At 66.8% G+C, this 56,800-nt stretch carries 52 protein-coding genes and 1 tRNA gene (2 of these 53 only partly in view); 16 read left to right on the top strand and 37 right to left on the bottom strand.

The window, feature by feature from the left end; all coding sequences use genetic code 11:
- Positions 1–80 carry the 5' portion of a CsbD family protein gene (locus L8G49_RS01245; protein WP_242137163.1) on the bottom strand. The gene continues 91 nt to the left of window position 1, outside the view, so 80 of the gene's 171 nt are visible here — the first part of the coding sequence; its start codon is at positions 78–80; its stop codon lies beyond the left edge, outside the window.
- Between the two features lie 95 nt (positions 81–175).
- Between L8G49_RS01245 and L8G49_RS01250 the strand changes: the two genes are divergently transcribed.
- Positions 176–727: a class I SAM-dependent methyltransferase gene (locus tag L8G49_RS01250; protein WP_242181954.1), complete on the top strand. Its 552-nt coding sequence runs from the start codon at positions 176–178 to the stop codon at positions 725–727.
- Between the two features lie 11 nt (positions 728–738).
- Here the strand turns inward: L8G49_RS01250 and L8G49_RS01255 are convergent, their stop codons facing one another.
- The 7 genes from L8G49_RS01255 to L8G49_RS01285 form a co-directional block, all read right to left on the bottom strand.
- Positions 739–1,920, bottom strand: a complete 1,182-nt coding sequence (locus L8G49_RS01255) for a class I SAM-dependent RNA methyltransferase (RefSeq protein ID WP_242181956.1) — start codon at positions 1,918–1,920, stop codon at positions 739–741.
- Positions 1,917–3,326: an NAD(P)H-hydrate dehydratase gene (locus tag L8G49_RS01260; RefSeq protein WP_242181957.1), complete on the bottom strand. Its 1,410-nt coding sequence runs from the start codon at positions 3,324–3,326 to the stop codon at positions 1,917–1,919. Before L8G49_RS01260 ends, L8G49_RS01255 begins: the two co-directional genes overlap by 4 nt.
- Positions 3,323–3,706, bottom strand: coding sequence for a hypothetical protein (locus L8G49_RS01265; protein ID WP_242181959.1), 384 nt, complete (start codon positions 3,704–3,706; stop codon positions 3,323–3,325). The genes L8G49_RS01260 and L8G49_RS01265 overlap by 4 nt, the downstream gene beginning before the upstream one ends.
- Complete coding sequence (ilvD, locus tag L8G49_RS01270; protein WP_242181961.1) at positions 3,687–5,408, bottom strand: dihydroxy-acid dehydratase; 1,722 nt, start codon at positions 5,406–5,408, stop codon at positions 3,687–3,689. The genes L8G49_RS01265 and ilvD overlap by 20 nt, the downstream gene beginning before the upstream one ends.
- 8 nt (positions 5,409–5,416) lie before the next feature.
- Positions 5,417–6,151 (bottom strand): N-formylglutamate amidohydrolase, encoded by a 735-nt coding sequence (locus L8G49_RS01275; protein WP_242181963.1) that lies wholly within the window; start codon positions 6,149–6,151, stop codon positions 5,417–5,419.
- A gap of 202 nt (positions 6,152–6,353) precedes the next feature.
- Positions 6,354–7,178 carry a 4-(cytidine 5'-diphospho)-2-C-methyl-D-erythritol kinase gene (locus tag L8G49_RS01280; protein WP_242181965.1) on the bottom strand — a complete coding sequence of 275 codons (825 nt, stop codon included), beginning with the start codon at positions 7,176–7,178 and terminating at the stop codon, positions 6,354–6,356.
- 280 nt (positions 7,179–7,458) lie between these two features.
- Positions 7,459–9,102, bottom strand: coding sequence for an electron transfer flavoprotein-ubiquinone oxidoreductase (locus L8G49_RS01285; RefSeq protein ID WP_242137868.1), 1,644 nt, complete (start codon positions 9,100–9,102; stop codon positions 7,459–7,461).
- 156 nt (positions 9,103–9,258) lie between these two features.
- On the opposite strand from L8G49_RS01285, the gene L8G49_RS01290 reads away from it, so the two are divergent.
- Genes L8G49_RS01290 through moaB form a run of 3 tightly spaced genes read left to right on the top strand, consistent with a single transcriptional unit; the run spans position 9,259 to position 12,318 of the window.
- A complete protein-coding gene (locus L8G49_RS01290; protein WP_242181967.1) occupies positions 9,259–10,014 on the top strand; it encodes a uracil-DNA glycosylase in 756 nt (251 codons plus the stop codon).
- Positions 10,011–11,801 carry a lytic transglycosylase domain-containing protein gene (locus L8G49_RS01295; RefSeq protein ID WP_242181969.1) on the top strand — a complete coding sequence of 597 codons (1,791 nt, stop codon included), beginning with the start codon at positions 10,011–10,013 and terminating at the stop codon, positions 11,799–11,801. The genes L8G49_RS01290 and L8G49_RS01295 overlap by 4 nt, the downstream gene beginning before the upstream one ends.
- On the top strand, positions 11,791–12,318 hold the full coding sequence (moaB, locus tag L8G49_RS01300; RefSeq protein ID WP_242181971.1) for a molybdenum cofactor biosynthesis protein B: 528 nt from the start codon (positions 11,791–11,793) through the stop codon (positions 12,316–12,318). The genes L8G49_RS01295 and moaB overlap by 11 nt, the downstream gene beginning before the upstream one ends.
- 129 nt (positions 12,319–12,447) lie before the next feature.
- Here the strand turns inward: moaB and L8G49_RS01305 are convergent, their stop codons facing one another.
- The 9 genes from L8G49_RS01305 to L8G49_RS01345 form a co-directional block, all read right to left on the bottom strand.
- Positions 12,448–14,664: a fused MFS/spermidine synthase gene (locus tag L8G49_RS01305; RefSeq protein WP_242181973.1), complete on the bottom strand. Its 2,217-nt coding sequence runs from the start codon at positions 14,662–14,664 to the stop codon at positions 12,448–12,450.
- Positions 14,648–15,196 carry a GNAT family N-acetyltransferase gene (locus tag L8G49_RS01310; RefSeq protein ID WP_242181975.1) on the bottom strand — a complete coding sequence of 183 codons (549 nt, stop codon included), beginning with the start codon at positions 15,194–15,196 and terminating at the stop codon, positions 14,648–14,650. Before L8G49_RS01310 ends, L8G49_RS01305 begins: the two co-directional genes overlap by 17 nt.
- A 10-nt stretch (positions 15,197–15,206) precedes the next feature.
- Positions 15,207–16,199 carry a porphobilinogen synthase gene (gene hemB, locus L8G49_RS01315; protein WP_242181977.1) on the bottom strand — a complete coding sequence of 331 codons (993 nt, stop codon included), beginning with the start codon at positions 16,197–16,199 and terminating at the stop codon, positions 15,207–15,209.
- Between the two features lie 248 nt (positions 16,200–16,447).
- Entirely contained in the window at positions 16,448–17,929 is a 1,482-nt protein-coding gene (locus tag L8G49_RS01320; RefSeq protein WP_242181979.1) for an MATE family efflux transporter, read from the bottom strand.
- 136 nt (positions 17,930–18,065) lie between these two features.
- On the bottom strand, positions 18,066–20,936 hold the full coding sequence (locus L8G49_RS01325) for a valine--tRNA ligase (protein ID WP_242181981.1): 2,871 nt from the start codon (positions 20,934–20,936) through the stop codon (positions 18,066–18,068).
- 84 nt (positions 20,937–21,020) lie between these two features.
- Positions 21,021–22,655 carry a histidine kinase famiy protein gene (locus L8G49_RS01330; RefSeq protein ID WP_242181983.1) on the bottom strand — a complete coding sequence of 545 codons (1,635 nt, stop codon included), beginning with the start codon at positions 22,653–22,655 and terminating at the stop codon, positions 21,021–21,023.
- A gap of 64 nt (positions 22,656–22,719) precedes the next feature.
- Complete coding sequence (locus L8G49_RS01335; RefSeq protein WP_242181985.1) at positions 22,720–23,235, bottom strand: DUF2497 domain-containing protein; 516 nt, start codon at positions 23,233–23,235, stop codon at positions 22,720–22,722.
- 61 nt (positions 23,236–23,296) lie between these two features.
- Complete coding sequence (locus tag L8G49_RS01340; RefSeq protein ID WP_242137181.1) at positions 23,297–24,811, bottom strand: TolC family outer membrane protein; 1,515 nt, start codon at positions 24,809–24,811, stop codon at positions 23,297–23,299.
- Between the two features lie 20 nt (positions 24,812–24,831).
- A complete protein-coding gene (locus L8G49_RS01345) occupies positions 24,832–25,497 on the bottom strand; it encodes a protein-L-isoaspartate O-methyltransferase (RefSeq protein WP_242137182.1) in 666 nt (221 codons plus the stop codon).
- 215 nt (positions 25,498–25,712) lie between these two features.
- Here L8G49_RS01345 and L8G49_RS01350 point away from each other — a divergent pair.
- Positions 25,713–25,786 (top strand) — tRNA-Cys (locus tag L8G49_RS01350).
- 133 nt (positions 25,787–25,919) lie between these two features.
- On the opposite strand, the gene L8G49_RS01355 is transcribed toward L8G49_RS01350, so the two are convergent.
- On the bottom strand, positions 25,920–26,351 hold the full coding sequence (locus tag L8G49_RS01355; RefSeq protein WP_242181987.1) for a (deoxy)nucleoside triphosphate pyrophosphohydrolase: 432 nt from the start codon (positions 26,349–26,351) through the stop codon (positions 25,920–25,922).
- A 60-nt stretch (positions 26,352–26,411) separates the two neighbouring features.
- Here L8G49_RS01355 and L8G49_RS01360 point away from each other — a divergent pair, with 60 nt between their 5' ends.
- Positions 26,412–26,594: a Flp family type IVb pilin gene (locus L8G49_RS01360; RefSeq protein WP_242181989.1), complete on the top strand. Its 183-nt coding sequence runs from the start codon at positions 26,412–26,414 to the stop codon at positions 26,592–26,594.
- Positions 26,595–26,728: 134 nt separating this feature from the next.
- Positions 26,729–26,896, top strand: coding sequence for a Flp family type IVb pilin (locus L8G49_RS01365; RefSeq protein ID WP_242137185.1), 168 nt, complete (start codon positions 26,729–26,731; stop codon positions 26,894–26,896).
- A 66-nt stretch (positions 26,897–26,962) separates the two neighbouring features.
- Here the strand turns inward: L8G49_RS01365 and L8G49_RS01370 are convergent, their stop codons facing one another.
- From L8G49_RS01370 to L8G49_RS01385, 4 genes are read right to left on the bottom strand one after another with little or no spacing between them, the layout of a single operon-like run.
- A complete protein-coding gene (locus L8G49_RS01370; protein WP_242181991.1) occupies positions 26,963–27,910 on the bottom strand; it encodes an acetyl-CoA carboxylase carboxyltransferase subunit alpha in 948 nt (315 codons plus the stop codon).
- A gap of 12 nt (positions 27,911–27,922) precedes the next feature.
- The gene (locus tag L8G49_RS01375; RefSeq protein WP_242182804.1) at positions 27,923–28,855 is read right to left on the bottom strand and encodes a tyrosine-type recombinase/integrase; all 933 of its coding nucleotides are present in this window, start codon (positions 28,853–28,855) and stop codon (positions 27,923–27,925) included.
- Positions 28,856–28,857: 2 nt separating this feature from the next.
- Positions 28,858–30,759 carry a hypothetical protein gene (locus tag L8G49_RS01380; protein ID WP_242181993.1) on the bottom strand — a complete coding sequence of 634 codons (1,902 nt, stop codon included), beginning with the start codon at positions 30,757–30,759 and terminating at the stop codon, positions 28,858–28,860.
- Positions 30,740–30,877, bottom strand: coding sequence for a hypothetical protein (locus L8G49_RS01385; protein ID WP_242137188.1), 138 nt, complete (start codon positions 30,875–30,877; stop codon positions 30,740–30,742). Before L8G49_RS01385 ends, L8G49_RS01380 begins: the two co-directional genes overlap by 20 nt.
- A gap of 89 nt (positions 30,878–30,966) precedes the next feature.
- Between L8G49_RS01385 and L8G49_RS01390 the strand changes: the two genes are divergently transcribed.
- Genes L8G49_RS01390 through L8G49_RS01400 form a run of 3 tightly spaced genes read left to right on the top strand, consistent with a single transcriptional unit; the run spans position 30,967 to position 32,770 of the window.
- Entirely contained in the window at positions 30,967–31,533 is a 567-nt protein-coding gene (locus L8G49_RS01390) for a shikimate kinase (protein ID WP_277923004.1), read from the top strand.
- Positions 31,530–32,621 (top strand): 3-dehydroquinate synthase, encoded by a 1,092-nt coding sequence (aroB, locus tag L8G49_RS01395; RefSeq protein ID WP_242181995.1) that lies wholly within the window; start codon positions 31,530–31,532, stop codon positions 32,619–32,621. Before L8G49_RS01390 ends, aroB begins: the two co-directional genes overlap by 4 nt.
- Positions 32,621–32,770 carry a DUF2256 domain-containing protein gene (locus L8G49_RS01400; RefSeq protein ID WP_242137190.1) on the top strand — a complete coding sequence of 50 codons (150 nt, stop codon included), beginning with the start codon at positions 32,621–32,623 and terminating at the stop codon, positions 32,768–32,770. The genes aroB and L8G49_RS01400 overlap by 1 nt, the downstream gene beginning before the upstream one ends.
- Positions 32,771–32,913: 143 nt before the next feature.
- Here the strand turns inward: L8G49_RS01400 and L8G49_RS01405 are convergent, their stop codons facing one another.
- The 5 genes from L8G49_RS01405 to radA all read right to left on the bottom strand — a co-directional run bounded on the left by L8G49_RS01405 (position 32,914) and on the right by radA (position 37,524).
- Positions 32,914–33,249 carry a DUF423 domain-containing protein gene (locus L8G49_RS01405; protein WP_242181996.1) on the bottom strand — a complete coding sequence of 112 codons (336 nt, stop codon included), beginning with the start codon at positions 33,247–33,249 and terminating at the stop codon, positions 32,914–32,916.
- A complete protein-coding gene (locus tag L8G49_RS01410) occupies positions 33,246–35,006 on the bottom strand; it encodes a cation:proton antiporter (RefSeq protein ID WP_242181998.1) in 1,761 nt (586 codons plus the stop codon). Before L8G49_RS01410 ends, L8G49_RS01405 begins: the two co-directional genes overlap by 4 nt.
- On the bottom strand, positions 35,003–35,437 hold the full coding sequence (locus tag L8G49_RS01415) for an iron-sulfur cluster assembly scaffold protein (protein ID WP_242182000.1): 435 nt from the start codon (positions 35,435–35,437) through the stop codon (positions 35,003–35,005). Before L8G49_RS01415 ends, L8G49_RS01410 begins: the two co-directional genes overlap by 4 nt.
- 27 nt (positions 35,438–35,464) lie before the next feature.
- Positions 35,465–36,040: a CvpA family protein gene (locus tag L8G49_RS01420; protein WP_242182002.1), complete on the bottom strand. Its 576-nt coding sequence runs from the start codon at positions 36,038–36,040 to the stop codon at positions 35,465–35,467.
- Positions 36,041–36,153: 113 nt separating this feature from the next.
- Positions 36,154–37,524, bottom strand: a complete 1,371-nt coding sequence (radA, locus tag L8G49_RS01425; RefSeq protein ID WP_242182003.1) for a DNA repair protein RadA — start codon at positions 37,522–37,524, stop codon at positions 36,154–36,156.
- A 164-nt stretch (positions 37,525–37,688) separates the two neighbouring features.
- Here radA and L8G49_RS01430 point away from each other — a divergent pair, with 164 nt between their 5' ends.
- Together L8G49_RS01430 and L8G49_RS01435 are read left to right on the top strand one after the other, a co-directional pair.
- Entirely contained in the window at positions 37,689–38,111 is a 423-nt protein-coding gene (locus tag L8G49_RS01430; protein WP_242137196.1) for a BLUF domain-containing protein, read from the top strand.
- 74 nt (positions 38,112–38,185) lie between these two features.
- Positions 38,186–38,713 carry a GAF domain-containing protein gene (locus tag L8G49_RS01435; protein ID WP_242182005.1) on the top strand — a complete coding sequence of 176 codons (528 nt, stop codon included), beginning with the start codon at positions 38,186–38,188 and terminating at the stop codon, positions 38,711–38,713.
- Here L8G49_RS01435 and L8G49_RS01440 read toward each other — a convergent pair.
- Positions 38,680–39,384 (bottom strand): glutathione binding-like protein, encoded by a 705-nt coding sequence (locus L8G49_RS01440; RefSeq protein ID WP_242182007.1) that lies wholly within the window; start codon positions 39,382–39,384, stop codon positions 38,680–38,682. The two genes, L8G49_RS01435 and L8G49_RS01440, sit on opposite strands and share 34 nt — an antisense overlap.
- Before the next feature lie 75 nt (positions 39,385–39,459).
- Here L8G49_RS01440 and L8G49_RS01445 point away from each other — a divergent pair, with 75 nt between their 5' ends.
- Positions 39,460–40,614 carry a glycosyltransferase family 1 protein gene (locus L8G49_RS01445; protein WP_242182009.1) on the top strand — a complete coding sequence of 385 codons (1,155 nt, stop codon included), beginning with the start codon at positions 39,460–39,462 and terminating at the stop codon, positions 40,612–40,614.
- Positions 40,615–40,666: 52 nt separating this feature from the next.
- Here the strand turns inward: L8G49_RS01445 and trxA are convergent, their stop codons facing one another.
- The 9 genes from trxA to L8G49_RS01490 form a co-directional block, all read right to left on the bottom strand.
- Positions 40,667–40,990 (bottom strand): thioredoxin TrxA, encoded by a 324-nt coding sequence (trxA, locus tag L8G49_RS01450; RefSeq protein WP_242137200.1) that lies wholly within the window; start codon positions 40,988–40,990, stop codon positions 40,667–40,669.
- Positions 40,991–41,054: 64 nt separating this feature from the next.
- Positions 41,055–44,504, bottom strand: a complete 3,450-nt coding sequence (addA, locus tag L8G49_RS01455) for a double-strand break repair helicase AddA (protein ID WP_242182011.1) — start codon at positions 44,502–44,504, stop codon at positions 41,055–41,057.
- A 234-nt stretch (positions 44,505–44,738) separates the two neighbouring features.
- Complete coding sequence (gene addB, locus L8G49_RS01460) at positions 44,739–47,696, bottom strand: double-strand break repair protein AddB (RefSeq protein WP_242182013.1); 2,958 nt, start codon at positions 47,694–47,696, stop codon at positions 44,739–44,741.
- On the bottom strand, positions 47,689–48,453 hold the full coding sequence (locus L8G49_RS01465) for a nucleotidyltransferase family protein (RefSeq protein ID WP_242182015.1): 765 nt from the start codon (positions 48,451–48,453) through the stop codon (positions 47,689–47,691). Before L8G49_RS01465 ends, addB begins: the two co-directional genes overlap by 8 nt.
- Positions 48,450–49,418: a phosphotransferase gene (locus L8G49_RS01470; protein WP_242182808.1), complete on the bottom strand. Its 969-nt coding sequence runs from the start codon at positions 49,416–49,418 to the stop codon at positions 48,450–48,452. Before L8G49_RS01470 ends, L8G49_RS01465 begins: the two co-directional genes overlap by 4 nt.
- Complete coding sequence (tsaE, locus tag L8G49_RS01475; RefSeq protein ID WP_242137204.1) at positions 49,415–49,855, bottom strand: tRNA (adenosine(37)-N6)-threonylcarbamoyltransferase complex ATPase subunit type 1 TsaE; 441 nt, start codon at positions 49,853–49,855, stop codon at positions 49,415–49,417. The genes L8G49_RS01470 and tsaE overlap by 4 nt, the downstream gene beginning before the upstream one ends.
- A 114-nt stretch (positions 49,856–49,969) precedes the next feature.
- Positions 49,970–52,324, bottom strand: coding sequence for a PAS domain-containing sensor histidine kinase (locus L8G49_RS01480; RefSeq protein WP_242137205.1), 2,355 nt, complete (start codon positions 52,322–52,324; stop codon positions 49,970–49,972).
- A 169-nt stretch (positions 52,325–52,493) separates the two neighbouring features.
- Complete coding sequence (gene ahcY, locus L8G49_RS01485; protein ID WP_242182017.1) at positions 52,494–53,909, bottom strand: adenosylhomocysteinase; 1,416 nt, start codon at positions 53,907–53,909, stop codon at positions 52,494–52,496.
- A gap of 204 nt (positions 53,910–54,113) precedes the next feature.
- Positions 54,114–54,674 carry a YqgE/AlgH family protein gene (locus tag L8G49_RS01490; protein ID WP_242182810.1) on the bottom strand — a complete coding sequence of 187 codons (561 nt, stop codon included), beginning with the start codon at positions 54,672–54,674 and terminating at the stop codon, positions 54,114–54,116.
- 122 nt (positions 54,675–54,796) lie between these two features.
- Between L8G49_RS01490 and L8G49_RS01495 the strand changes: the two genes are divergently transcribed.
- The 3 genes from L8G49_RS01495 to L8G49_RS01505 form a co-directional block, all read left to right on the top strand.
- Positions 54,797–55,276 (top strand): peroxiredoxin, encoded by a 480-nt coding sequence (locus tag L8G49_RS01495; RefSeq protein WP_242137207.1) that lies wholly within the window; start codon positions 54,797–54,799, stop codon positions 55,274–55,276.
- A gap of 88 nt (positions 55,277–55,364) precedes the next feature.
- The gene (locus tag L8G49_RS01500; protein ID WP_242182019.1) at positions 55,365–55,613 is read left to right on the top strand and encodes a hypothetical protein; all 249 of its coding nucleotides are present in this window, start codon (positions 55,365–55,367) and stop codon (positions 55,611–55,613) included.
- A 290-nt stretch (positions 55,614–55,903) separates the two neighbouring features.
- Positions 55,904–56,800: the 5' portion of an AMP nucleosidase gene (locus L8G49_RS01505; RefSeq protein WP_242137209.1), read on the top strand. 561 nt of this gene lie beyond the right edge of the window; only the first 897 of its 1,458 coding nucleotides appear in the window; it begins with the start codon at positions 55,904–55,906; the stop codon falls past the right edge of the window.

Below are 56,800 nucleotides of genomic sequence, written 5' to 3' on the forward strand. Positions count from 1 at the left end.
TCAGGATTGTCGCTTTCCTGCTTTACCTTGCCAATGGCCTCGTTGACGTTGCCTTTGATCTTGTCGATGAGTTCGCCCATGGCTTCAATCCTTTCCGTATCGAGTGATGTCGACAGCCGACATCCGCTACTCCCAGCTAAACAACGGCCAATTCGCAATGCGGTTCCAACGGGCCGTGGCTGAACGCGGACGCCACGGCGGCTTCGCCGCGAAGGGATGGGTGGACCGCCTTCTCGCGCCACTTTCGGATGGCGCCGCTGTCCTGGACCTCGGCTGCGGCGATGGCCAACCGGTCGCGCGCTACCTGCTCGACCGGGGGTTCACGGTAACGGGGGTAGACGCGGCGGGGTCGGTCATCGCCCTGGCAACTACGCGCTTCCCGCGCGGGCGCTGGATCAAGGGCGATATGCGGACGATCAAACTCGACGAGACGTTCGATGCGGTGCTCGCCTGGAATTCCCTGACGTGGCTCAGTCACGACGACCGCGCCGCGATGGCGATGCGCGCGGCCACCTGGCTCAAGCCGGGAGGACGCATGCTGTTCAATGCCCAGGCCGATCTCGATCCGAGCCGCCGCGACTATCGCGACGGCTCGCCCTACCGCGCCGACCTCGAGGCCGCCAATTACTCCGCGGCGATCGCGCGCAGCGGGCTGACGATGATTGCGCATGTCGTGGCGGACCCCGCGTGCGAAGACGCGGGCGTCTGGCTGGCGGAGAAGCCGTGACCGCTTGGACGCTACTTCCGGAACAGCGCCGCCAGTTCGGCATGCGTCGACCAGCGGAACTGGCCGACCGGTTGGATCCATTCTATCCGGTAACCGCCCTTGTACAATATCTCCGCATCCCGGGCTAAACTACTGGGATTACACGAAACATACGCTATCGCGGGAACGGTTGACGCGGCCAGCTGGGCAATTTGCTCGCGCGCGCCGGCGCGGGGTGGATCGAGCACGACCGCGGCGAAGCGCGAACATTCGGCACTGGTCAACGGTCGGCGGAACAGGTCGCGATGCTCGGTGAACAGGGCGCGCCCGGCGCGGCTCGCGCCGGCCTGCAACGCGAGGATCGCATCGCGCCCGGCCTCTGCGGCATAAACCTTCCCAGCGAGCGAGAGCGCAAACGTCCCCAGCCCGGCGAACAGATCCGCGGTCGCGCCGCGCACTGGTCCGATCGCCTCACGCACCGCCGCGATCAGGCTCGCTTCGCCTTCGCGCGTTGCCTGGAGAAAGGCGGCGGGCGGGAACGGCACCGCGACGTCCCCCAGGGTGATCGTCACGCCTTCGGGCTCCCAGCGGGTCTCTGGACCGAGGCCGTCGTCGATCGATAGCCGGGCGATGGCATAGCTGGCGCAGAACGCCGTCATCGCCTCGGCGACGGCTAGACCGTCGGCGAGTGTCCCCTCGATCAGCAGATCGACGCCCTGATCGACTTCGGTCAAATGAACGCGCGCCCTGCCCTTGAGCGTGCGCACCAGCAGCTTGCGCAACGGCGCGAGCAACGCGAACAGACCCGGCGTCAGGACGTGGCATTCTCTGAGATCCACGATCTCATGGCTCGCCGATGCGCTGAACCCAAGCTTGACCGTTCCCCCCTTTACCTCCGCATGCAAGGTCGCCCGCCGCCGCGTGCGCGGCGGAGACAGCAGCGGGCGGCGGATGTCCGCCTGCAGATGCTGTGCGGCCAACGCGCCCGCGATCCGGTCGACCAAGAAGTCGGAATAACTCGCATCGTCGAGATGCTGCAGCTGGCACCCGCCGCATTCGGGGAAATGCCGGCAGGGCGGGGTCCGATGGTGCGGGCCGGGAACCACCACATTGTCCGCAGTCAGCTGGTCGCCCGGGGCGGCGAAGGCGGCATGACGGCCGTCGGCGGTCACGCCGTCACCGCGCGCCGCTACTCGTACGATGGTATCGGTCATGCGTTCGCCCTAGCGACGCTGAGCGCGTGTGCAAGATCATCGGCGATAAAGGCACGGTCGAGCCGACGCGCCGCTTCCGAGTGAAGCCATACACCGGCGGCAACCATGTCGAGCAGCGGCACGTCGTACAGCGCGCGTCCAGCGACCAGCGCGCCGATCGCCCCGGTAAGGACGTCGCCAGTCCCCGCGGTCGAAAGCCAAGGGTCGGCCGGCGGCGTCACGATCGCTTGTCCATCCGGGCCGGCGATGATCGTACTCGCGCCCTTGAAGACGACGATTGCCTCGACGTCCTGCGCCGCGCGTTGGGCGCGTTCGATCCGGGGGGCATCGCTCTTGCCAAAAACGGTATCGAATTCGCCTTCATGCGGCGTCAGGATCGTCGGCGCGGTGCGCTCACGAACGATCGCGCGCCGCGCCGCGTCAAGCAGGTGCAGCGCGTCGCCATCGATCAGCAACGCGGCCTTCGCCGCAAGCGCGGTATCCAGGAAACGGGCCGCCCGATCGTCTCGCCCCAGACCGGGACCGATGACGATCACGCCAATCCGCGGGTCGGCCAGCGCGGCCTCGTCGAAGCCCCGCCGGACGATCGCGTGCGGCACGGTGGTCCCGGTATCGCCCAGCAGCAGGACGTAGCCCGCGCCCGCCCGCAGCGCCGCTTCGGCGGAGAGTTCCGCCGCGCCGGGCATCGCCCCCGCGATCACGGCAACCATGCCGCGCGTATATTTGTGCGCCGAAGAACCGGGATCGGTGAGAAACGCCGGACGGCTAGCAACGCGCAGCGATTGGTCGGAGACGGTGCCCAGACCGATGTCGAGCACCCGTACCGCCCCGCAGTGCGCCGCCGCGGGAACCAGCAGATGCGACGGCTTGGCATGACCTAGCGCCAGCGTCACGTCCGCAACGACCGCGTCGCCGGGTACCGCGCCATTGTCGGTCGCCACCCCGCTCGGCAAGTCGACCGCGATCGTCAGCCGCGCGCCGCTGCACAGCCTGAGCAGCGCCTCCGCGAGCCCCGCCGCGAGGGGACGCGACAAACCGGTCCCGAACACCGCATCGACCAGGATCGGCGCGGGCGCAGCGGAGGCCAGCGGCTCGACCGCACCCGTCCAGCGCGCCAGGGCAGCGCGCGCGGCTTCGCTCCCCGGCGGGCCCGATGCGGCGACGCGCACCACCAGCCCCATAGCGCGCAGCGCGGACGCGGCGACATAGCCATCGCCGCCATTGTTGCCGGGCCCGCAGACGACGAGGATGTCGGCATTGCCGGCGAGCCGCCGTACCGCCTCGGCGACAGCACGACCGGCCATCAGCATCAGGCTGTCGACGCTGGTGCCCGCAGCCATCGCCTGCGCTTCCGCGTGCCGCATTGCTGCGGCCGTGAGCAGGACGGTTCCTTCCATCGGTTTCATGGGATGCTCGGTACGCCCCTGACCGCCTCTGGCAAGCGATAGCGATCGCCGCCTACGCCGACCTCGACCTCCCCCGCTCCAAGCACGCGGACCACCGCCTGTTGCGCGCCGTCCGCGGCGATCACGCCGCGACCATCGTGCGTTACCAGCAATCGCCGGAACGCACCGTCGGCATGCCGCAGCGTCAGCACCACGCCGGATTGCGTCTGCATTCGCTCGATCGTGCACGCGCGGACAAGCTGCGACGTGCCGCCATGCGCGCAGAACACCGTTGGTAGCTCGGCATTTTGCTGCGCGCGGACGGTATGGTCGTCCTCCCGCTCGCCACAGCCGGCAAGCAGGAGGGCGGACAGGACCAGACTAGATATCCGCGTAAACATGCCGTTCGGTTGCCGCTCCAGGGTGCGTGACCGCACCCTTATAGGCAGGACCTACCGTCTGCGAATAGCGCCACAGCGCACCCGACTGGTAATCGTTGACGCGGGCGGACCAGTTCGCCTTGCGGTCCGCGAGCGTCTCGGGCGGAACGTCGAGGTCGATCGTCCCGGCCTCGGCGTCGATCCGGATCATGTCACCATTCTCGACCAGCGCGATCGGGCCGCCCTCGGCCGCCTCGGGGCCGACGTGACCGATACAGAAACCGCGCGTTCCGCCGGAGAAGCGCCCGTCAGTGATCAGCGCGACCTTCTCGCCGAGCCCAAGACCATAGAGCGCTGCCGTGGTCGACAGCATCTCGCGCATGCCGGGGCCACCCTTTGGCCCTTCGTAGCGGATGACGATCACTTCGCCCTCGTTGATCGCGCGCGCCTCGACCGCGGCGAAGCAATCCTCCTCGCAATCGAACACGCGCGCCGGACCTTCGAACTGAAGCCGGTGCATCCCCGCGACCTTGACGATCGCACCATCGGGCGCGAGCGATCCGCGCAGCCCGACCACGCCGCCGGTCGCCGACAGCGGCGTCTTGACGTCGTAGATGACCTTCTGGTCGGGGTTCCACGTCACCTGATCGATGTTCTCGCCGAGCGTCTTGCCGGTCACCGTCAGGCAATTGCCGTCGAGGAAACCGCCCGCGAGCATCGTCTTCATCAGCATGTAGACACCACCGGCTTCGTACATGTCCTTGGCGACATACTTTCCGCCAGGCTTGAGATCAGCGATGTAAGGTGTTGATTTGAATGCCTCAGCTACGTCGAACAGATCAAATTCGATCCCAGCCTCGCTCGCCATCGCGGGGAGATGCAGCGCGGCGTTGGTCGACCCCCCGGTCGCCGCGACGACGCGCGCCGCGTTGATGAACGCCTCGCGCGTGCAGATGTCGCGCGGACGGATGTTGCGCGCGATCAGTTCCATGACCTGATCCCCCGCCGCGATCGCGATCTCGTCGCGGCCACGATACGGTGCGGGCATCATGTTGGAATTGGGGAGCGACAGGCCGATCGCCTCGCCGACGCAGGCCATCGTGTTCGCGGTGAACTGGCCACCGCATGCGCCATGGCCGGGACATGCGACCTTCTCGAGCTCGATCAGCTCCTGCAACGGGCACCCGCCCGCGGCATATTTGCCGACCGCCTCGAACACGTCCACGACCGTCACGTCCTTGTCGTGGAAGCGACCCGGCAGGATCGAGCCGCCATAGACGAAGATGCTGGGCACGTTGAGCCGTAGCATCGCCATCATCATTCCCGGCAGTGATTTGTCGCACCCGGCGAACCCGACCAGCGCGTCATAGCAATGCCCACGGACCGACAGCTCGACCGAATCGGCGATCACTTCGCGGCTGACGAGCGAGGACTTCATCCCCTGGTGGCCCATCGCGATTCCGTCGGTCACGGTGATCGTGTTGAATCGCCGCGGCATCCCGCCGCCACTGATGACACCCGCCTGCGCGGCATCGGCCTGCGCATCGAGCGTGGTATTGCACGGCGCGGAGTTATTGCCGGCGCTCGCCAGGGCGACGAACGGCTTGGCGATATCCTCCTCAGCGATCCCCATCGCGTAATAATAGCTGCGATGCGGGCTGCGCTCGGGTCCCACCGAAACGTGACGGCTGGGGAGCCTCGATTTATCGAAAGTGCGTGTCATGCGCGCGCCTATGTCGCGAGAAGCCCCTCCGGCGCAAGTCTATTACGTATATCGCTAAGAATCGGGGCGAGAATGTCGTTCCAACGCCAAACGCCCTCGCCGTCTGCAATCAGGTCGTTGCGAATTTCGATCGCGATGCTGGCGATCCCCCGTGCCTCGCCGTGCCGGTTGAGCGTCGCGTTGAGCACCCGGCCCGAATAAGGCTCATTGTCCCCTACGACCAGCCCCTGAGCCGCCAGCAAGGGCAAGGCCAGGTCCGCCGCGCGTCGATCGCGGTTCGACAGGATGCCGATCTCCCACGGGCGCATTGGCCCAACCGCGGTTTCGAGTTGCGGCGTAAAGCTGTGGATCGACACGAGCAGCGTCGGCCGGATCGCGCGGATTCGTGCCTCGATCGCGCGATGATAGGGGCCGTACAGGAACGCGATCCGCTCGAACCGATCGACGCCCTCGTTTCCGGGAATGGCGTGGCCATCGCTCAGCGTTGGGATCAGCCCCGGATGGTCGGGCTGGCGATGGAGATCGATCACCAGTCGCGAGACCGTGGCCAGGATCGCCGGCGCGCCGAGTGTCTCGGCCAGCGCCTCGGTCAACGGTGCGGCGCCGATATCCACGCCGATATGCTTGTCGAGCAACGCCGGCGCGACGCCGAGGTCGATCCCGGACGGCACCGCGTTCGAGGCGTGATCACAGATCAGCAGGATGCCGCCGGGCTCCCCTTCAAGGATGCGCGCGACGGTCATTGGGGCGTGGGGGCGGCAAGGTTGCCCTTGCCGCCCCGCATCCAGGATGGCGCGCGGCCGAAACGCGGACCATCGATGGGCGTACCACGGGGGGCGGCGGACCCATCGTGCGTCCCAGCAGCAAGCACCGGGCCATTCCCGGATTTCCGACGATTCGGCCACATGGGCCGCGGAACGGGTCCCATTCCGATACGGAAAACCGTCACGCGAGTGCCGTTTCGAGACACCACCACGCGGGATGGGCGGCGCGGATCCGGGCCGCGGCGGCCGCGCGATCGGCTACGGTCGCGTACAACGCAAAGCACGTCGCGCCCGATCCCGACATGCGCGCCAGCACCGGAACGCCGTCGCTCAGCACCGCGAGCACAGCATCGATCTCGGGTGCCAGCGCGCGCGCCGGGGCTTCGAGATCGTTGCGCCCGGCAAGCGCGAGCGACAGCACGTCGCCATCGGGCATCGCGCCGCGATCGACCCCGTCCCATGCCTTGAACACCGCCGCCGTGGAAACCGCTAAGCCCGGATTGACCAGCAGCGCCGGCATGCCGGTTGGCCCGTCGAGCGGGTCGAGCCGCTCGCCGCGTCCCTGCCCCAACGCGGTCCGCCCGAGCAGGCATGCCGGCACGTCGGACCCTAGGTCTGCCGCAAGGTCGAACAGGCGCGGATCATCGGTCGCGATGTCGTTCGCCCGCGCGAGCGCACGGAGCGCGGCGGCCGCATCTGCCGACCCCCCGCCGATCCCCGAAGCGACCGGCAGATGCTTGTCGAGCGTGAAGGCGCCGCCGACGCTGGTCCCGAACCGCCCGGCAAAGCCGCGCGCGGCGCGCAGCACGAGATTGTCGCCCTCGCCCGACAGGCCAGCGGCGAACGGTCCGGTAATGGTCAGTGACAGCGGACCGGGCGCGAGCGTCACCGTGTCGCCATCCGCCACTAAAGCGAACAACGTCTCGAGTTCATGGTAACCGTCCGCGCGACGCGCGCGGACATGAAGCGCGAGGTTGATCTTGGCGGGCGCACGTTCAGTGATCATCAAGGCCAGTCTTGCAAATTCCACTCCCCCGGCGAAGGACGGGGCTCAGTCGTGGCCGGTTTATGGTGATACGCACCGGGGATAACAACGGCTTTCAGGATCGGCCCCGCGCGCTGCGGGACCGCTTCAACGGGGGCTGGCCGTCACCCCGGCGCAGGCCCGGGCTGGCATGGTGGTGAAACACCCCTGACGATTCCAGCGCCCCATTGCACCGCCGCGCCCGGCTGACGACCGGGCCCCGGCCTCCGTCCGGATGGCGGCCGGCGCCGAGGAGAGCCCGTCACATGTTCGGATAGTTCGGCCCGCCGCCGCCTTCCGGCACCGTCCAGTTGATGTTCTGGGTCGGGTCCTTGATGTCGCACGTCTTGCAATGGACGCAGTTCTGCGCGTTGATGACGAACTTAGGGTTGCCCTCTTCCGCACCGACGATCTCATAGACACCCGCCGGGCAATAGCGCTGCGCCGGCTCGTCATACATCGGCAGGTCGTACTTCACCGGGATGTCGGGATCGGCGAGCTTGAGGTGAACCGGCTGGTTCTCCTCATGGTTCGTGTTCGAGATGAACACCGACGACAGCCGGTCGAAGGTCAGCACGCCATCGGGCTTGGGGTAGATGATCGGCTTGACCTGATCCTTGCGCCACAGCGTCTTGTGGTTGGCATGATGCTTCATCGTGAAGGGCATCTTCACTCCCCAGCTCTCCAGCCACATCGTCGCGTTGGCGAGGCCCGACCCGATGAGTTCGCCGAACTTCTCGACCAGCGGCACGACGTTGCGGACGACCGACAGCTCCTTCTTGACCCAGCTCTGCTCGAACGCAGCCGGGTATGCGGCCAGTTCGTCATGCGCGCGCTGCGAGGCGATCGCCTCGACCGCAGCTTCGGCGGCCATCATGCCCGACTTCATCGCGGTATGCGTGCCCTTGATGCGCGGGACGTTGAGGAACCCGGCCGAGCAGCCGATCAACGCGCCACCCGGGAACGCCAGCTTGGGGATCGACTGCAAGCCACCGTCGCTGATTGCGCGCGCGCCGTAGGAGACGCGCTTCGCCCCCTTGAGGATCTCGGCGATCGCGGGGTGCGTCTTCCAGCGCTGCATCTCATGGAACGGCGAAAGGTAGGGATTGGTATAGCTCAGCCACGTGACGAAGCCGAGCGCGACCTGGCCGTTCGCCTGATGGTAAAGGAAACCCCCGCCGTTCGAGCCCGGCGTCTCGTTGAGCGGCCAGCCCTGCGTATGGATCACGCGGCCGGGAACATGCTTGTCGGGCGCGATGTCCCACAATTCCTTGATGCCGATGCCGTACACCTGCGGCTGGCTGTCCTTGGCAAGATCGTATTTCGCGATGATCTGCTTCGACAGCGATCCGCGCGCGCCCTCGCTCAGGAAAGTGTACTTCGCGTGAATCTCGAGCCCGGGCGTATAGTCGCCCTTGTGCGAACCGTCGCGCGCGATCCCCATGTCGCCGGTTGCGACGCCCTTCACCGAGCCATCGTCGTTGTAGAGCACCTCGGCCGCGGCGAACCCGGGGAAGATCTCGACCCCGAGCTCCTCCGCCTGCCCCGCCAGCCAGCGGCACAGATTGGCTAGGCTGCCGGTGTAGGTGCCCTTGTTGTGCATGAAGCCCGGGGTGATGAAATGCGGCACCGCGGTCTTGCCACGCTTGGACAGCATCCAGTGCTGGTTGTCGGTCACCGGCACCTCGGCAAGAGGGCAGCCCATCGTGCGCCATTCGGGCAGCAGTTCGTCGAGCGATTTCGGGTCGATCACCGCACCCGACAGGATGTGCGCGCCGACTTCCGAGCCTTTCTCGAGGACGCATACCGACAATTCGATTTCACGTTCGGCCGCGACCTGTTTGAGGCGGATCGCGGCGGATAGGCCGGCAGGGCCCGCTCCGACGATCACAACGTCATAGGGCATCGACTCACGCTGGGTTTCAGTGTCGCTCAAGGTATCTCTCCACTGCGGATAGGGCGGCGCGGTCTCGTCGCGCGCGCGGAACGTCCGGCCCCATCGCCATAAAAACCGAGTGCCAGTGAATTGACCTTCGCGTCAACATAGGACTCTAAGGAAGCCATGGGGGCAGACCAGAATATCGATTGGCAAATTGCGGTCGCGAGCACGCTCGACTGGTGGCGTGAGGCCGGAGTCGACACGCTTGCGGACGAGCTGCCGCGCGACTGGACCGCCGCCCCCGCCCCGGTCGTGCGCGAAACGAAGCGACGTGTCGTAGCGGAAGCCGCCGTACCGGTGGTGCAGGCGCTGCCCGCCACCATCGACGCCTTCGCGGCGTGGCGGACCGGACCGGACGCCCCTGAAGCAACATGGGCCGGATCGCCGATCGCTACGAGCGGCAATCCGCAATCGGCTATTATGGTGATCACCGACGTCCCCGATCGCGAGGATGCCGAATCGGGTACGCTGCTCAGCGGCGCGGCGGGTCGCCTGTTCGACCGGATGCTCGCGGCAATCGGGCGCGACCGGAACAGCGTATATGTCGTGCCGATGTGCACCATTCGACCGGTCGCCGGGCGGATTGCTCCCGAAATCGAGACGCGTTTGGGCGAGCTGATTCGGCATCATGTCGCAATAGTGGCACCGAAGCGGCTGTTTGTGCTAGGGAACGCGCCGAGCCGTGCGCTCACCGGGGCAGATGTGACGCGATCGCGAGGCAGTTTGCAGTTGGTTAATGTGGAAGTTGGACAATCCGGGGCATCGGTCGCGGTGGAGACGGTGGCGAGTTACCACCCGCGTCTCCTGCTCGAACGGCCTGCCGAAAAAGCGCGCGCCTGGAAGGATTTACAAATGCTGATCGCAGGGTTGGACGCATGAGCGGAAAAAAATTCCTGACGGTTGCGCTGGCGCTCGCCGGCACCGCCGTCTTCGCGCCGGGGGCCGCGCTCGCAGCGGGCGAACCCGCCGGTATCGAAACCAGTGTCGCCCGGCCCGCCATTCCGCCGCAGCTCGATCCGGAGCAGCGCGATGGCTATCGCGCGGTGTTCGCCGCGATCCGCGATCAGCGCTGGCTCGATGCCCAACTGGCGCTGGATTCGATGAAGCCGGGACCGCTCCACGCGATCGCGCGCGCCGAACTGGTGACGGCGAAGGGATCGCCCAAGGCCGATCTCGACCCGCTGCTCAAGCTGCTGGCCGATGCGCCGGAACTGCCCCAGGCGAAGCAGATCGCGACCATGGCCGCATCGCGTGGCGGGATCGGGCTGCCCCCGCTGCCCGAGGCCCGCGCGCTGATCTGGATCGACGGTGCGCCGGCGCGCAAACGGGCACGCAGCATCGTTGCGGGCGACATGACCGCCGCCGAACTTGCCATCAAGATGCAGCCGCTGGTCAAGGACGATCGTGGCGCGGAAGCACAGGCGTTGCTCGAATCGACCTACGGGCTTTCGCAGGACTCGATCACCGAGTGGCAGCGCAAGGTCGCGTGGATGTACTACCTCGCTGGCGACGACAATAACGCCCGCGCGATGGCTGCCAAGGCGTCCACCGGCTATGGCGACTTCGCGGTCGAGGCGATGTGGGTCGGAGCGCTGGCAGCGTGGCGGCAGCATGACTGCGTCGCCGCAGGTACCGCGTTCGAAAACGTCGCGGCCCGCGCGGGTGATACCGATCTGCGTTCGGCCGGGCTGTACTGGGCGGCGCGGGCGGACATGCAATGTGGGCGTCCGGACCGGGTCGAGGCACGGCTGAAGAACGCCGCGCAATATCGCGAGACCTTCTACGGCCTGCTTGCCCGCCAGGCGCTGGCGATCAAGGAAGCCCCACTTCCATCGAGCGCCAAGGCGTTTGCCGGCGACTGGCAGACGCTCGAGCGCCGTCCCAACGTTCGCGTAGCCGCTGCACTGGTCGAGATCGGTGAGACCGGCCTGGCTGATCAGGTCATCAAGCAGCAGGCTCGGATCGGCAATGCGGCGGAATATCCGGCACTCGTCCGGCTGACCTCCGCGCTCGACCTGCCGTCGACGCTGGTGTGGCTGTCGCATAACGGCCCGCTCGGCGCATCGCCGCCGCTCGAAGCGCGCTTCCCCTCGCCGAACTGGGCGCCCGACGGCGGCTGGCGCGTCGACAAGGCGCTGGTCTTCGCGCACGCACTCCAGGAGTCGCGCTTCAGGACCGATGTCGTGAGCAAGGCCGGGGCGTATGGCCTGATGCAGGTGATGCCGAGCGCCGCGACCGACATTGCGCGCAAGCAAGGGAGGGTCTTCGATCGCAGCGCCCTATCGCGCCCGGGCACCAATTTCGAGGTCGGCCAGAGCTATCTCGAGCAGCTGCGTGACCAGAGCTGCACCAATGGCCTGCTGCCGAAGGTGATCGCAGCGTATAACGCCGGGCCCGGCCCGGTGCAGCTGTGGAACTTGCAGGCCCGCGACGACGGTGACCCGCTGCTCTATATCGAATCGATCCCGTACTGGGAAACCCGTGGCTATGTCACGACCGTGCTGCGCAACTACTGGGTCTATGAAACGCAGACCGGCCGCAAGGCATCGGTTAGCCGCTCGGCGCTTGCGCAGGGTCTGTGGCCGCGCTTCCCGGGATTGCCCGGCGCCCCCGCGGTTCGTCTGAGCTCGAGCAATAGTCGTCAGGCGGTCGCCAGTGCCAATTGATTTCGACGCGCCGTTCACCCCGGTGCGCATCGCCGTGCTGACGGTCTCGGATACGCGCGGCCTCGCCGAGGATCGTTCGGGTGACACGCTGACGGCGCGTCTGAGCGAAGCCGGACATATCCTTGCCGATCGTGAAATCGTGAAGGACGACGTCGGGCTGATCATGGCGGTATTGCACCGCTGGATCGACGACGAGACGATCGATTGCGTCATCACCACCGGCGGAACCGGCGTGACCGGCCGCGACGTGACACCCGAGGCGGTCGAGCGGATCGCCGAGAAGATGATTCCCGGCTTCGGCGAACTGTTCCGCTGGCTCAGCTTCAAGTCAATCGGGACGTCGACCGTTCAGTCGCGGGCGTGCGCCTGCGTCACCCGCGGGACCTATATCTTCGCGCTACCCGGGTCGACCGGCGCGGTGAAGGACGGTTGGGACGGCATTCTCAAGGACCAGCTCGACAGCCGCCACAAGCCCTGCAATTTCGTCGAACTGATGCCGCGCCTGCGCGAACGGTAACGGCGCCCCCGTGGCGCTCAGGCCCTGTGATGGGGGCGCCCGAATGGCGGTATCATGGGCGCGCCGGCCAGGCCACGGTGGATCCCGGGACAAGTCCTGCATGACGATGGTTCGGGTACAGCCGTCCCCCTAGAGCCCCTTCACCAGCGGCAGGATGGTCGAATAGCCATCGGTCCACGGCACGAACCCACTGCGACCGCGCGTCGGCAGCCAGCCGCGGTCGCGGGCCTGCAATAAGCGGATCGTCGCCGGATCGCGCGACAGTGCGATCCATTGCGACATGGTGGCCGCATCGCGCACCGGCTTTGACGGCATGTAGAACAGCGTCACCGCCTGCCATCCGCCCGCCTTCGCCGCCGCGGCCACGACCGGCTCGAGGTCGAGGAAACGGTTGGAGATATGCACCAGCAGCACCCCGCGGGGGGACAGCACGCGTGCATAGCTGGCAAACGCCTCGCGCGTCAGCAGATGCATCGGCACCGAGTCGGACGAGAAGGCGTCCAGCGCGAGCAGGTCGAGCGAAGCCTCCTTCGCGCCCGCCAGGCTCAGCCGCGCATCGCCGAGCACGATCGTCGGATCGGGAAGGCACCGTGACAGGAAGCTGAACTGGCCGGTATCGCGCGCGATCCGTACGATCGCGGGATCGATCTCGTAGAACTGCCAGTGCTGCCCAGGCCGCGCGTAACAGGCCAGCGTGCCCGTCCCGAGCCCAACCACCCCCACGCGGGCGCCCGGACCGTAGAGCGTCGGCAACGCCTGCATCGCCTGCCCGACTCCGGACCCCGGCACGTAATACGCGGTCGGCGTGCGTTCGCGCGCGGGTGAGCCGCGCAGCTGCGTGCCGTGGACGGTCGTGCCGTGCGCCAGCTGCCGCTCGGTCGCCGAGCCGTGGACGGTATAGACCCCGAAATAGCTGCGTGTGCGCGCCAGCGGCTCGAGCGAGATCGCGATCGCCTGATAGCCGCCGAACGCCACCAGCGCCCCGAACAGCGCGATCCCGAACGCAACTGGCGTCCCGATCGTAAGCACGCCCACCGCGACGATCACCAGCAGCACGACTTGCTGGAGCGACGACGGCGAGTCGGTAGTCCCGGCATTGCCGAGCATGATGCTGACCGCCACGATCATGATCGCAGCGACCGCGAGAATCAGTATCCGCCGCCGCGCCGGATCGGTCGCCCACAGCCATCGTAGCGGCGCGAGCAGATAAGCGTGCGGCGTGAGCACCCCCGCGGCGAGGATCAGGATCGGGTATTCATATGTCCAGTCGAACAGCAGCGGTGCGACCAGCGCACTGAACACGCCGCCCAGCGCCCCCCCGAACGCCATCGCGAGATAGAAACCGGTGAGCCGGTCCGGCGCGGGCCGCAGTCGATACAGGCCGGTGTGAAGCGACACCGACACGAGGAACAACAACGCCAGCGCCATGATCGCGCCGAGATACGGCAACCCTGGCATGCCCCCGACCAGTATCCCGCCGAACAGCAGGATCGCGATCGGCGCGATCCGCGTCTGGATATCCGCGGCGGTGCGATCCTGCGCAAACGCGATCGTGAAGCTCAGCAGATACAGCCCGAGCGGGATCACCCACAACAGCGGCATCGCGACGATGTCGGTGGTGATATAGGTCGAGGTCGCCAGCATCAGCCCGGACGGCACGAACGCGAGCAAAATCCAATGCGCGACGCGGCGACGGCCCGGCGGCGGGGATGTTACCGGGGACGCCGCCTGCAACGGACGATCGCGTGGAAGCGTAGCGGCACAAAGCGCCACCAGCAGCCCGACGAGGATATAGCCGCTGCTCCACAGCAATCGCTGACCGACCAGCGCCATGGTAGGTTCGACCAGCAGCGGATAGGCGAGCAGGCCGACGAAGCTGCCGAGATTGGACGCGGCGTACAACGCATAGGGGTCCTGCCCGCGTCGCGACAGGCTGAACCAGCGCTGCAGCAGCGGCGACTGCGCCGAAACGGCGAAGAACAACGGTCCGATCGACAGCACCAGCAGCCACGGCACCCAGAGCGCGGGCAGCGCCTTGGGCCCGGGCTGCATCGCGCCGAGCCCGATCGGCAACCATAGCGCGGCAAGCAGCAGGACGCCCAAGTGCACCCGCCCCTGCAACCGGGGTTCGAGCCGGCCGAGCCAATGCGCATAGGCATAACCGCCGAGCAGCAGCGCCTGGTAGACCAGCATCGCCGAGTTCCACACCGCCGGTGCGCCGCCGAGACGCGGCAAGGCCATCCGCGCGACCATCGGCTGGACCAGAAACAACAGGAACGCACTCGACAGGATCGTCAGGACGAACAGCGGACGAACCAGGCCGCCGCGGCTAGGCGATGGGGTCATTCAGCGGCCGATCGATACGATACTGGATGTGGCGCTTGAGCGGACTGTCGTCGGCCACCAGCGGATGATCGAAATCGCCATCGGCGATCCGGTGCATTCCGAGGCGCTCCATCAAGCCCCAGCTTGCCGCATTGTCGGGTACCGTGATCGCCACGACCTGAGCGGCTGGCAGGTTCGCCCATGCCCAGTCGAGCGTCGCCGACGCCGCCTCACGCGCGTACCCCTGTCCCCAATACGCCTGCGAGAAGCGCCATCCGATCTCGAGCAGGCCTTCGATCGGCGTATCGGGTGCGCCGGGCTTGAGCCCGCAGATCCCGAGCATCGCTCCGTCGGAGCGTCGCTCGACGATCCAGAAGGCGAAGCCATGCTCGGCCTGCGACGCGGTCATACGCGCCATCATGGCGTCCAGCGCGGCTTCGTCCACGACCGGAAGCAGGTAGCGCATCACGGCGGGATCGCGGCATTGCGCCCACAGGGAAATCCGGTCGCGGTCCTCGACCGGGCGCAGGATCAGCCGTTCGGTTTCGATCACGCAGGTCACCTCATGCGCCGAGCAGCCGCGCCGCGTGCGCGGCGTGATAAGTCAGCACGCCCGACGTTCCCGCGCGCTTGAACGCCATCAGGCTTTCCAGCACCATCGCATCGCGGTCCGCCGCCCCGGCCGCGACCGCAGCCTCGATCATCGCGTATTCGCCCGAGACTTGATAAGCAAAAACAGGGACTTGAAACTCGGATTTGACACGCAGAATGATGTCGAGATAGGGTATTCCCGGCTTCACCATCACGCTGTCCGCCCCCTCCGCCAGATCGAGCGCGACCTCGCGCAGCGCTTCCTCGGCATTGGCCGAGTCCATCTGATAGGTCTTCTTGTCGCCTTTCAGCAGCCCGCGGCTACCCACCGCATCGCGGAACGGGCCGTAGAACGCGCTCGCATATTTGGCGGCGTAGGACATGATCTGGACGTTGTGGTGTCCGCCATCCTCCAGCGCTTCGCGGATCGCACCGATCCGGCCGTCCATCATGTCCGATGGCGCGATGATGTCCGATCCCGCCTCGGCCTGGGTCAGCGCCTGGCCGACCAGCGCCTCGGACGTGATGTCGTTGACGACATAGCCTGCCGCGTCGACCAGTCCGTCATGGCCATGCGTGGTATAGGGATCGAGCGCGACGTCGGTCAGCACGCCGACCTCGGGCACTGCATCCTTGAGCGCGCGGATCGCACGGCACATCAGGTTGTCGGGGTTGAGCGCTTCGCGCCCATCGTCGGTGCGCAGATGCGCAGGGGTGTTCGGGAACAATGCGATACACGGAATACCGAGATCCCGCGCTTCGCGCCCGCGCGCGACGATCCCGTCAATCGACCAGCGCGACACGCCCGGAAGCGACGCGATCGGATCCTCGACGCCCTGCCCCTCGGCAATGAACAGCGGCCAGATCAGGTCGGCTGGGGTCAGCACGGTTTCGGCGTAGAGTCGCCGACTCCAGCTGCTGGCGCGGGTACGACGGAGGCGGAGGGCTGGATAGGATGCGGTCATGGGCTGCGTTCTGGAACTTCGCTGGGGGTCGCGCAAGGGTTAGAAGGTGCGCACTCTGACGCCGCAGATTGTCCCGTTCTCGTCACCCCGGCGAAGGCCGGGGCCGCCATGGTGCAACGCGCTACCGGCGATACCGCACGTCGTCGCCCCGCCGCGCCCGGTCAACCACACGGCCCGGCCTTCGCCGGGGTGACGGGCGGAGTTTGCATTGCTCCCAAGCCCGACACCTCGCCCGCCCGGCACCCCGCTCACCCCGCCGGGTGCAACCGCCCGCCCGGTTCCGCCGGGTTCTGGCTCTGCTCGTTCGCTTCGGCGGAGGGCACCGCAAGCTTCTGCCTGCGCCATCCACCAAAACGGTAATAGCCTGACGCCATCACGAAGTTTGCAACCGACCCGAGCGGAAAACTCCACCACAAGGCATCCGCCCCCCATGCCGGCTGGAACGCCAGCGCAAACCCCAGCCGTACCGGATACATGGCGATGAACAGCATCGTCAGCGGTGCCCACACCGCGCCGTTCGCGCGGACCGTGGAGAACAGCACCATCGTCATGCCGAAGATGATGAAGTTCCAGCTCGCCAACACCTGGATATGTCGCGCGATCGGGAGCGCAGCGCTCTCGCCGCCCAAGAACAACAGCATCACCGGTCGGTCGAAGGCGATGATCGCGATCACCATCGTCGTCGTCAGCAGCGCGCTGAACACCAGCCCGGACATGGTGATGCGGTCCACTCGGTCCCATTGTCCCGCACCGATATTCTGCGCCGCCATGCTGCTCACCGCCGCGCCGACCGCAAGCGCCGGCATCTGGATATAGCCCCACAATTGCATCGAGATGCCGTACGCGGCGGTAGTATCGACGCCGTAGCGGTTGACCAGCCCGGTCATCGTCAGCGCGGCCACCGAAACGACCAGCATCTGCGCACCCATCGGCAAACCCTTTAGCAGGATCGTCCGCGCCAATGCCGCCGACGGGACCAGATAGGCGACTTCCGCCCCGCGTAAGCGGATCGGCAAGTCCCGGCGGTAAATGAACGCCAGCAGCCCGAGCGAGGCAACATGCACCGCGATCAACGTCGCCACTGCCGACCCCGCGATCCCCATCCGTGGCATGCCGAACAGCCCGCGGATGAACACCGGGTTCAGTCCGCTGTCGAGCAACACGCTCAGCCCTGTGAAATAGAGCGGCGTCACCGAATCGCCGACCCCACGCAGCGCCATGCCGAGCAGCACCAGCAGCATCGTCGCGGGCAGCCCGAGGAAGATCACGCGCAGATAGGCGAGTGCAAGTGGCTGGACGGTTGGCGGGGTGGCAAGGCTGGCCAGGATTTCGGGCGAGAAGATCCAGCCGAGCACCGCAATCACGACCGCGCCTGCCATCACGAGCCCGATCGACGCCCCGAACGCGCGCCGCGCGGCCTCGATATCGCGCCGCCCGATCGACTGTCCGATCAGGATCGTCGCCGCCATGCCGAAGCCGAAGACAGCGGCGAACATCAGGAACATGATCGTGTTGGCGTTGGCGGTCGCCGCGACCGCCCCTTCGCCGAGGAAACGCCCGACCCAGATCGTATTGATCGACCCGTTGAGCGATTGCAGGATATTCGAGCCGAGCGTCGGCAGCGCGAACGCGAGCAGCGTCGTCGCGATCGGTCCGGTTGTGAGGTCGCGCTTGCGTGCGCCCCGCGACGCGGTCGGTGGAGGGCTGGTCCTGTCGGCTACGTCGCTCACATGCCCTCCGTTCATCCTCTCGCGGGAGGACATTTCCCGTCACCCCGGCGAAGGCCGGGGCCGCCACGTTGTGTTCCGCAACAGCCGTTGCTCGACCAACATGGCGGTCCCGGCCTTCGCCGGGGTAACGCGGGATTTATCCTAAACGCGCCAATGCCGCGCTCAGACGCTCGGCCTCGGCGGCTTTTTCGGCGTGGTCGGCCCGCGCCTTTTCAACCGCTTCCGGCTTGGCGCGTTCGACAAAGCTCGGGTTGCCGAGCCGCCCCGCCAGCGCATCACGCTCCTTGGCCGCCGCTTCGATCCCCTTGGTCAGGCGCGCACGCTCGGCATCGAGGTCGATCACGCCCGCCAACGGCAAGACGAAGGTCGCCTCGTCGACGACGACCTGTACCGCGCCGCCCGCCGGAGCATCGCCCGTCGCCAGGTCAATCCGTGCCAGCCGCGCGATCACGCTCGCCTGTCGGTCGAGTCGCGCCAGCGTTTCCGGCCCGGCATCGCGGACATGCACCGGCATCCGCGTCCCCGGCGCGACGTTGAGCTCGGTCCGCGCCGCGCGGACCTCGCCGATCAGCCGGATCAGCCAGTCGATCTCCTGGCTCGCCGCGGGATCGAGCGACCGCGCATCCGCGATTGGCCAGTGCGCGACGATCAGGTTGGTCTCGCGCGGACCCATCGCGTTCCACAGCTCTTCGGTGATGAACGGCATGAACGGGTGGAGCAGCACGAGAATCTGGTCGATCACCCAACCCGCGACCGCGCGGGTCTCGTCGGCGTCAGCGCCGGTGGCGGGTGCATCCATCTGGCCGAGGACGGGCTTGATCAGCTCGAGATACCAGTCGCAAAAGCGGCTCCACACGAACTGATAGACCGCATTCGCCGCGCCATCGAAACGCAGGTCGGCGAGTGCGAGGTCGACCGCTTGCACCGTGGTGATGGTCTCTGCGATGATCCATTTGTTGACCGCCAGGGCTGCGACCGGCGCGTCGAGCATCTTGCTCGCACCGATGCCGTTGCCCTGCGCGAAACGGCAGGCGTTCCACAGTTTGGTCGCGAAGTTGCGATAGCCCTCGACGCGCTTCTCATCCATCTTGATGTCGCGGCCCTGGCTCTCCATCGCCGCCATGAAGAAGCGCAGCGCATCCGCGCCATACTGGTCGATCAGGCCCAGCGGGTTGACCACATTGCCCTTGGATTTGGACATCTTCGCGCCGTCTGCTGCGCGGACAAGTCCGTGCAAGTACAGGGTCTTGAACGGCACATCGCCCATGAAGTGCAAACCCTGCATCATCATCCGGGCGTCCCAGAAGAACAGGATGTCGAAGCCCGAAATGAGCACGTCATTGGGGTAGCGGCCGCCCAGGCTGTTCTTAAGCCCCTCCCCTTCAGGAGTGTCAGGTGAATAGCCCCCCGGGCTATTCAGGTCAGGCTGGGAGCCTGACCGGCCTGACACTGGGTTGGGGTGGGGCAGTCCAGCGAGCGTCGTGCTCTGCGAGGCATCCCCCACCCCTGGCCCCTCCCCTGAAGGGGAGGGGTAAGATGGAGAAGAAGAGCCGTCCCAGCCGAGCGTCGCGAACGGCCACAGCGCAGAGGAGAACCACGTGTCGAGCACGTCATTGTCCTGCCGCAGCACGACACCCTCGCCTGCCTGCGCCTGAGCCTCAGTCTCGCTCATCGCAACGAACACCGACCCGTCCTCGGCGAACCACGCCGGAATCCGATGCCCCCACCAAAGCTGCCGCGAGACGCACCAAGGCTGGATGTTCTCCATCCAGTTGAAGAACGTCTTCTCCCACGTCTTGGGCACCAGCTTGATCGCGCCCGAGCGGACCGCCTCGATCGCGGGCTTCGCGAGCGTCGCCGCGTCGACATACCATTGGTCGGTCAGCCACGGCTCGATCACCACGTCCGAACGATCGCCGTACGGCGTCTGGATCGTGCGCGGTTCGGCATCGTGCTCGATGCCGTCCTTGTCGACGTGCGGGATCAGGAACCCTTCCGCCTTCAACTGCGCGACGACCGCCTTGCGCGCTTCCGCGGTGGTGAGGCCGAGGAACGTGTCCGGGATCAGCCCGTCCGATACCTGCACGACCTGTGCCTTGGCATCGAGCATGTTGAGCATCGTGCCCGCCGCCATGCCAGCACGCTTGCCGACCTCGAAATCGTTGAAATCATGCCCCGGCGTGATCTTGACCGCACCCGACCCGAGCTCCGGATCGGCATGGTCGTCGGTGATGATCGGGATCAGCCGCCCGGTGATCGGCAGCCGCACCTGCTTGCCGACCAGCGCGGTATAGCGTTCGTCCGAAGCATTCACCGCGACCGCCATGTCGGCGAGCATCGTCTCGGGCCGCGTCGTCGCGACCTCGATGAAGCCCGAACCGTCCGCGAGGGGATAGCGCAGGTGCCAGAAGCTGCCCTTGATCTCGCGCGTCTCGACCTCGAGGTCGCTGATCGCGGTGCCGAGACCCGGATCCCAGTTCACCAGCCGCTTGTCGCGGTACAGCAAGCCATCGCGATGCAGGTCGACGAACACCTTGAGGACGGCCTTGGAAAAGCCCTCGTCCATCGTGAAGCGTTCGTTCGCCCAGTCCATCGAGCAGCCGAGCCGGCGGAGCTGCTGCGTGATCTCGCCGCCGCTCTCTTCCTTCCACGCCCAGACCTTGTCGACGAACTGCTCGCGCGTGAAGTCGGTGCGCTTCTGCGGCGGGTTGAGCGCGCCCATCTGCCGCTCGACCACCATCTGCGTCGCGATCCCTGCGTGATCGGTGCCGACCACCCACAAGGCGTCTTTGCCCTTCAGCCGCGCGTGGCGCGTCAGGATGTCCTGGAGCGTATTGTCGAGCGCGTGCCCGATGTGGAGCGACCCCGTCACGTTGGGCGGCGGGTTGACGATCGTCCACGGCTCGGCGCCCGGACGGTCGGGCCGGAACTGGCCGGTCGCCTCCCAATGCGCATACCAGCGCTGCTCGATTTCGGCGGGGTCGAAGGTTTTGGGAAGTTCGCTCATGATGCCATCGGCTTTAACCGGGCATGCGCAAAAAGAAAGGGCGGCCCCCGCCGGGACCGCCCTTTTCCCTTTGTGACGGCCGGCTCAGACCGTGCCGTGCACCTCTGCCTGCGGCATGGCGCCGGGCCGATCGATCAATGCGCGGACCCGCGCCTCCAGGTCACCGCTGCGATAGGGTTTGCGCAACAGTTCGAAGCTCTTGCTACTCTCGTCGATCGCATCGTCGGCGTACCCGGTGGTCAATAGCACCTTGATGCCCGGATAGTCGTTGCGCACCTGCCGGGCCAGCTCGACCCCGTTCATGCCACCGGGCATCACGATGTCGCTGAACAGCAACTTGAAGGCATGGTCGCTCCGCAGAACGTCCAAGGCGGTTCTGGCGTTCGATACCTGAACAACATGGTATCCGTGCATCTCGAGCAGCGCCTTGCCCAGCGATGCCACCTCCGGCTGGTCCTCCACCATCAGGATGCGAACCCCTTGCGCTTCGGTCGAGACACGAACCGTCGATCCGGGCCGCTCGACCGCACCACTGGCGCGCGGGAAGTAGAGCGTAAGCTTCGCGCCGCCGTCCGCAAGGTTGGTTGCCGCCACCGTCCCCCCCGACTGCCGCATGAACCCATAGACCATCGCCAGGCCAAGCCCGGTTCCCTTGCCCACCCCCTTGGTCGAGAAGAACGGATCGAACACGCGATCGATGACCGCGCCGTCGATCCCCGGCCCGGTATCGGTGATCGTCAGCTCGACATATTCTCCGGGTTCCAGCTTCCCGGGGAGATCGCCATCGGCGGGCAGCGCGACGTTACGGGTCGCCAAGGTGATCGTGCCATCGTCGCCGCTGGCATCGCGCGCGTTGGACACGATGTTCAGCATTGCCATCTCGGCTTGCACCGGGTCGACCCGGGCATTCCATAATTCGGGCTGGAGCTGATACCGGACGGTCATATCGCCCGCCGTCCGCTTGAGCACAGCGCCGAAGTCCATGATCAACGTATTCATGTTGAGCAGGCGGTCACGCAATTCCTGCTTCCGGGCAAAGGCCAGCAGTTGCTGCGTCAACGTCGCCCCTCGCTGCGCCGCCGCGCCGATCGCCTCAACCGCGCGCGACGCCGCCCGATCCCCCGGATCGACCCGCGCGCCGAGCATGTCGATATAGCCGATGATGACTTGCAACAAATTGTTGAAGTCGTGCGCGATCCCTCCGGTCAGTTGGCCGACCGCCTCCATCTTCTGCGCTTCATGCAGTGCCTCCTCGGCCTCGCGGCGGCGCGACACGTCAAGCTGGCTTGCGAAGAAGTAGATCAGGGCGCCAGCCTCGTCGAACACCGGCGAAATGAACAGCGCGTTCCAGAAAGTCGAACCGTTCTTCCGGTAATTCAGGATCTCGACCGACACTTCCTCCCGCCGCTCGATCGCCCGGCGAACCTGTTCGACCACGCTCCGGTCGGTTTCAGGGCCCTGCAGAAACCGACAGTTCACGCCAATGATTTCGGCATCCGAATAGCCCGTCATCCGCCGGAACGCTTCGTTGCAAAAGATGACGGGATTGTCGGTGCGGTGCGGATCCGTCACCACCATCGGCATCCGTGTCGTCTTTACCGCCGCGAAAAAGATATCGTTGGGGGTATCGTCGGGATTTGTCGCAGCAGCGCTGGGCGGCGCAGGCACAAGGGCGTTTTCATCCCGCAGATCGAACGCGGATTTGTCGGTGGCACTCATTTGTCAACAAACTCGACCGGTTCGTGCCGGTTCCGCTTTCGGCAACCGAACCGTCCAGAATCCCTTACTTACCTGTGATTCGATCGATTTCGCGCGCGACCATCGCTTCGACCATATGCGGTAGATTGGCGTCGAGCCATTCCCGCAGCATCGGCCGGAGCATCTCCCGCACCATCGCTTCGAGCGTATCGCTTCCGGCGACTTCAGGCTTCACGATCAGCCGGGACAAGGTATCGAGCGGACCGCGCGTCGCGGCGGCGGTATGCTTCGAAAGGATAGCGTCGGCGGTTGCCGGCCGCGGGATCGGCCCGGCCATCGCGGGATCTTGGTCCGTTTCCGGTGCCGGGGAGGACGCCGTTCGCTCGGACGACAGCGCCGGTGGGGCGGGTCGAGGCATCATCGGCGGCACCGCAACCGGCGGCGTATCGGCAGGATCCCGCAACTCAAGGATTTCCTCGCGCGCGGGCGCGTCTGGCTCGGACCGCCGGGGCACCGTGCGCTCGGGGCGTTTGGTCCGGCCGGGCGTGGAGTCACTTTCCTCTGCGATGATGCGTTTGATCGACGAAAGGATGTCCTCCATCGACGGTTCCCCGCTCAAATCCCCCATCGAAAATCCTCGCGAAATAAACGCACACGCCGCGTCAACGGTTCTTCGTCTGATCACCTGCGGTAATCGGCGCACTCCTGTCAACAGGCGCCGAGTCGAGCATCGGGTCGAGCGCGCGCGTCACGAGCGCATTCTGCGCTGGCGTGTCGGTGGTGCGGGTCCCGGTCACCGGCGGGTTCGGCTCTGATCCATAGTCCCAGATCTTGCCCCGCACACTGTTGTAATGCTTGACCGGATCGTACAGTGGGCCGCCGTCGAGCCCGAGATCGCGCGCTTCCGCCTGCCCCATCGACGCGAGCAGGGCGAAGCCGGCGACATAGGCGTCGCGCCGTGCGGTCACCAACGTCACCTGCGAGTTCAGCAGTTCCTGTTCCGCATTCAGGATGTCCAGGATGGTGCGGTTCCCCACGCTGTTTTCGGCCCGCACGCCTTCCAGCGACAGTTTGTTGGCGTTGACCGCCACTTCGCTCGACGCGATCACCTCGAGCGAGGATTTCCAGACGGCGTAGGCCGAGCGGGCTTGGGCGATGACGGCGCGCTCCGTTTCGGTCAGCCGCTCGATCGATTGCAGGCGCGCGTCCTGCGCCTGGCGGATCTGTGCCGCCGGCCGGCCACCCTGGTATAAGGGCATGGTCAGGCCCAACCCGACGGTAGCCGCAGTCCCGGTCTGGCCGATCGCCACCCCCGTCCCCGATCCGAGCGATCCCAGATAATTGTAGTAATTGCCACCCACGTTGGCGCTGATGCGCGGCAACCGGTTCGCGCGGGCGACGCCAATATCGTAACCGGTGGCGTCGCGCTCCTTGGCGGCAGCAAGCAGCGTTGGGTTGTTCTTGAGCGCGACCGTTACCGCGCTGTCCGGATCGGCCGGAAGGTTGGGCAGCGCGGGCGGCAGATCGAGCCGGCCGGGCACTGCGCCGACCAGACGGATGTAGCTCTCGCGACTGGAGATGAGGCTGGCCTGCGCCGATTGCAGCTGGCTGCGCGCCAGCGCGAGCCGCGCTTCGGACTGGGCGACGTCGGTCCGGGTAAGATCGCCCACCTGGAACCGATCGCGACTGGCCTGCAGGTTGACGTCGAGCACGCGGACGTTTTGGGTATTCAGGCCGACGATCGCTTCGTCGCGGATCACGTCCATGTACGCACCGACCACGGACGAAAACAGATTGGACTCGGTTCCCCGTAGCCCGAGTTGCCCACCCTCGACCCGCGTCTCCGCCGCCCGGACCCCGTTGCGCACCGCGCCGCCGGCATACAAGGGCACGGACAAGCTCGCGGTCGCGGACCCACTCCGGTCGGGCGAGACGAAGCTGTTGGCGGCCTTGACGACGTTCTCGGTGTACGTGCTTTGCAACTGCACCGAGGGCAGGCCCTGCGACCGGGCGATCGGCACGTTTTCGTCGATCGCCCGAAGGTTCGCCCGCTGCGCGGCCAGCGTCGGGTTGCTGGTATAGGCCTTGACCAAAGCGTCGCGCAGCGTCTCCGCCGACAGCGGGGCCGCCATTACCATCAATACTGCAGAGCCGCTCAGAAAGGAAAGAAATCGCATCGTAAGCGGCTCTTCTCTAGTCAGAAAGTGAAGGAACGTGGGCTGGAGAACCCGGGCAGCGGGACGCAATCGATGTCGGCGAAATCGAGCAACGCAAAGCCGCCCGCCGTACGACGCCCGGCGGCGAGCCGCGTGACGCCGCGATCGATCAGGCCACCGACGATCCGCCCCCCGATGACGAGCTGATCCACCAGCACCTGCGGGACGCTGTCCACCGCGCCATCGATCACGAGCACGTCATAGGGCGCGCCGGCGGCATGTCCCGCCTGCAGCGGCGCATCGACCAGCGTGACATTGCCATGGTCCGCCAACGCCGGGCGCGCGATGTCGAGCAGGGCCGGATCGCTTTCGACCGCGACGACCGACGCCACCAGCGCCGCCAGCACAGCGGCGGTATAGCCACCCGCCGCACCAATCAGCAGGGCGCGATCCGTCGGGCGCAATTCTGCCTGGGTCAGCAATCGCCCGGTTGCGATCGGGACATTCTGCGCGCGGCCGTGCGACAAGGGGACCGCGGTATCGCGGTACGCCAGATCGGCGACGGCCGGCGGCAGGAAGGCCTCGCGCGGGACGAGATCCATCGCCGCCACCACGCGCGCGTCGCTCACCGCATTGGTCCGCAACTGGCTCGCCACCATCGCATGACGCATCGCCGTCATATCCTGCCCACGCAAATCGATATTCATGATGCCACCCTCGTCGCGTCACTGTTATAGTCACGCAATACACTTACCGTCAATGCACAGCTTCTATCTTGCGTCGTCCAGTTCGCCAAGCGAGCGCTCAACCCATTTTTGCCGTGTCGCCTGCTTTGGGTAAACAGCACGTTAACCGACTTCACCTTTTTTTGTGGCGCAAGAGTTGACAGCGCCGCCGTCCGCTTGCATCTGCGCCGCTCTCCGGCCCGATGGCGGAGTGGTGACGTAGAGGACTGCAAATCCTCGCACCCGGGTTCGATTCCCGGTCGGGCCTCCAGACTTTCGCCTTTCTCGCGCCGGTCCACTCTTGTTCAGATGGGCCGGGCGTGGCCTGAGGCACCGTCGCGGCACTTCCCGCTGACGTGTGAAATCCAAATACCGAGCCAGCCCGCACTTCACCGGGATCGGCGTTATCCCGTCGCCGCCAGCGCCGTCTCCAGCATGGCAATGAACGGAACGTCCGCCGGCGGCATCGCCAGCCCGCGCAACGCCGACGGAGGATGCCACGCGAGCGCGCTCGCTTCGAGCGGTCGGGGCGCGCCGGTCCAAACGCGGCACAGGTAAAGCAGCAACAGGAGATGCTGATCGGCCAGATCGACACTGGCGAAGGTCAGCGGCTCCAGATCCGCCGGATCCACGCCCACGTCCAGTTCTTCGCGCAGCTCGCGGACCAGCGCGAGCTCGGGCGCCTCACCCGGTTCGACCTTGCCACCGGGAAATTCCCAGAGCCCTGCCAGCGCCTTTCCCTCCGGTCGCTGCTGGACGAGTACCCGCCCGTGATCGTCCACGAGGCCCGCGGCGACGACGAACAACAGGGGTTTTGCAATGGCTTGTTTAGGCATTCGGTAACGCTCTCCCTGTATCGCTGGTTCGAATGGACACGGCCCGGAGGCGTTGCCGACATGATCGTCGGATTGATTAAACGACTGCTGGCCGACCGTACCGCCGGCACCGCAATCGAATACGGACTGATCGCCGCGCTGGTCGTGATCGCAATGATCGCGGCACTGATGCAGCTCGCCAACGTGACCACTGGCATTTGGAACCGTGTCGGCGTCGCCGTGACCGCAGTTCCTGTGACCTGAACCTACGGGAACATTCAGTAAAAAACTTCGCCGCTTTAAACCTTTTTCAACCCTGCAACCCGTAAAACTCCTTGTGTTGGTCCGGCGCACCGGTCCGACCGGGTACTGAAGCTTATCAACGGAGACCGGAAATCATGAAGACCGTCCGCAACCTTATCAAGAATTCGAAGGGCGCAACGGCGATCGAATACGGCCTGATCGCCGCACTCATCGCAGTCGCAGCCATCACCGCCATGTCGGGTCTGGGCAGCAAGCTCACGACCACCTTCAACAACGTCAACACCGCCATGAAGGCCACGTAAGACCATTACGTGACGCTTTGAGAATGGCAGAGGCGGCGGAACTTCGGTTCCGCCGCCTTTTCCTTGTTACAGGCGTCCGATCGCCAGAAACTTCTCGCGCCGCATCCGCCGCAATTCCGGCGCGCCATGCCCGACCAGCCGGGTCAGCGCGGCATCGATCGCATCGCCCAGCGCGGCGATCGCCCCGGTCGGGTCGCGCTGCGCGCCGCCGAGCGGTTCCGGAACGATGGCATCGATGACGCCGAGCGCCTTGAGATCCTGCGCGGTCACCTTCATCGCCTCGGCCGCGTCCGCCGCCTTGTCGGCGGTGCGCCACAGAATCGATGCGCACCCCTCGGGCGAGATCACCGAATAAACAGCGTGCTCGAACATCAGCACCGCATTACCCGCGGCAAGCGCGATCGCGCCGCCGGAGCCCCCCTCGCCGACCACCGCCGCGACCATCGGCACACCCAGCGCAAGGCACTGTTCCGTCGACCGCGCGATCGCCTCGGCCTGGCCGCGCTCCTCGGCCTGGATTCCCGGGAACGCCCCGGACGTATCGACCAGAGTCACCACCGGCAGCCCGAACCGGTCGGCCAACTGCATCAACCGGATCGCCTTGCGATACCCCTCGGGCTTGCCCATGCCGAAATTGTGGCGAAGGCGACTTGCGGTGTCGTCCCCCTTCTCATGCCCGATCACCAGCACGCGGCGCCCGCGAAACGTCGCGAAGCCCCCGAGAATCGCCTGGTCGTCGCCAAAGGCGCGGTCGCCTGCCAGTGGCATCCAGTCGTCGAACAGGCCGGCGACATAATCCTTGAAATGCGGCCGCTCGCCGTGGCGGGCGACTTGCGTCTTTTGCCAGGGCGTCAGTTTCGCATAGGTATCGCGCAGCAGTTTGTCCGACTTCGCCTGCAACCGCGCGATTTCCGCGCTGAGGTCGACGGTCCCATCGGCTGCGGTCTCGCGCAACTCATCGATCTTGCCCTGAAGCTCTGCGATCGGTTTTTCGAAATCTAGGAAGCTTGCCATAAGCCCGCGCGGTTAGGCTTCAGGCGTCTTCGCGTCAACGCGGCGTGTGGTGTCGGCAAGCGGATGACGGGCGTTGACCAGCGCAACGAGATGGCTCGCGTCGACGTGGGTGTAGATTTCGGTCGTCGCGATATCGGCGTGCCCCAGCATCGCCTGCAACGCGCGCAGATCGGCGCCGCCAGCGAGCAGATGTGTCGCGAAAGCGTGGCGCAGGACGTGCGGGCTGACCCGGTCGGGCGGGATACCGGCCTCCGCGGCCAGGCCCTTCAACAGCTGATATAGCCGAATTCGGCTCAAATGCGTCTTGCCGGACGGAAACAGCCAAGCGCTCTCCACCGCCACCTGCTGCCGCCAGAGCACAACCGCAGCGCGCGCACGATCCGACAGCGGGACCAGTCGCTCCTTGCCGCCCTTGCCGCGCAGGATCAGATACGGGCGATCGGACGCGATCGCGCGGCGCGGCAACGAGACCAGCTCGGTCGCGCGCAGGCCCGAGCCATATAATAATTCGACCAGCGCCGCGAGACGGAGATCCTTGGGATCGGGCGGATCGCGCGCGATCCGCTGTGCGATCGCCGCGAACAGCCGATCGACGTCGGCATGGTCGAGCACCTTGGGCAACCCGCGGGACGCACCGGGGCGCGGCAGGGCGTTCCCTGGATCGTCCGTCCGATGCCCCTCTTCCGCAAGGAACGCGAAAAAACGTCGCAGCGCCGCCGATTTTCGGGCGACACTCGCCTTCGACAGATCAAGCCAGACCGTCGCGACGCGCGCCAGATCATCGGGGGATGCCTGCACCAGCCGCCCCCCGAGCACGCCCGAGGCGAGCAACAGGTCGCTCCGATACGCGGCAACGGTGTTCTTCGCGGCCCCCGCGTCCGCCGTCATCATTTCGAGAAACCGTTCGATCAGCGCGCGATCCTCGCCGGTATCGCCCGGGATCATGGTCAAAGCCGCGACATCGCCTCTACGGCGATCATGCGGGCTTCTCCCACCAGGCCGACGGCGCGCAGCGCGGCGCAAATGTGATACAGCGCCTCGGGGGGAACGCCCCGCCACGACCGCGACTGCATTCCCGTTGCCGCCAGCAGCACGACGGTGCCGGGTTCGTTGTCCAGCGCCGCCTTGCCGATCGCGCGGGTCCAGCTGTTCGCCTGACCGACCGGGACGTTCAGCGTCTTCGCGCCCTGTTCGATATCGGCGGTCGTCAACCTTCCCAAGCCAGCCAGCGCTGCGAAATACATCCGCTGTTTCAAGCCAGCCGAATCGTTTGCACCGGCGTAGCCGCTGATCTCGCCATAGCCGACCGTCGGAGCCGATGGATCGACCAGCGTCAGCATCGCCCATCCATCGCTGCCGCGCAGCACCTTGTCGCGCCAGCGGAGCGCAGGCGTATCGAACCCAGCGCTCAGCATTGCCGCGATCAGTCGATCGGTATCCGCCTTTGCCAAGGTGGTCGGAATCCGCGTGGCCGCGCCCGCCGTCAGCACCAGGCGTGCATAGCGCGTCTCATAGCCCTTGGGCTCATCCCACAGCTTGGCTAGTGCCTCCGCACGGGCTGCTGCATCGGCACCTTCGTAGGCAGTGCGCAAATCGCGCGCCACGGTCGCCGCGGCGGGGATTTGGTCATCCCCTGCATCGATCGCTGCATATAGATCGACCAGCGCTGCACTCGACAGGATGCCGCGCGCGGCCGCGAAGTCGGCCGAGGCCGCGCGGGCACCCGGAGCAAGACTGGGCGACAACGACCGCCAGCCCTGCACCGCCGGTGCGCTGGCGTCGATCAGCGTGCCCGGGATCTCGACGCCGGTCGCCATCGCCAGGCCGTAGCGCCAGGCCGTGAGTTCCGGGACGTTGTCCCATTCGATCGTCACCGCCTGGCGGCCGCGTCCACCGCCGCCGATGACTTTCTCGGCAAGCAGCAGGTCGACGCCGCCGGCAACGCCCGACTTCCGGGCAGCCGCCAGCATCGGCTGCGCGCGTGCCGGCGTCCCCGACAGGCCGGCGCAAATCGCTTGCGCCATGACCCAGGCACGCTCCCGCCCCAGCCTGGCGCCATCTTCCGCCGCCGGACACAGAGCCGCGGGATCGCCCATGGCGAGCGCCGCCTGCATCGCGACTTCGAACATCTTCGGCGTGTAATCTTCGGTATCGACCGCTTGGGTCATCGCGCGTGCCGCAACCGACTCGCCCATCCGCACCAGCAGCCAAGCCCGCTCCGCCGCGAAGTCGGCTCCATTGACGCCGCGTGGTGTATCGACCCGCGCCATCAGCGCCCGCCGCAACGCGATCGACAACCAGCGCGACGCAACCGGCGGGTGCAAGCGCCGCATCAGCGTCTCAAGGAAGCGCCCATCCGCGCGGCCGAAGGCATCGGGTGCCATTGCCCCCTCGGACGGGCCGGCGACCCCGACGGAGGCCAGCGAGCGCCGCGCATAGCTCGGCATGTCCGCGCGGACGAAGGCGGCAAAGTCGGTCGGCGATGGCGGCGTGGCCGATGGTGTCGGCGTCGCATCAGGCGTCGGCTCGTCGCCCGGCAGGACAGGCGGAACCAGGGCGACCGGCGCTGCGGTGCTCGGCGCCGCGGCGGGGGCGTTCGCGACCGGCGCACGGTCGGCCGGGGTCGACCTGTCGGGTGCAGGGCTGCGCGGCGGCGCCACGGCGGCAGGCGTCGGACGCGCGCGCGGACGGACCGGGGCCGCCGACGGAGCGGGGTTCGGATCGCCGAATCCGGGGGGCAGGATCGATTCGGGCCGGTTCTGCCCGAGCGCGGGAATCGTCAGCGTCGCCGCAAGCGCAGCCGATGCAAAGATTGCCGGTAGCGCGCGGCTACTTCTGAAGGTTCGCAAGCGGCACTGCCTTTTCGACGTGCTTCATCGGCTTTTCGTGCGCCATCCCCGACAGCGCGAACAGGCCGCCGACCAGGACGGCCACGACGACGAGAAGCACGATGAGCAAGCGGGGCATGGGCAAGACCTGTAACGGACCGGAAAGACAAGAGCGGCGCAAGCGAGCTTTTGCCCGATGCGCAGGTGCGCTGTATAGCCCTCGTTTCGATGTTGCAAAGCCCGCCGCCTTCTCAGGATACCGCCCTGCCCGACCCATCTCGTTGGAATGGGGAGCCGATCGTGCTCGTTGGGCTGATGGGCGCTGGCAAATCGACGGTTGGCCGCAGGCTGGCGGGCCGGCTCGGCCTGCCATTCGTCGATGCCGATACCGAGATCGAAAACGCGGCAGGCATGTCGATACCCGATATTTTCGAAAGATTCGGCGAACCGTATTTCCGTGATGGCGAACGCCGCGTAATCGCGCGACTGATGGATGGGGAGCGGCGTGTGATCGCGACCGGCGGCGGCGCCTTCGTCGACGAGCGGACCCGCGAATCGATCCTGGCGCATGGTTTCGCGATATGGCTCGACGCGAAGCCCGCCGTGCTCGCCGACCGCGTCTCGCGGCGTGACACCCGGCCGTTGCTGCGCGGGCGCGATCCGCTCGCGGTGCTGGAGGAACTGGCGCGGGTGCGTAATCCTTTCTACGCCATGGCGCCGCTGCGCGTGTCCAGTCACCGCGCACCCCACGACGCAACCGTCAACACCATCCTGAAAGCGCTCGGACAGATATGACGACCATCCCGGTATCGCTTGGCGCGAGAAGCTATGACGTCGTGATCGAAGAAGGTCTGCTCGCGCGCGCGGCCGACCGGTTGAAGCCGCTCGCGCGCGGTCGCCGCATGGTGATCGTCACCGATTCGAACGTCCTGTCTCATCTGGCCACGCTGCAGGCTGCGCTGGACGAAGCGGGCATTGCCAGCGAAGCGATCGTGCTGCCGCCCGGGGAGGCGACCAAATGCTGGGCGCAGCTCGAGGCCTTGACCGATCGGCTGCTCGGCCTCGGGGTCGAGCGCGGCGATCACGTCATCGCGCTTGGTGGCGGCGTGATCGGCGATCTTGTCGGGTTCGCCTGCGCGATCCTGAAGCGCGGCTGCGGTTTCGTGCAGATCCCGACCACCTTGCTAGCGCAGGTCGATTCCTCGGTCGGTGGCAAGACCGCAATCAACAGTCGGGCGGGCAAGAACCTGATCGGGGCGTTCCATCAACCGGCGCTGGTGCTGATCGATCCGGACGTGCTCGACACGCTTCCGCTACGGCAAGTGCGGGCTGGGTATGCCGAAGTCGTGAAATACGGCCTGATCGATGATCCCGCGTTCTTCGACTGGTGCGAGGCGAACGCTTCAGAGCTGCTAGAGGGAGCCCCTGCCGCCCGCGCCTATGCGATCGCGCATTCGGTGGCCGCAAAAGCGCGAATCGTGGCGGAAGACGAACGCGAGACGACCGGCGCCCGTGCGCTGCTCAATCTCGGCCATACCTTCGGCCATGCGCTGGAAGCAGAAGCGGGCTTCTCGGACCGGCTGCTGCACGGTGAAGCCGTGGCGGCGGGAATGGCGCTCGCGTTCGCCTATTCCGCGGCGCACGGCCTGTCGCCGGCAGCGGATGCCGAGCGCGTTTCGCGGCACCTGCGCGCGATCGGCCTGCCCGATGGCGTTGCCGCCGCCGGCATCTCGGCCAGTGCGGACGTGCTGGTCGATCACATGCTGCACGACAAGAAAATGGACGCCGGAACCCTGCCGTTCCTGCTCGCCCATGGGATCGGCCGGACGTTCCTCGATACGTCGGTCGATCTCGCGGACGTTCGCGCCTTCCTGGCCGCCTGATGCCCCGCGGCGTCGCCAAACGCGATCTGCCGAGCAAGATCTGCCCGGTGTGCGAGCGCCCGTTTGCCTGGCGCAAGAAATGGGAACGCGACTGGGATTCGGTGATCTATTGCTCCGACCGGTGCCGGATGACCAAGAAATCGAAGTGACCGCGGTCGACTGGCGGTTTCGGACAGTCCGAACAGGCTTCCACGGCGAGGAGCGGAGCGCCTACTGACGCCGGGGCACGCCGACGCTTTCGGTTCTGACGAGGTTGCGCGGAGGCAGGTGACTGTAGGCTGGCCCCCTTGCCTTACGCCGCCCCGCGCGCGCTCCAGGCGAGCCATAACCAGCCTGCAATCAGCAGCGCCCCGCCGATCGGGGTAATCGCACCCAGCCAGCGCGGCAGGCCCAACGCCATCAGATACAGCGTGCCGGCGAAGATCGCGCCCCCGGCGACAAACAGCCAGGCGGGACCACGCGCCTCCATGCGCACCGCCACCAGGGCGGCGACCACATGGATCAGCTGGTAATGCGCCCCTGTGGTCAGCCACTTGGCGGCATCACCCGATGCGCCGTGCGCGCCGAGCGCGCCCGCGCCGACCGCGATCGCTCCACATAACGCGGCCAGGACCGCCAGCATCTTCATCCGCCGAGTTCCTCACTGAGCCCTTCGCGCGAGACCTGCGTGATGATCCGGTCGCGCGCCGCCCGGATATCGCCCGCTTCGACTTGGGCCTTGAGCCGTTCCTTGTCCTTGTGGCGGTACAGGTCCTCGGTTCGATCGATCTCGGACGGATCGACCCCCACCTTGAGCAGCGCGAGGCGCGCCATCCTGACCGCGGACTCGAGCACTTCGCGGACGACCCCGTCGACGGGGGCGCCCTTCAGCTTGATGACCGCGCGACGATCATAGGCTCGCACGAAAATCGCGGCGTTGGGAAACGCCTGATGCACGCCCTCGACCAGATCTGCCGAAAGCTGGTCGCCATCGATGCAGAACATGATCAGCTCAGCCTCGCCCGCGCCGGCCTGCCGCAGCAGATCCATCCGCGTACCGTCGCCATAATAGACCTTCGCCCCGAATTCCCCGGCGATGTCGATCATCTCGATATCGTTGTCGATCAGCGTGACCGGAATGCCTTGCGCAATCAGCATCTGCGCCACGGTCTGGCCGAACCGCCCATAGCCGACGATCAGCGCGTTCGCTCCGTCAGACTGTGGGCCGTCGCGGTCGCCGGTCTGAATCGGCTCCTCGCGAATGCGCCGAGTGATCGACATGAGGAACGGCGTCGTCGCCATCGACAAGGTAACGATCGCGCCGAACAGGCTGGCCGCCTCGGGCGCGATCAGGAGCGCCTTCTGCGCCTGGGCGAACAGCACGAAGCCGAACTCGCCGCCCTGGCTGAGCAGCAGGCCGAGCGCGAGCGCGCTGCGCCACGTCATCCGGAAGATCAGGCCGATCGTGAAGATGATCAACGCCTTGGTCGCGATCAGTGCCATGGCCATGCCGATGACGAAGAACGGCCGCTCCGCGATCGCGTGCAGATCGAGCATCATGCCGACCGCCAGGAAGAACAGTCCGAGCAGGATCGAGCGGAACGGCTCGACATCCGCCTCCAGCTCATGCCGATACGGGCTGTCCGCGAGCATCACGCCGGCCACGAATGCGCCGAGCGCGGTCGACAAGCCGAGCGCTTCCATGATCGCAGCCGCCGCGACCACCGTGAACAGGGCGGCAAAGACGAACATCTCGCGCTCGCCCAGGTTGCCGATGATCCGGAAGAACGGCCGCAGCAGGAAACGGCCGGCGAGCACCAGCCCCGCCACCGCGCCGACGGTATAGAGAAACAGCAGCCAGCCCGGTGGACCGTTGGCATCGGCGGGGTTCCGCGACAAGACCGCGACGATCGTGATGAGCGGCACGATCGACAGGTCCTGGAACAGGAGGATCGAAAACGCGCGCTCGCCGAACGGCGTTCGCATGCGGCCGGCGGACTGCAGCATGGGCAGGACCTGCGCGGTCGACGACAGGGCAAGCGGCAGCCCGAGGACCAGCGCCGCCGCCCCCGAGAAATGCGTTGCCACCCAGACCACGCCGGTCACCGCCAGGCCGCAAGCCACGACCTGCAGCAGGCCCAGACCGAAGATTTCCTTCTTGAGCGCCCATAGCCGGGACGGATTGAGTTCCAGCCCGACGATGAACAGCAGCAGCGTGATCCCGAGTTCGGCGACCCCGATCTTGGATTCCGCATTGCCAACGAGATGCAGCACCTGCGGACCGACCACGGCCCCGGCCACCAGATATCCAAGCGTTGCGCCGAGCCCGAGCCGGCGGAAGATAAGAACGAAAACAAGCGCAAAGCCGCCAAGGACGACACCGTCGAACAGCAGCGATTGGGTCACGAGGGCGTCTTTTCCACGGCGGACCGGCTCGCCTCGGCGGCGGCCTCGAACGCCAGCCGGATCGACGCATGTCGCGCGCTGTGCGGCAGCGCCGGCGTCAGGATCTCGAACCCGGGCCAGTCGGGCAGCGGGCCCTCGCCCGCAAGCCACGCCGCCACCGCATCACGCGCGGCCGCCAACTCATCCGCCGACCTGCCCACGACGGTTGCGCCCATCAGCGATGCCGATGCCTGACCAAGCGCGCACGCCCGAACCAGCATACCAAGCTCTGCGACCCGCCCGGCGTCGTCCACCGTCACATCGACCGTGACGCGGCTGCCGCAGATCGGTGACCGCTTTTCGGCGGTCCCCATCGGATCGGTCAGCCGGGCATGATAAGGGATCGTCGCGGCAAGGCGAAGGATTTCGGTGTTGTAGAGCGGCGCGTTCATGCACCGTATGTAGGTAGCGCAGCCGGCTCAGTCACCCTGTTTGGCATCATTCGTCGGCTGGGCGGGGGTCGTGCGTCCCAGCGTCGGTTCGAACAGGGGAAGGCCCTTGCGACGGCGATCGACGAAATCCGCGATACCCGCGCTCGTGATGTTGAGTAGCGGATAGACGCGCGCGGATTTCAGCCAGACCGGCCGGTGCGCTGGACCACCGCCCATCGTGTCGGTCACCAGCACGACCAGCAGAAACCCGAGGCTCGCCAGTATCAGGCCCTTCAGCGCACCGAAACCGAAGCCGAGCGCGCGATCGATCGGTCCGACGACCGAGTCGCGCGTCCGGGCACCAATCGCATTGGCCACCATGCGCCCTCCGAAATACGTCCCGCCCGCCAGGATCGCAAAGGCAAGCACCGCCGCACCCGCGGTCGTTCCAATCATGCCGGTCAGCGCATGCGTCAACGGAACGTGAAACAACTTGATCGCAAAAATGATCGCAACCCAGGCGAACAGCGACAGCACTTCCGTCACGAAGCCGCGCACGATGCCCAGCACCGCCGCGCCGCCGACCACGATAAGGACTACGATGTCGAGTGCGGTGAGGTTCATCCTCGAGGCCATATCCGGAGCGGGCCGCCAAAGTCGAGCGCGATGCGCGCGGCATCGCGACCGATTACCCGCCCCCTCGCCCAGACCATGCGCACGACGCGCCGCATCCCACGCTATTTCCCCAGCATATGCTCGACGAACCCACCGAGCGTGCGAAAGCCGGTCAGCGTAAGTCCGCTCTTGTCGTCGTTCACCGCCGACGGCAGCAAAGCGCGTTCGAAGCCGAGCTTCCCCGCTTCCTTCAACCGCAGGGGCGAATGCGCGACCGGGCGGATCTCACCCGACAATGCGATTTCACCGAACGCCACCGCGTCGGCGGGCACGGGTCGTTCGCTCAATGCGGAAACCAGGGCGGCGGCAACCGCGAGATCCGCTGCCGGATCCTGGACGCGATACCCGCCCGCGATGTTGAGATAGACTTCGCAGGCTGAAAAACTCAGCCCGCATCGCGCCTCGAGCACCGCCAGCACCATCGCCAGCCGCCCACTGTCCCACCCGACCACAGCACGCCGCGGCGTCGCGCCGCTCGCGAGACGGACGACCAGCGCCTGTATCTCGACCAATACCGGACGCGTGCCCTCCAGCGCCGGGAACACGGTCGTCCCGGTCACGCCTTCCTCGCGCTGGGTCAGGAACAGCGCCGACGGATTGCCGATTTCCGTCAGCCCTTCGGCGACCATCGCGAAAACACCGATCTCGTCGGTCCCGCCGAAGCGGTTCTTGATCGCCCGTAGGATGCGATATTGATGGCTCCGCTCGCCCTCGAAGCTCAGCACCGTATCGACCATATGCTCCAGCACGCGCGGACCGGCGATACTGCCGTCCTTCGTGACATGACCGACGAGCACCACCGCGGTGCCGCGCTCCTTGGCAAAGCGGATCAGTTCCTGCGCCGACGCGCGTACCTGGCTTACCGTTCCGGGGGCACCCTCGATCAGGTCGGAGTGCATCGTCTGGATCGAATCGATCACCAGCAGCGCGGGCGGGGTCGCTTGCGACAGGGTCGTCAGGATATCGCGGACCGATGTCGCCGCGGCGAGCATGACCGGAGCCGACCCGAGACCGAGCCGTCGCGCGCGCAGGCGCACCTGGTCCGCCGCTTCCTCGCCGGAGACATAGGCCACCGGCAGCCCCGCCAACGCCATCTTCGCCGCCGCCTGCAACAACAGCGTGGACTTCCCGATGCCGGGGTCGCCACCGATCAACGTCGCCGAGCCTTCGACGAACCCGCCGCCAAGTGCCCGGTCCAGCTCGGCAATGCCCGACGCCAGACGATCGGGCAGCGTAATTTCCGCATCGAGCCCGACGAGCTGGATCGATCGCCCGCCACCCATCAGATTATGCTTGGCCTGGAACGGCGTGACATTCGCGCCCGCGTCCTCGACCATCGTATTCCATTCGGAACAGTCGCCGCACTGCCCGGCCCAACGGTGCGACACCGACCCACAGGATTGGCAGACGTAGCGCTTCTGAGGTTTTGCCATGAGGGCAATGTACGTGATCAGGAACGTTAAGGGAACAGGGTTTGCGCAGGGAGCTCGGTCGAGAAAGGGGCAAGCAACCTAAATCTATGTGATAATTGCTTCGAAATTAACGAAAGATTCGTCGTTAAATCGGATTTTGGGAGCGTTCACACCGGAGTTCCCTCATGCAGCGTATCCTCTACATCAGCACTGCCCGCGAAAAGCTCGATGACGCATCCCTGGATGGCATCCTGCGGATTTCGCGGCGCAACAATGCCGCCGTCGGTGTCACCGGCTTGCTGATCGTGGGAGGTCGGCGCTTTCTGCAGGTCCTCGAAGGGCCGGACGATGCGGTCGCCAGCGTCTATGACCGGATTTCGCGCGACGACCGCCATTTCGCCGTGGTACGCTTGTCGCGAAAGACGATCGAGGCTCGGACGTTCGGTGCATGGTCGATGGGGTATCGCGCGGTCAACCTCGGCGGGATCGACGATGGGGGCCGTCCCGGCAACCTGCCAGCCATCGTAGGGCGGCTGGTCGAGCCGATCGACGATGTCATCCTGCGCGCCGAATTCACCGCATTTGCGGCGCTTCACGCCGCCGCCTGATCGCGGCGACGCCAGCTTGCCCCCTGCCTTGTGGCGCCCGCAAAACACGGTATGGATCAGGGCGGGGAAACACGATGCATACACTGGCCGAGAAATGCGTCGCGTTGGCAGGAAATCCGCGCATTGCCGCGATCCTGCGCCACGTGTGCGACCTTACCGGGATGGGCTTCGCCGCGGTCGCGCGTGTGACCGACGATCGCTGGATTGCCTGCCACGTCCTCGACCAGATCGAGTTCGGTTTGGACGCCGGCGAGGAACTCGACCTCAAGACCACGATCTGCAACGATATTCGCCTTACCGGCCAAGCCATCGTCTTCGATTGCGCGTCGGCCGATGGCTATTGGCGCAGCCATCCCACCCCGATCCTTTACGGATTCGAGAGCTATCTGGCAGTGCCGATCACGCTGTCGGACGGGGCGTTCTTCGGTACGCTGTGCGCGCTCGACCCGGCGGCGCGCCGCGTCGACATGCCGGAGCTGGTCGCGACGATCCGTACCCTTGCAGATGAGATCGCCGCGATCCTTGATTCACCGGATCCGGATCCGGATCCGGCTCCGATGGTCCCCGGTCACGCGCGCGCGGGGATCGCCAGTCCGCGTTGAACTGCCGGGCGCGCCAATCCGCGTTCAAGCCAGGCATTCACGTTGGGATAATCGGCGAACCCGACCAGCTCGCCCGCACCGTAAAAATCCACCAGCGCCCGCACCCATCCCAACATCGCGATATCCGCGATCGTGTAGCTGTCGCCCAGGAACCAGTCCTTGCCCGCCAGGGCGGTATCCATCACGCCGAGCAATCGCCTGGCTTCCTCGACATACCGGTCGCGCGGGCGCTTGTCGTCGAAGTCCTTGCCAGCGAATTTCACAAAGAAGCCGAGCTGGCCGAACATCGGACCGACACCGCCCATCTGGAACATCACCCACTGGATCGCCTCCAGCCGTTTCACGGGATCGGTGGGCAGGAACTGTCCCGTCTTCTCGGCGAGATACAACAGGATCGCACCGGATTCGAACAAGCCGAGCGGCTCCCCGCCCGGACCGTCGGGATCGAGGATCGCCGGAATCTTGCCATTCGGGTTAAGCGATTCGAACGCGGGAGTTTTCTGGTCGCCGTTCGCAAAGTCGATCAGGTGCGGCTCATACGCCAGCCCGGTCTCTTCCAACATGATCGACACCTTGACGCCATTGGGGGTGGGCAACGAGTAGAGTTGCAGACGATCGGGATGCTGCGCCGGCCAGCGCCGGGTGATCGGAAAGGCAGAAAGATCGGTCATGGCGGAGGCCCCTCTCGGTACGATGATGTCGAGGGAGATAGTCATCGCGTGCGCGCTTCGCTATGGCGCCAGCCGATGGAAGCTTCCGATCTCCGTGTGGCCCTTTTCAGTGGCAACTATAACTATACCCGCGATGGCGCGAACCAGACGCTCAACCTTCTGGTGGGCCATCTGCTGAGCCGCGGGGCGAAGGTGCGCGTCTATGCCCCGACCAGCCGCACGCCGGCCTTCCCGCCCACCGGCGACCTGGTCAGCGCGCCGTCGATCAAGATCCCGCTACGCGGCGAATACAAGCTGACCCGCGGCATGGGAAACCGCGTCCGGCGCGATCTCGACGCGTTCGCGCCCAACGTCATTCACCTGTCGGCGCCGGACCGGCTCGGGCACAAGGCGCTGGAATATGCAGAAAAGCATAACATCGCCTGCGTCTCGTCCTACCATACCCGGTTCGAGACCTACATGAGCTATTACGGGCTCGGATTCCTGGTCCCGCTGATGATCCGGATCCAGGCGAAATTCTACAGCCGCGTCGACGAAGTCCTCGCGCCGAGCCAGATGATGGGCGAGATCCTGCACCAATGGGGCGTGCCGACCCCGGTGACGCGCTGGTCCCGCGGGGTCGACCACACCCGCTTCAACCCATCCCGCCGCGATCTCGCCTGGCGGCGCAGCCTTGGCATTGCCGATGACGAGATCGCGGTCGGTTTCCTCGGCCGGCTCGTCAAGGAAAAGGGGCTCGACGTGTTCGCGCAGGCGATGCACGCGCTCGACAAGCGCGGCGTCAAGCATCGCACGTTCGTCATCGGCGAGGGCCCGGCACGCGACTGGTTCGCGCAGGAGATTCCCGACGCCGTGTTTGCCGGCTATATCACCGGCGACGACCTCGGTCGTGCGGTCGCGTCGATGGACGTTTTCTTCAACCCGAGCGTCACCGAAACCTTCGGCAACGTGACGCTGGAAGCATTGGCGGCCGGTGTACCCGTGGTTGCGGCACGCGCCTCCGGGGCGGTCGGGCTGATCGAGGACGGCATCACCGGGCTGATCGTGCCGCCGACCGACATCGAGGGCTATGCCGACGCGCTCCAGCGGTTCTGCGAGGATGACGCGTTCCGTCGGTCGGCCGGGGCGGCAGGGCATGCCGAGGCGGCAAGCTATCAATGGGACCGGATCAACCAGACCGTGCTGGACACCTACCTCCGGGTTCTCGATCGACGAGCGCACGCCGCCTGATCGATCCGTCGAATTGCCCCCCGGATCGCTGCGATCCGGGGGGCAACGTGCCTCAGGCCAGCTCGCCCTCGAGCCACGCCTTAAGCCGGCTCTTCGGTTCGGCGCCGACCTTGGTCGCCGCGGGCTGGCCGTCCTTGAACAGGATCATCGTCGGGATCCCGCGAACGCCGAACTTGCCCGGCGCATCCGGATTCTCATCGATATTGAGCTTGGCGATCGTCACCTGCTCACCCAGTTCCTCGGAAATCTCCTCGAGGCTCGGCCCGATCATCTTGCACGGGCCGCACCATTCCGCCCAGAAGTCGACGAGCACCGCGCCCTGTGCATTGGTGACATCGGCATCCCAGCTGGCGTCGGTGATCTTCTTGGTCGGCATGGTCTATCTCCTTGTGTTGGCATCAACGTAGGGTCGCGTGTCGCGGACCTCAAGCGCGCGAGCGCTAGCTTTGCTCCGTGGTGGCGAAGCCGGGCTTGTTCGCCGCCAGGGTGGCGGCCGACAACAGGTGCAGCGTCGGGCCGCTGGTGTAGAGCAGCGCCGCCTCGATCGTCCGCCCCGGAAAGATCACGCCGAGTGCGGCGGCATAGGCCGCCATCTGCCGGAGATGGTAGGTCGGGATCGCGTCTTCCGTCGCGGGCACGCTGCGCCCGGTCTTGAAATCGATGATGCGAATCCGGTCGGCGTCGACCAGCAGCCGGTCGACCGTACCCGAAACCACGAACCCGTCTGGCAGCACCGCTGCGATCGGCGCCTCGGCCAGCGCCCGCTCGCCGAACGCCTCGGCCAGCCGGGGGTCGCCAAGCACCGCCAATACCGGCGCCGCGATTGCCGCGCGCGTGGCGGGATCGGCGACGGCACCACTCCGCTCGAGCCAGCGGTCCGCCGCCGCCGCACGATCGGACGGCGCGACCGGTGGCAGGCGTTCGAACAGCGCATGGATCAGCCGTCCCCGCTCGGCGGCGTCGCGCATCGCCGGGGTCGGTGGCGCGTCCGTCACCGCATCATCGCCGAGCGACGACGGTGCGAGCGGGCGCGGCGGGCGCGATTCGACCGGAGCGACGCGCATCGCCCAATCGGGAATTGCGACGGGATCGCGCGTCCCGTCGGCACGCGTGCGCGTCGGAGGAACCGGCTTCTCCGGATGATGCCCGATGAAATCGCGCGGCGCGGTTTCGGCGGGCAGCGCGAGCGCGGTCATCGCGCGATCGGCCGCGGCGTACCAGCTCGATTCGGGCGCCTGGCCCTGTGCGCTGGGCCCGACCGACCCGGCGATGATCAGCCGTTCCTCGGCACGGGTGGCTGCAACGTAGAACAGCCGCCAATGCTCCTCGAGATCGCGCGCCGCCGCATCGTCGACCAGTTCGGCGAGCGGCCCGGTCGCCTCGCCCTTGCGCGGACGGATGATCGGCAGCGCGTTGGCCATGTCGCCCGCCCGCCACTTGAGCGTCGCGCGTGGCGAGCGCGTCGGGTCGACCGCCGCGTCGGCCAGGATCACCAGCGGCGCCTGCAGGCCCTTGGCGCCATGTGCGGTCATCACGCGGACCGCGTCGAGCGGCGCCGACGGATCACGCTTGATCTCGACCTCGCCACGATCGAACCAGTCGAGGAAACGCTGCAACGACGGCGTGCCGAGCGATTCGAAGTCGAGCGCCGCGCTCAGCAACTCCTCGATCGGATCGCGCGCTTCCTGCCCGAGCCGGCGCAACAGCTTGCGCCGGCCGCCGAGCGGTCCGGACAGCAGCTCCTCGAGAAACTGATAGGGTGTCGCGATATCCGCGCGGTCCAGCATGGCGAAGAGGGGCGCCAGGTCTTCGCGCGGTTCGGTGCGCGCCACATGCCGCCACAGGCTGACCGCCCGCTTTGGGGCCGCCTGCATCAACCGATCCTGGCTCCAGCCGATCAAGGGCGAGACGAGCAGCGACGCCAGCGACAGGTCGTCCTCGGGCTGCAACACGAAGCGGATCGCGGCGAGCAGGTCCTGCACCGACAACGGCGCGTTGAGCCGCAACCGGTCGACTCCCGCGACCGGCACGCCCTCGGCGTACAGGCGCGCGACGATCAGCGAGGCGAGTTCGCCGCGCCGCTTGACGAGGATCATGATGTCCTCCGGCTGGAGCGTGCGGCCCTTGCTCTCGAGCATCAGCGTACCGACCCAGCCCTTGATCGTCCGGGCGATCTGGATCGCAAGCGCGCGGGTCGAATCGCTGATCCAGCTTTCCTCGTCTTCCTCGCTGCCACCTGCGACGACGAGCGGCCAAAGGCTTACGGTGCCCGGCCCCGGCACTTCGCTCGCATGGCGCTCGCGCTCGACGAACAGGCCGAGCCCCGGTTCGGGCAACAGGTCCATCGCGGTATCGACGAATTCGAGGACCGGACGCGTGGACCGGAAGGATTGCGTCAGCGACAGCCGGTTCCACGGCCGCGCGCGCATCTCGCCGGTGCGCAGCCGCTCCGCGCTGTCCGCCTCCCAGGCGGCTTCCGCGCGACGCCCGAAATCGAGTTCGGCCGCGCCGAAATATCTGGGATCCGTCCCCTGGAAACCGAAGATCGCCTGCTTGAAGTCACCGACCGTGAACAGCGTGCGGACTCCGCCGTCGTGGCTCCCGTCGCCGGCGAAAAACTCCTCGGCGAGCGCGCGAATGATCGCCCATTGCTCCGGGTTGGTATCCTGCGCTTCGTCGATCAGGACATGTTCGGTCGCCTGGTCGAGCTTGTAGCGGACCCATTCGCCCATGCCCGGCTGCTGCAGCAGCGCGATCGTCGCGCGGATCAGATCGTCGAAATCGACTGCGCCGAGCCGGTGCTTGGCACGATCATAGGTCGCGGCATAATCGCGCCCGACCATCAGCGCATCGGCGAGCAGGTCGGCATAAGCGGCACGCTCGCGCAGGCCGAGCAGGGCGGCGCAGGCCTCCCCGACTTCGATCGCGATGCCTGCATAATCGTCGTCCGCGGCGATCAGCTTGGGTGAATATTTGCGTGGCTCGCGCTTCGCGGTGAACGGCACCCCGATCAGGTCGCCAAGCATCGTCGCGCGCATCGCGGGCGTCGCCTCGATCCAGCATTCTGCGATATCGGCATGGTTGCCGCCGGTTGCAGTGCCCCAGGCGCGGTTTGCCGCCGCAAGCCGTGCAACGGCGTCCACGTCGAACTCGCTGTCGCTGCACGCTTCGCAGATCACGGCGTCGATATCACCGGTCGGCAGTCCCAAAGCGCGCCGCAGGAACGGGGCCACGCCGTCCCCCGCGGGCAGTTCCGCCATGGCGCCGGGCGCGCGGGCGCACGCCAGCAGGAAGCGTTCCGCCTCCCCTTCCCCTAGCCGCAGGCTGAGCGCGCCGACGGTGCTGATCGGCTTCTCGCGGCCTTCGGTTTCGGCGGCGACGAGCATCTCGGCGAGCGCATCGCGCGCCAGCACCGCTTCCTCGCGCGCCTCGATCGGGCGAAAGCCGGGGACCAGCCCCGCCTCGACGGGGAAGCCCGACAACAGGCTCTGGCAGAAGCCGTGGATCGTTTGGATCCGGATCCCGCCGCCCGGCGCGTCGAGCACGCGCGCGAACAGCGTGCGCGCACGCTGCTTGAGCGCGCGCGACGGGTCCTCGCCCAGCGCGTGCAGGTCGCTCGCGAGATCCGGATCGGGCATCCGCACCCAGGCCGCGAGCCGGTCGCCGATCCGCCCCGCCATCTCGGCCGCGCCGGCCTTGGTAAAGGTCAGGCACAGGATCGCCGCCGGATCGACCCCGCGCAGCAGCAACCGATAGGCGCGCGCGGTGAGCACCTGCGTCTTGCCCGTGCCCGCCGAGGCGGACAGCCACACATGGCCTGCGGGATCGCTCGCGCGCGCCTGCTGGTCCTTGAGGATCGGGAGCGGGCGGTGGCCCTTGGGTTCACTCATCGCGGGGCGCTCCCCACATCGTTGCGCTTCCCCGCTCCCCCTACACGCTTCCCCGGCGAAGGCCGGGGCCCAGCAGCGCGTGGGTTGTTACGGAACGCAGCATTGCCCAACCTCGACCAGCACGAATGGGCCCCGGCCTTCGCCGGGGAAGCGTTCGGGCGGGAAACGCCCCTCCTCAAAACCGCTCCAACCCAAACGAACGGACAGAAGGGTGCCGCAGGGAGCGCCGCATTATTACTCACGCCCATACCATTCGTCCCGCCGCATCAGCTGATCATACTCCGCAAACGGCGCGTAATCCGGATGCAACTTCGCCTCGAACCCGCGCATGCCCGTCAACCACTCACCCGCCGCGTCACTGAAATGCCGCGCCGCCAGCGTCACGAAATCCTCGGGCAGCACCTTGTCCAGCTTGCCCGCCGGATCGACCGGGGAGGACACCTTGCCGAACGCCTCGCCATTCTTGGTCAGCGACCAATATTCGAACCCGCGCGCGATGCCCGCGATATCCTCGAACCCGCCGCGCTCGGCGATCAGCCCGAGCAGGCCAAGCTGGAGGCTGAACCCCTCGCGTACCGCGGCGGCGGATGGTGCCTTGCCGGTCTTATAGTCGATGATCGCCAGGCTTCCGTCGGGGTTGCGGTCGATCCGGTCGAACTTGCCGGTCAGCGTGACACCCGCGATCGCGACCTTGCCCGATTGCTCGACCGCCAGCACGCTCCGACCGGCATCCGCCTGCTTGCCCATCTCGGCGACGATCCAGGTGATCGCTTCCATCAACCGGGGGCGCCAGAGCGCGCGCTGCATCGGGTGCGCGCCATCGAACATCGCCAGCGCGCGACCGTGGAGCGAATCGAGCGCACACTTGTCCTCGCGCGCCCATTGCTCGAGAATCGCGTGGACCGCCGTGCCCCGCCATGCCGCGCTCGGATCGGCGTCGACCGGGTCGAGCGGCACCAGACCGAGGATGCGCTTGGCGTAGAAGGCGTAGGGGTCGGCCTTCAGCCGGTCGACATCGGTCACCGCAATCGTCGTCGGGCGCCGATCGGCGGGCGGCACCGGCGCCGGGCGCTCCGCCGGGCGATGCTCGCGCGGATCATCGAGCGCGCGGGCCCAGCCCTCTAGCGCAGAAGCCCGTTCGAAGCGTTCGCCCGCCAGCGCCTGCAACCGCAGCCAGAAGCGCGACGCGATCGCTGGCTGCGTGCCGCCGCGCCGTGCACGGGTGATGAGCGCGCTCGGCGCCCCGAGCGCCTGCGCGAGATCATGCGCCGCCATGCCGACGCCGCGATCGAGCCCGGGCATGCCGAGCTCGATCCTGATCCGCGGCGCGAGCCATGGGTCGGGTGCTGGCAGGCCGGGCCATGTCCCTTCATTGAGCCCGCCGAGGATCATCACGTCGGCGGTCTGCAACCGCGCCTCGATCAGCCCGTAGATCGCAATGCGCGGATGCCCGCCCAATTGCGCGCGGACCGCGACTTCCCCCATCAACGTCGTCAACAGCGGCGCTATGCTGGCCGGATCGACCCGCAGCGGACCGTCCGCCGCATGATCCTCGATGCTGCGCAGCAATTCTGCAGCGGCGCGGCCGTTTGGCCCCGCCCACAAGGCGTCGCCGCACAGCGCCTGCGCGGTCTCCCGCAGCCCGGCGATCAACGGCGCGAGCGGTGCGTCGCGGGCGAACAGCGGCTCGAGCGGCTCCAGCAGCGCGCGCGCCTCGGGCCACCAGGCGATCGCATCCCCCGCCCGACGCGACTGTCGCAAATGGGCATCGATCCCGGCGAGCCCCGCCGCCGGGCGTGGCCCCCGCAGCACGCGGTCGAGCGCGCGCGCGCCATCCAGCCACGCGGTCCGCAGCGGCCCTGATCGCACCAGCGGATGCTTCAGCAACGTCAGCAACGCGAGCGGCGCGAACCGCTGCGTCGCCGCCTCTGCCAGCGCGGTCAGCAACGTGCCCGGCGGCAGGATCGACAACGGGCGGCCGGCGGAGTCGTCCACCGTAATGTCCCACCGCTTGCAATGCGCCGAAACGCGTCGCGCCAGGGCACGATCCGGCGTGACCAGCGCGGCGGTGCGACCCGGCGTATCGGCCACTTCGCGGAGCGCCAGCGCGATCGCCTGCGCCTCCTCGCCGGGGGTCGCCAGTTCGGCTGCGGTGATCCCGCCCAGCCGGCGCTGTTCCGCCGGCAGGCTGGCCCAGCGCGCGGTCGCCTCCGCCGTCGCCAGCGCATTGGCGACCGCCTTGCCGCGCGCAACGGTCGCGTCGTGATCGCTACCGTCGCGCCACTGGCGCACCTCGGTGCGGTTGACGCTCATCCGGTCGAGCAGGAGCTTGAGATGGAATTGCGGATGCGTTTCGATTGACCGGCGCGTGATCCCCGTGTCGGGATCGGCCCGGTGGGGTCCGAGTGCCTGCCACTCCGCTTCGTCCATCCCGATCGCGAGGTCCGCCATCACCACCATGCCACGCGGACGGTCGGCGACGCAGCGCAGCAGCCGCGCGACCGCGGGTGCGCTGTCGGTAATCCCCGCGGCGCAGATGAACCCGGACGGCGGAGCGACGTCCCACCGGTCCGCCAGTCGGCGCAACACCCGGGCGCGCCGGTCCGCCAGATCGATCCGCCCGATCCGTTCGAGTTCGGCCGGCCAACGATCCAGCACGATCTCGAACAGCGCCAGCGCACGTTCCCAATGCGCCGACATCGCATCGTTGAGCTCGATCTGGCGCAAACGAATCGGGGCGATGTCCTCCACAAGCAGCTGATCCAGCGTCCGCGCGAGATCACCTGCCAGACGCACCGCCTCGGCCGCATCGACTGGCTGTCCGCTCCTTGCGCGTTCCTCGCCGATCAACCGCGCAAGGATCATCCGGCGCTGCAACGGCTCGACCGCCGGGGGGATCGCATGGTCTGAGTCGGCGGGATCGAGCGCTGCGCCGACGCCGTCATCGAGTGCGGGATCACCGATCGCGACCAGCCGCGGCAGCAACAGGCCGCCCGCGCTGGCGCGCACGAATGCGTCGGTCAGCGCACGCTTGGCGCGATTGTTGGGCAACAACACCAGCCCGCGCGCAAGCGCCAGGTCATCGCCGTGCGCCGTCGGGCCGAACTGTCGGATCAGCCCCGTCGCCAGCGCATCGGCGAATGCACGATGCGCGGGAATCGTAAAGACCTTGGGCCGGACGGGCTCAGCCATCCGCCAGCATCGCCTCGGTCTTTCCGACCGCGGCCGGGGTGCCGACATCGAACCACAAACCCTGATGCACCAGCCCGTAAGCGCGCCCCGCGGCGATCGCCCGCTCCCAGAACAGCATCGTCGAGAACGGACCTTCCGGCCAGTCCGCGATCACGCGCGGCGAAAGGATCTGCACCCCGGTATAGACGAACGGCGCGAGCTTTCCCGGCTGGCGGCGGCCGGTGATCCGCCCGTCCGCGGCAAGCCGGAAGTCGCCCTGCCCGTCGTGGTGGTTCGCCCGCGCCAGCGGCACCAGCAGAAGCAGCGCGTCCATCGTCGCATCGTCCCACCGTGCCGCAAGCATCCGGATCGCGTCCGACGGTCCATCGACCCACAGGTTGTCGCTGTTGACCACGATGAACGGCGCATCCCCAATCAGGTCGCGCGCCTGGACGATCCCGCCGCCGGTCTCCATCAATTGCTTGCGTTCGTCCGATACGACCACGTCGATCCCCGCCACGCGGTTGCGCAAATGCGCTTCCAGCGTGTCGGCGAGATAGTGGACGTTGACCACCGCCCGTTCGACACCACTCGCCCGGAGCCGGTCGAACACATGGTCGATCAATGCCCGTCCGTTGACCACCACCAATGGCTTGGGACGGGTCGCGGTGAGCGGGCGCATCCGCTTGCCCAGCCCGGCGGCCATCACCATGGCCGTCCTGGGCACCGCCCCGCCCGGATCGGGCCGGATGTGCAACGTACGCTTGCGGTTGGTCACGCGGATAGCTCCATTGGGTTACCGCGCAGGTCAGGCGGGATCGTCGCATCGAACCAGGCCTTGACCGGTGTGAGTGCAGGATGCGCGAGATCGCGGTCGAGATACCGCCAGACCCGCGGACACAGAGCGGCGTAGCGGGTCTTCCCGTCGCGCTGCCACAGGCGCGTGAAGATGCCGACGATCTTCGCGTTCCGCTGCGCGCCGAGGACGTGATAGGCCACGTCGAAATCCTCGCCGGCGCCGGTCGCGGCGCGATATTGCGCAAGCATCCGCGCCTCGACCGCCGGTTCCACATCGCGCCGGGCATCCTGCAGCAGCGACACCAGATCGTACGCCGGATGCCCCGCCAGCGCGTCCTGGAAATCGAGCAGGCCGAGCGCGTCGTCATCGCCCAGCAGCATCAGGTTTTCGGCATGATAATCGCGCAACACGGTGACCATGGTTCCGTGCAAGGTCGTGCCGAGCACGGCAGCCCACGCCTGGTCATACGCCGCCTGGTCCGGCGTGACCCCAACCGCAGGGCAATACCATTCGGTCAGCAGATTGGCCTCCCGGTGCAGCACTGCCAGATCGTAGCGCGGGACCGGGGCGGGATCCTCGCGCTGCAGCCGCACGAGGATGTCGATCGCCGACGTGTAGAGCGCGATCTCGCGTCCGGGGGCAGCATCGATCGTCTCGCGCATCCGCACGTCACCGAAATCCTCGAGCAGCACCAGCCCGGCATCGAGATCGGCAGCATGGATCGCCGGCGCCGCGAACCCGCGTCCCTTCAGCCAGCGCGCGATGTCGAGGAACGGCCGCGGATCCTCCTGCGGCGGCGGCGCATCCATCAGGATCGCGCTGCGCCCCGTGGCAATCACACGGAAATAGCGCCGGAAAGAGGCGTCGCCCGCAACGGGTTCGATCGTCGCATCGCGCCATCCGTTCGCGGCAAGGAACGCGGCGGCGGCGGGCGGGGGAGTCATATCTGCTGCCATCGCTCCCTCCAGCCCGGCGGAACGTCGGCTGTCAAGCGACGCTGCCCGTCTTCTTCGATCGCAAGCGTCAGGGCGAGCGCATCGGGCCAATAGCCCGCCGCCCGCTCGGGCCATTCGATCACCAGCAGCGAATCACCTTCCGCGTCATCGAGGCCGAGCTCGTCGAGCTCGCCGGCATCCTCGATCCGATATAGATCGACATGCAGAACCGGGAATCGCACCTCGGGCGGCGCATAAGGCTGGACGATGGCAAAGCTCGGTGACGGCGCTTCGCCGACCAGTCCGAGCGCCGCGAGCAGGCCCCGCGCAATGCTCGTCTTGCCCGCGCCAAGCGGCCCTGCCAGCGTCACGACATCACCCGGGCGGGCAAGCGCCGCCAGGCGCGCACCGAGCGCTTCGGTCCGGGCAGCATCTGCGAGAATCATCTCAGTGGTCCTTCGACGACGGGTCGATTGCGGTCATGGCGGCATTCTGGTCGCAAGCAAGGCAGATCCGCCGGTCCCCGCCTCACCCTACCCGGGCGACGCGCTCCCTGAACCTCAGCGCCGCGGCAAGGCCACGGTGATCAGCGTACCCTGCCCCGGCTCGGACACCAGCTCGATCGTCCCGCCGTGCGCTTCCACGAATTGGCGCGCAAGCGGGAGGCCGAGCCCTAGCGCCCGTTCGCCGTTGCGCGTGATGCCCGGCTGGCCGAACCGATCGAACGCCCGCGCGACCATCTGTTGGCTCATCCCGATGCCGTCATCGGAAACGATCAACCGGACCGCCGCCGCCGTGCCATCCGCGCGCAACAGGATTCGGCCGCCCTCGCGCGTTCCCGCCACCGCATGCCGGAGCAGATGTTCGATCATCTGCTGGAGCCGCCGGGCATCGCCGAACACGTTGCCGGTCGAAAGCTGCAGGTCGACTACGAAATCCAGCTTCCGTTTCGCCGCAAGCGGCGCGACCGACGCCGCTGCCGCCTGTGCCGTCACGACGAAATCGACGTCGCGCTTGTCGAGCACGACCGTGCCACCTTCAGCCTGGGTGAGGTCGAGCACTTCGTCGACCAGCATGCCGAGCCGCTCGACCGACTCGAGGATCGCCTCGACATAGCCCTCCGCCGCCTTGCTGAGCTTGCCCGCATAGCCTTCGTTGAGCATTTCGGCGAACCCGCTGATCGAGGTCAGCGGGGTGCGCAACTCGTAGCTCATCGTCGCGACGAACGCGGTCTTGATCTGGTCCGCCGCCTCCAGCGCCTCGTTACGGTCGCGGAGCGCGCGTTCGATGCGGCGGCTGTCCGAAATGTCGAGCATCGTGAAAAGCCCGTTACCGTCGGGCAAGGGCACTGCGGCAAATTCATAGTGTCGCCCGTCGGCAAAGCCCACACGCCCGGCCCGTTGCTGCCGCTCGACCGTCGCCGCACGCACGAGGTCGCCGATAAGCGCGGCGCGCGCGGGATTGGCGAGCTGCCTGGCTGCCGCCTCCGCCAGCGCATCCACCCGCGGATGCGTCGCCAGGAACGATTCCTCGAAGCCCCACAGCGTGCGGAACTTGTTGTTCCACAATTGCAGCCGGCCGTCCGCCGCGAACACCCCGAGCGCCTCGTACAGATTTTCGAAGGTCGCCGTCCGGACCCGCAGCAGCGTATCGCGTGCGCTGGCCAGCTGGACCTGTTCGGTGCGATCCTCGAAAATCAGCAGCAGGCCGCCGTCGGGGAGCGGCTGTGCCACGACGCGCAGGTGGACGCCGCCCGGCAGATGCCATTCTTCCTCGATCGCGCCGCCGGCGGCCAGAAACCAGTCGCGCCGCTCGCTTTTCCAGCCCGGAAAGTCGCGGACCTCGGGAAGGCGCGACGCCTCGCGCATCCGTTCGAGCACGCGGTCGAACTCCGGGCGGTCCGCGAGCCATTCGGGCTTCATCGCGAAAATTCGGCGGAACGGCTGGTTGCAGAAAACGAGTGCCCGGTCCGGACCGAATTGCACCACCGCCGCCGAAACGCGATCGAGCATCGCGCGCTGCGCATCGTCGAACCGCTTGAGCTGCGCGCGCGCCTGTTCGAGATCCTCGATATCGATCGCAAATCCGGCTACGCCGCCGGTCGACAGCGGGGCATCGTAGACCCGCAGCATGCGCCGTTCGCCACGGATCGTGGCGGGAAGGGCCTGCGTCTGGATGGCCTTCGCGTCGCGCGCCGTCACCGCGCTGGCAAGCGGCCCCCCGACGCCCGATCCCTCGACCAGCTCGAGCCCGCGCTGCACAACGTCCTCGGGAGAACTGCCCTCGACCGCATCGACATAGTGCGAATTGACCATCGCCAGCCGCAGGTCGGCGCCGCGATACCACATCGGCATCGGTGCGGCCTGAATGATGCCGCTCAGTTCTTCATAATGCACGTTGGCATCGTCGACCGCCTTGCGCAGCCGCACGATCTCCGCCTCGCTGTCCGTCGCATCGAAGACCCAGAGCATCACGCCCCCGGGCACACGGACATCGCGCGCGGCGCGACTGCCGCGGATCATCAGCGCGCGCGACGAGCCGAGCGCACGGATCGCGCGCGAGAAGGCGCGGCCCGACTTTTGCGCCGCCGCCACATCCTGTCCCAGCAGCGCGAAATCCTCGGGCGCGATCCCGGCCCCATGGACCGAAAGGTCGTTCAGATACCGCGGGGGGCTTGTCAGCCCGAACCAGTCGGCCAGCCGTTCGGGACATTCGACGCGCCCGTCCGCGCGGACGATCATCGCCAGCGCAGGGGCCGAAGCCAGCGTGGCGGAGAGGCGCGCGTTTTCGGCAAAAGTCGCGGCAGCCTCCCGGCGCGCGCGCAAGCCGCCGTAGAGGATCACCGACGCGCCGGTAAGGAGCACCGCCAATCCAATTCCGCTCAGCAGTAGCGAACTCTGCACCAACCCGATCATTCCGCCCCTTCGCGACGGCGCATTGCCGGTTCCTCCGCCGCCGCCCGCGCTACCACCGGTCCAACGCCGTGCCCAGAGGATGCGGTCGATGTACCGCATAGATCAAGAAAAAAGGCCCGGCGAAACGCCGGGCCTTTTCTAGCACGATTCCTCAACCCTTGGCCGGGTCTCAGTAGCGATAATGATCCGGCTTGAACGGACCCTCGACCGGCACGCCAATATAATCGGCCTGCTTCTTGGTCAGCTGAGTCATCTTCACGCCGAGCTTCTCGAGGTGCAGCGCTGCGACCTTCTCGTCGAGGTGCTTGGGCAGGACGTAGACGTCGTTCTTATACTGCTCGGGGTTGGTGAACAGTTCGATCTGCGCCAGCGTCTGGTTGGTGAAGCTTGCCGACATCACGAACGACGGGTGGCCGGTCGCGTTGCCGAGGTTCACCAGACGGCCCTTGGACAGGATGATAATCTGCTTGCCGTCGTCGAATTCGACGAGATCGACCTGCGGCTTCACTTCGGTCCACTTGTAGTTCGACAGTGCCGAGATCTGGATCTCGGAGTCGAAGTGGCCGATGTTGCAGACGATCGCCATGTTCTTCATCGCGCGCATGTGGTCGGCGGTGATGACGTCGGCGTTGCCGGTCGCGGTCACGAAGATGTCGGCGCGAGTCACGGCCTCTTCCATCGTCACGACCTCGAAGCCCTCCATCGCCGCCTGCAGCGCGCAGATCGGATCGACTTCGGTCACGAGAACGCGGGCGCCGCCGTTGCGGAGCGACTGCGCCGAACCCTTGCCGACGTCACCGAAGCCCGCGACCGTGGCAACCTTGCCAGCAAGCATCACGTCGGTGCCGCGACGGATCGCGTCGACCAGCGATTCCTTGCAGCCGTAGAGGTTGTCGAACTTCGACTTGGTCACGCTGTCGTTGACGTTGATCGCGGGGAACGGCAGCTCGCCCTTCTTGGCGATCGCGTACAGGCGGTGCACGCCGGTCGTGGTCTCTTCCGACACGCCCTTGATGTTCTTGACGGTCTCGGTGAGGTAGCCGGGCTTCTTCGCGATGAACGCCTTGACGGCGCGCTGCATCTCGACTTCTTCCTCATTCTCGGGCTCGGCGAACGAATGGCCGGCCTCGAGCTTGGCGCCCCAGAGCGCGAACATCGTCGCGTCGCCGCCATCGTCGAGGATCATGTTGCAGGTCTGGCCAGCACCATCGTCCCAGTCGAAAATCTTGCCGACATAGTCCCAATAATCCGCGAGGCTCTCGCCCTTGATCGCGAACACCGGCACGCCCGACGCGGCGATCGCGGCAGCGGCATGGTCCTGCGTCGAATAGATGTTGCACGTCGCCCAGCGGACGTCGGCACCGAGCGCGGTCAGCGTCTCGATCAGAACGGCGGTCTGGATCGTCATGTGGAGCGAACCGGTGATCCGCGCGCCCTTGAGCGGCTTGGTCGTGCCGAATTCCTCGCGCAGCGCCATCAGGCCGGGCATCTCGGTCTCGGCGATGTTGATCTCCGCGCGGCCGTAATCGGCGAGGGTAATGTCTGCGACGACATAGTCGGTCGGCTTGTCGAGAACGGTGGCCACGGGGCATCTCCGGTTGAGTTGATGCCCGCGCCTTTAATCGCGATTGCGGCTCGGATCAAATATAAAGATGTCTTTATATGTGGGGTATTGGATCGGCAGTAGCGCGTGCCGACGTGGCGGCCCCGGCCGTCGCCGGGGTGACGCGCGCAGTTGCGTCACCCCGGCGAAGGCTGGGCCCGCCGCCTTATCGACAAGACTTCAAGATCACGCGTTCCCCGCCCCGCTGACCAGCAACCGCGGATCGATCCCGGCCCCACCGAACGCGCGTTCCCAGCGATGGTCGGCCTCCGCATCATACAGGATCGAAAGATCGCCCGGCGTGCTGAACCAGCCATGCCGCGTCATTTCCGAATCGACCTGCCCCGGCCCCCATCCGGCGTATCCCAACGCGACGACCCAGCGCGACGGCCCGGTGCCCGCGGCGATCGCCCGCAACACGTCGGTCGTTCCCGACAGCGCCCACAGGTTCGCGACCCCGACCGTATCCTGCCCGCCCCAATCCTGGCTGTGGACCACAAAGCCGCGCCGCGGCTCGACCGGTCCGCCGATATGCACGGCGGCGTTCGGCGCCACCCCGGCATCGATTTCGAGCTGGTCCAGCACGGCGTGCAGCCCGACTCCCGGCAAGGTCGCGCCGATCCCGATCCCGAGGGCACCCTCCTCGTCATGCGCGCACATCGCAATGACCGCGCGGTCGAAGCGCGGATCGCCAATCCCGGGCATCGCCAGCAGGAACTGGCCGGTCAAATATGTCGTCGACTCCATCATCCGGTATCATAGGCCGGCTCCGGTACGGTCGCCACGCTTGAAATTTCCACTCGTTCGGACGACGTACCGCCCTGCCGTTCCCCAATCCCGGGTCGGAGCGGCGGCATCAGGAGATTCCCATGACGATCACCGTCGGCGACCGCGTCCCCACCACCATGCTTACCAAGGTCACGCCCGATGGCCCCGACCAGGTCAGCTCGGACGATTTCTTCAAGGGCCGCAAGGTCGCGCTCGTCGCGGTTCCCGGCGCGTTCACGCCGACCTGCTCGGCGCGCCACCTTCCCGGCTTCGTCGACAAGGCGGCAGAGCTGAAGGCCAAGGGCGTGGACGAGATCGCCTTCACCGCGGTCAACGACGCGTTCGTCATGGGCGCCTGGGGCAAGGCGAGCGACGCCGGCGCCATCACGATGCTCGCCGACGGCAACGCCGATTTCGCCAAGGCGGTCGGTCTGACCTTCGACGGATCGAAGTTCGGCATGGGCGAACGCAGCCAGCGCTATTCGATGCTGGTCAACGACGGTGTCGTCGAGCAGCTCAACGTCGAGGCCCCCGGTGAATTCAAGGTTTCGTCGGCCGAACATCTGCTGAGCGAAATCTAACGCACGATGAACCGAGTGCGGCGGCGGAACACCGCGCGCCGCACTTCGTTTCCTTCGCGTAATGCATTCCATGCGAAGGGAGCTCCTCATGACTGATACGATCAAGCAAGCCACCGACACCGCGCAGGATCTTGGCAACAAGGCCGCTGACGAGGTGAAGAAGGTGGTCGATCCGTCGATCCTGACGCAGGCGCAGGAAGCGGTCACCGACGCGTTCAACGCGACGGTCGAGGCGGTCAAGGAACACCCCGTCGCGACGGCCGCGATCGCCACCGGTGCCGCCGCCGCGGTCGCGGGCACGGTCTACGGCGTGAAGAAACTGCGCGGCGGCGAATAACCCGTCCCGTCGCCTCGCCGAAAGCCGGGGCGGCGGGTTCACCGCCTGTCGCCGCAGCACCCTCGGCCTCCCGCCCGGAGACCACGGTCGAGGTCTGTTCGTGCTCCTGCGAAAGCAGGAGCCTAGGATCAAAGCAGAAGCACGTCGTTCTTCTGCTTGGGCCCAGCCCCCTGCCTTCGGAAGAAAATGGCGGCAGCGTCCCGATCGGCCCAACTGCCCACCTCCGCCGTGAGGACGCTAGGTCCTCCATCGGTCTTGCCAGTGTAACGATCCGCCCTTAACCGCTGATCATGACGCAAGCATCCGACATCGTCGCCGAACTCGATCGCCTGTATCGCGCTTCGGTCGAGCGGCTCCAGGCCGCGCTCACCGCTTATATCACCACCGGCGCGCCACCCGCCCCCGAAAGCCGGACGGATGGCAGCTTTGCCTATCCCGAGATCCGCCTCCAGTATCGCGGCGGCGAGGATCGCCCCGTCCCCGCGCGGTCGTTCGGTCGCCTCGTCAGCGAGGGCGCCTATGCGATCAGCGTCACCAAGCCCGCGATCTTCGCCGACTATCTCACCGAACAGCTCACGCTGCTGATCGAGGATTATGACGTCACGGTCGAGGCGGTCCCTGGGCGGCAGGAAATCCCCTTTCCTTATGTGATCGATCCAGGCCACGCGCTCAGCCTAGACGCAGTTTCTGCGGTCGACCTGTCGCGGCACTTCCCCGCGACCGAGCTCGCGCATATCGGTGACGAGATCGCGGACGGGCGCTACGCGGTGCTCAACGGTGGGCCCCGCCCGCTCGCGCTGTTCGATGGCTTGCGCACCGATTTCTCGCTCGCACGGTTGCGGCACTATACCGGCACCCCGCCCGAGCACGTCCAGCGCTACGTGCTGTTCACCAATTACCATCGCTATGTCGACGAATTCGTCCGCTGGGCGTGCGCGCAGCTCGAACCGCAGGCGGACGGTACGCCGAGCCGCTATACCGGCGTCTCGGGCGCGGGCGGCGTGCTGATGCGCGCGGGCGACGATGTCGAGGCGATGCTCGCGGATACCAGCGCGTGGCGGCGGCACCAGATGCCCGCCTATCATCTGATGGCGGCGGACGGCACCGGGATCACCTTGGTCAACATCGGCGTCGGTCCCTCCAACGCCAAGACGATCTGCGATCATCTCGCGGTGCTCCGCCCCGAG

Origin of the sequence: Sphingomonas sp. CARO-RG-8B-R24-01, assembly GCF_022662295.1 — a bacterium.
Classification (GTDB): domain Bacteria; phylum Pseudomonadota; class Alphaproteobacteria; order Sphingomonadales; family Sphingomonadaceae; genus Sphingomonas.

Coding starts and splice junctions, on each gene's coding strand:
- L8G49_RS01255 (WP_242181956.1), bottom strand. CDS start 1,920: ATGACCGATACCATCGTACGAGTAGCGGCGCGCGGTGACGGCGTGACC.
- L8G49_RS01260 (WP_242181957.1), bottom strand. CDS start 3,326: ATGAAACCGATGGAAGGAACCGTCCTGCTCACGGCCGCAGCAATGCGG.
- L8G49_RS01265 (WP_242181959.1), bottom strand. CDS start 3,706: ATGTTTACGCGGATATCTAGTCTGGTCCTGTCCGCCCTCCTGCTTGCC.
- ilvD (WP_242181961.1), bottom strand. CDS start 5,408: ATGACACGCACTTTCGATAAATCGAGGCTCCCCAGCCGTCACGTTTCG.
- L8G49_RS01275 (WP_242181963.1), bottom strand. CDS start 6,151: ATGACCGTCGCGCGCATCCTTGAAGGGGAGCCCGGCGGCATCCTGCTG.
- L8G49_RS01280 (WP_242181965.1), bottom strand. CDS start 7,178: ATGATCACTGAACGTGCGCCCGCCAAGATCAACCTCGCGCTTCATGTC.
- L8G49_RS01285 (WP_242137868.1), bottom strand. CDS start 9,102: ATGCCCTATGACGTTGTGATCGTCGGAGCGGGCCCTGCCGGCCTATCC.
- L8G49_RS01290 (WP_242181967.1), top strand. CDS start 9,259: ATGGGGGCAGACCAGAATATCGATTGGCAAATTGCGGTCGCGAGCACG.
- L8G49_RS01295 (WP_242181969.1), top strand. CDS start 10,011: ATGAGCGGAAAAAAATTCCTGACGGTTGCGCTGGCGCTCGCCGGCACC.
- L8G49_RS01305 (WP_242181973.1), bottom strand. CDS start 14,664: ATGACCCCATCGCCTAGCCGCGGCGGCCTGGTTCGTCCGCTGTTCGTC.
- hemB (WP_242181977.1), bottom strand. CDS start 16,199: ATGACCGCATCCTATCCAGCCCTCCGCCTCCGTCGTACCCGCGCCAGC.
- L8G49_RS01325 (WP_242181981.1), bottom strand. CDS start 20,936: ATGAGCGAACTTCCCAAAACCTTCGACCCCGCCGAAATCGAGCAGCGC.
- L8G49_RS01330 (WP_242181983.1), bottom strand. CDS start 22,655: ATGAGTGCCACCGACAAATCCGCGTTCGATCTGCGGGATGAAAACGCC.
- L8G49_RS01335 (WP_242181985.1), bottom strand. CDS start 23,235: ATGGAGGACATCCTTTCGTCGATCAAACGCATCATCGCAGAGGAAAGT.
- L8G49_RS01340 (WP_242137181.1), bottom strand. CDS start 24,811: ATGCGATTTCTTTCCTTTCTGAGCGGCTCTGCAGTATTGATGGTAATG.
- L8G49_RS01345 (WP_242137182.1), bottom strand. CDS start 25,497: ATGAATATCGATTTGCGTGGGCAGGATATGACGGCGATGCGTCATGCG.
- L8G49_RS01355 (WP_242181987.1), bottom strand. CDS start 26,351: ATGCCTAAACAAGCCATTGCAAAACCCCTGTTGTTCGTCGTCGCCGCG.
- L8G49_RS01360 (WP_242181989.1), top strand. CDS start 26,412: ATGATCGTCGGATTGATTAAACGACTGCTGGCCGACCGTACCGCCGGC.
- L8G49_RS01365 (WP_242137185.1), top strand. CDS start 26,729: ATGAAGACCGTCCGCAACCTTATCAAGAATTCGAAGGGCGCAACGGCG.
- L8G49_RS01370 (WP_242181991.1), bottom strand. CDS start 27,910: ATGGCAAGCTTCCTAGATTTCGAAAAACCGATCGCAGAGCTTCAGGGC.
- L8G49_RS01375 (WP_242182804.1), bottom strand. CDS start 28,855: ATGATCCCGGGCGATACCGGCGAGGATCGCGCGCTGATCGAACGGTTT.
- L8G49_RS01385 (WP_242137188.1), bottom strand. CDS start 30,877: ATGCCCCGCTTGCTCATCGTGCTTCTCGTCGTCGTGGCCGTCCTGGTC.
- L8G49_RS01390 (WP_277923004.1), top strand. CDS start 30,967: ATGTTGCAAAGCCCGCCGCCTTCTCAGGATACCGCCCTGCCCGACCCA.
- aroB (WP_242181995.1), top strand. CDS start 31,530: ATGACGACCATCCCGGTATCGCTTGGCGCGAGAAGCTATGACGTCGTG.
- L8G49_RS01400 (WP_242137190.1), top strand. CDS start 32,621: ATGCCCCGCGGCGTCGCCAAACGCGATCTGCCGAGCAAGATCTGCCCG.
- L8G49_RS01405 (WP_242181996.1), bottom strand. CDS start 33,249: ATGAAGATGCTGGCGGTCCTGGCCGCGTTATGTGGAGCGATCGCGGTC.
- L8G49_RS01415 (WP_242182000.1), bottom strand. CDS start 35,437: ATGAACGCGCCGCTCTACAACACCGAAATCCTTCGCCTTGCCGCGACG.
- L8G49_RS01420 (WP_242182002.1), bottom strand. CDS start 36,040: ATGAACCTCACCGCACTCGACATCGTAGTCCTTATCGTGGTCGGCGGC.
- radA (WP_242182003.1), bottom strand. CDS start 37,524: ATGGCAAAACCTCAGAAGCGCTACGTCTGCCAATCCTGTGGGTCGGTG.
- L8G49_RS01430 (WP_242137196.1), top strand. CDS start 37,689: ATGCAGCGTATCCTCTACATCAGCACTGCCCGCGAAAAGCTCGATGAC.
- L8G49_RS01435 (WP_242182005.1), top strand. CDS start 38,186: ATGCATACACTGGCCGAGAAATGCGTCGCGTTGGCAGGAAATCCGCGC.
- L8G49_RS01440 (WP_242182007.1), bottom strand. CDS start 39,384: ATGACCGATCTTTCTGCCTTTCCGATCACCCGGCGCTGGCCGGCGCAG.
- L8G49_RS01445 (WP_242182009.1), top strand. CDS start 39,460: ATGGAAGCTTCCGATCTCCGTGTGGCCCTTTTCAGTGGCAACTATAAC.
- trxA (WP_242137200.1), bottom strand. CDS start 40,990: ATGCCGACCAAGAAGATCACCGACGCCAGCTGGGATGCCGATGTCACC.
- addA (WP_242182011.1), bottom strand. CDS start 44,504: ATGAGTGAACCCAAGGGCCACCGCCCGCTCCCGATCCTCAAGGACCAG.
- addB (WP_242182013.1), bottom strand. CDS start 47,696: ATGGCTGAGCCCGTCCGGCCCAAGGTCTTTACGATTCCCGCGCATCGT.
- L8G49_RS01470 (WP_242182808.1), bottom strand. CDS start 49,418: ATGACTCCCCCGCCCGCCGCCGCCGCGTTCCTTGCCGCGAACGGATGG.
- tsaE (WP_242137204.1), bottom strand. CDS start 49,855: ATGATTCTCGCAGATGCTGCCCGGACCGAAGCGCTCGGTGCGCGCCTG.
- L8G49_RS01480 (WP_242137205.1), bottom strand. CDS start 52,324: ATGATCGGGTTGGTGCAGAGTTCGCTACTGCTGAGCGGAATTGGATTG.
- L8G49_RS01490 (WP_242182810.1), bottom strand. CDS start 54,674: ATGGAGTCGACGACATATTTGACCGGCCAGTTCCTGCTGGCGATGCCC.
- L8G49_RS01495 (WP_242137207.1), top strand. CDS start 54,797: ATGACGATCACCGTCGGCGACCGCGTCCCCACCACCATGCTTACCAAG.
- L8G49_RS01500 (WP_242182019.1), top strand. CDS start 55,365: ATGACTGATACGATCAAGCAAGCCACCGACACCGCGCAGGATCTTGGC.